The sequence below is a fragment of the Jatrophihabitans fulvus genome (genome assembly GCF_054781375.1).
Genome location: NZ_BAAGUN010000001.1, coordinates 1581670 through 1636507, shown reverse-complemented (window position 1 = coordinate 1636507; position 54838 = coordinate 1581670). Strand labels below are relative to the sequence as shown.

Below are 54838 nucleotides of genomic sequence, written 5' to 3'. Positions count from 1 at the left end.
CAACAGCTGGCTCGCCGAGGTGGTCTCCGCGACCCCGCCGCCCGCCCGGGGCGGGCGCGCGCCCAGGGTGCTGTTCGCGACCCAGGCGGACATCAGGCCGCCGCGGTTCGTGCTGTTCACCACCGGCTTCCTCGAGGCCGGCTACCGCCGCTTCATCGAGCGTCGGCTGCGGGAGGACTTCGGTTTCACCGGCACGCCGATCGAGATCTCGGTCAAGGTGCGGGAGAAGCGGAAGCGGTAGTCAGCAGGTCTCCGCGCCGCAACACGCAGAAGCGCGCGTAGGGGGCGAGCGTGATCGAATACCGACCCGCCACAGCCTCTACCGGGATCAGGTAACCGTCGAGGCGGCTGTCGACCACGAAGAAGCTGTCGATCTCGTCGTGGGCGTAGGTCTGGCGTCCGACGCGTCGAGAGGTCGACAACGACACGGTGTCCTTCGTCTTGGCACGCGCGACCGTGGTCTTGACCTGCACCCGGCGCAGACGTCCGGCCGAGTCGACGAGCAGGTCGTAACGCGCGGGCTCGAGCGGCCAGCTGACGGCGTGACCCCGGACGAGGAACCAGGCGGCTGCGAGGTTGGGTGCGGCTCGGCGCAGGAACTCGGGGCGTGGTGGCTCGCCGGTCGCAGTGTCTGGAGGGACGACGGGCGCGGCGAGGTGAGCGGTGTCGAGAGCCAATCTGGCCGCATGTCCGCGCACGGTGACGATGCTGTCGCCGTCGAACAGGCCGAGACGTCCCGCCACCTCCGTCCACGACCTCGACCGTGTCACGGCGTCGGCCAGGGCGCTGTCGGACCACCGCCGTTGGCCGGTGAAGTGCGAATAGTCCAAGGCAAGGTCATCGGCTCGGCGCCGCGCTGCCCGCAGCGATCCGGCCGAGGTCGGGGTCAGACCGAGGCGTCGCAGCACGTCCCGCCAGGACCGGGCGGCGACGATCGCGGCGGCGAGTTCTTCGTTCGTGTAAGCCACAGCCCGACGGTAGGTATGGGCACCGACACTTTCGAACCTCCGCGCACGCCTGCGATAGGCTGAGTCGTCGAACGGGACGTGGCTCAGGTTGGTAGAGCACTCGGCTGGGGGCCGAGGGGTCGCAGGTTCAAATCCTGTCGTCCCGACCAGATCGAAGGGCGGCGCGAGGGGGTCGGATGACGTCCGACTCCTCCGCCGGTCCTCCGATCCATGACCGCATCTGGACCATCCCCAACGCGCTGAGCGTGGTGCGGCTGCTGGGCGTGCCGCTGTTCCTGTACCTGCTGCTCGGGCCCGAGGCCGATCTGTGGGCACTGCTGATCCTGATGCTGTCGGGCTTCACCGACTGGCTCGACGGCGTGCTGGCGCGGGCGCTCGACCAGACGAGCCGCTTCGGGGCGTTGCTCGACCCCGCGGCCGACCGGCTGTACATCCTCGCCACCCTCGTGGGGCTGGTGCTGCGCGACGTGATCCCGCTGTGGCTCGCGATCGTCATCGTCGGACGCGACCTCGTGCTCGGCGTGACGCTGCCGCTGCTGCGGCGCGCGGGCTGGGGTCCGCCCGAGGTGCACTATCTCGGCAAGGCGGCGACGTTCTGCCTGCTCTACGCCTTCCCGCTGCTGCTGCTCGGCACCTACGAGGGGTGGCTCGCCGACACCGCGCGTGCGACGGCGTGGGCGTTCACCATCTGGGGCACCGCGCTGTACCTGTGGGCCGGCGCCGTTTACCTCCATCAGGTGGTCGGGCTGCTGCGCCGCCCCGATGCGATCGTGCCGTCCGCGGGCGCCGGGGCGCGGTCGTGACCCCGTCCCCAACCCGGCGCAACGGCGCCCCGCAGCTGCTGCTCGACCTCGTCGAGAACCACCTCGACCCCGGGTACGCCGCCGCGGCCGCGCGGCGCGCCGACCGTCCCTCCGGTGGACGTCGCCGTCTCGACACCCCGCTCGCGGCGATCGGCGCCCTCGTCATCGGATTCCTGCTGGTCGTCGCGTACGTGCACACCAACCGCGGCGCGCCCGAGGCCCAGCGGGTGCACGACCGGCTGGTCGAACGGGTGCGCGCGGCACAGGCCGGTGCCGACGACCTCGCCGACGATCTCGACCGGGTCGAGACCGACCTCGACCGCGAACAGGCGGCGGCGCTGCCGTCGGGCGGCGCGCTGTCGCGCGAACTCACCCGGGCCCAACTGGCCGCCGGTGAGCTGCCCGTCACGGGGCCGGGGTTGCGGGTCACGTTGAGCGAGCCGAAGAACTCGGGCTCGTCCGGTGCCCCCCAGCGCGGCGGATCCGTCCCCATCGGCGCCACGCATATCCTCACCGACCGTGACGTGCGGGCGGTGGTCAACGAACTGTGGCGCGACGGCGCCGAGGCGATCGCGGTGAACGGCGTCCGGCTGACGCCCACCAGTGCGATCCGCTTCGCCGGCGAAGCGGTTCTCGTCGACTTCCAGCCCATCACCTCGCCGTACCGGATCGAGGCGATCGGGGACGCCGACACCTTGGCCACCGACTTCGCCCAGAGCGCCGTCGCCGCGCGGTACCAGACCCGCGCCGGCGCGCTCGGCATCGGCTTCGGCTTCGCCAACCAGTCGAGCCTCGAGCTGCCGGCGGCGTCGGCCGTCTCGCCCCGCTACGCCGTCCCCGCGCCGTCGGCGAGCAGCCGGTGATCGCCGCTCTCGCGCTCGTCGCCGGCGTGGTGCTCGGGCTGATCTTCCGCCCGACCGTCCCCGAGTGGCTCGAGCCGTACCTGCCGATCGCCGTCGTCGCGGCGCTCGACGCCGTGTTCGGCGGCATCCGCGCCCGCCTCGACGGCATCTTCGACGCCAAGGTGTTCGTCGTGTCGTTCGTGTCGAACGTGCTCGTCGCCGCGCTGATCGTGTTCCTCGGCGACAAGCTGGGCGTCGGCGGGCAGCTGTCGACTGCGGTCGTGGTCGTGCTCGGCATCCGCATCTTCGGCAACGCGGCCGCGATCCGCCGTCACGTGTTCCGGGCCTGAGATGGACGAGCCCGACAGCCGGCACGAGCAGCCGGACCAGAGCGACCGGACGAACGGCACGGCAGAGACGAAGGGCACGGCAGAGACGAAGGGCACGGCAGAGACGGACGGCACGGACGACGCGACCGCCGCCGCCGAGGCCGCTCCCGAGGTCGCGAGCACCCCCATCCCCGCCGACCACCCGGCGCGGCGGCGCTACTGGCTGACCGGGCGGCACGCGTCCGCCGCGGTCATCGGGATCCTCACCCTGTTGCTGGGCTTCGCGATCGTCGTCCAGGTCCGCGCGAACTCGTCCGACGACGCGTTGAGCGGGCTGCGCGAGGACGACCTCATCGGCATCCTCGACAACCAGAACGCCCGCGCCGACCGATTGCGGCGTCAGATCGCCGAGCTGCAGGACACGCTCAACCGGCTCAAGGACAGCGGCGACCGCGCCGCCGCCGCACGGCAGCAGGCCCGACGTGAGGCGGACGCTTTGGGCGTGCTGCTCGGCACCGTGCCGGCCACCGGTCCCGGCGTCGTCGTCACGATCACAGACCCCGACCGCAAGCTCGGCGGCGAGGACCTGCTCGACGTCGTCCAGGAACTGCGCGGCGCGGGTGCCGAGGCGATCCAGTTCGGTTCGGCCACGACGCAGGGCGTGCGGGTCACGACGACGACGTCGCTGGCCGGCAGCGGCACGGCGGACGATCCCGTGACGGTCGACGGCACCGCGCTGCAGCCGCCTTACCGCGTGATCGCGATCGGCGAGGCGTCGACCCTGGACACGGCCCTCAACATCCCCGGCGGTATCGCCGCGGTGGTGCGTGCGGCGGGCGGTGAGCTCTCGGTCTCCGAGCGGGCCCGGGTCGCCGTCACCGTCACCCGGACACTGCCGCCGTTGCGGCACGTGCGACCCAGATAGGCGTCCGACCGCCCCGCGGACATGCCCCGTGCCGTGGGTAGTGTCAGTGCGCGCGGCCGCACCCGGCCGTGGTTTCGGCAGCACGAGCAGGCTCGTTCTACCCCGGAGGTCAGCAGCGCATGTCCGACGTCCCCGAGGACCTCAAGTACACCGCCGAGCACGAGTGGGTCCGCTCGTCCGACGGCGCGGCCGCGGTCCGTGTCGGCATCACCGACTACGCGCAGGAGTCGCTCGGCGACATCGTCTACGTCTCCCTGCCCGACGTCGGCGCGACCGTCGAGAAGGGTGCGAGCATCGGCGAGGTCGAGTCGACCAAGAGCGTCTCCGAAATCTTCGCGCCGCTCAGCGGGTCGGTGACGGCGCGCAACGACGCCCTCGACGACCAGCCCGAACTGATCAACTCCGACCCGTACGGCGAGGGGTGGCTGTTCGAGGTGGAACCGTCCGAGACCGGCGAGCTCGACGACCTGCTCGACCCCGCGTCCTACGGCACGCTCGCCGGATGACCGGCGCCGCCGCGGGAGGCGTCGGACGCCCGCGGCAACCGTCGACCCTCGATTGACCCTCGCGCAGAGCCGGTTCTAGGCTCGGCGCACTCGCCGACGCGACATCCGTCCTGATCATCACCCCGATCCCACGTCGATCCCGTGGGCCTGAGACACCACCAGGCGCCCGCACGGTCGACCAGCAGTCATGAACCTGAAAGGTGGCCGCGTGTTCTGTACCGCCTGTGGCAGCGAGAACCAGCCGGGAAGTCACTTCTGCGGCCAGTGCGGCGCCGCACTCCCGGTGGCGGCGTCCGGCGGCACCGACGTGACCTCGACGATCAACCCGACCACGGGTTCGCTGCCCGACACCGATTCCGAGTTCTCGGTCGAGCCGCACCAGGGTGCCGTCGACGCGCTCACGCCCGGATCGGCCCTGCTGGTCGTGAAGCGCGGCCCCAACGCGGGCAGCCGATTCCTGCTCGACCAGGACGTCACCTCGGCGGGTCGCCACCCGGACAGCGACATCTTCCTGGACGATGTGACCGTGAGTCGCCGGCACGCCGAGTTCCGCCGTGAGGGCAGCGGCTACACCGTCCACGACGTGGGGTCGCTCAACGGCAGCTACGTGAACCGCGAGCGCATCGACGCGGCGCCGCTCTCCGGTGGTGACGAGGTGCAGATCGGCAAGTTCCGGCTCGTCTACCTCACCGCCGCGGTGCGCACCGGCGCCGGCACCCAGAACGCGTGATGGCGTCCCCGGCATCGCAGGGTGGTGCGGCCGGCCGGGCCGGCGGGGCGGGCACGCTCACCATCGGTGACGTGCTCGCGCACCTCAAGGTCGACTTTCCCGACCTCACGATCAGCAAGATCCGCTTCCTCGAGGGCGAGGGGTTGGTCCAGCCGCAGCGCACGCCGTCGGGGTACCGCAAGTTCTCGGCGTCGGACGTTGCGCGGCTGCGCTACGTGCTGTCGCAGCAGCGTGACCACTACCTGCCGCTGAAGGTCATCAAGGAGCAGCTCGAGGCGATCGACCGCGGGCTCGTCCCGCCGGGCACCTCGACCGACAGTCCCCGTCCGTCCCACGTCGCGCTCGCGACCATCGCCGACAACGCGCCGACGGCCGAGCACTTCCGCAGTGCGAACCCGGCGATGCGCCTGTCGCGGCAGGAGCTGGCGAACGCCGCCGGTCTGCGCGACGAGCAGCTGCGCGAGCTCGAGCAGTTCGGGCTCATCGTCGCCAAGCCCGGCGGGCACTACGACGACGACGCCCTCGCCGTCGCGCGCATCGTCGCCGACCTCGCCCGCTTCGGCCTCGAGGGCCGCCACCTGCGTGCCTTCCGCACCGCCGCCGAACGTGAGGTCGGCCTGTTCGCGCAGGTCGTCGGGCCGCACGGCGGCAAGCGCACCAACGAGGCACGCGCCCGCGCGGACGAGACGATGCGCGAGCTCGCCGCCCTGTCGGTGCGACTGCACGCGGCGCTCGTGCAGATCGGCCTGCGCGAGGTCATCGGCGGCAGCTGAGCCGACCCCTCCGGCGCGCGAACGTGTAGCGTCGGAGGGCAGCAGCTGGCGCTGCGCGTGCCCCACCCGGATGTCTGGAAGGTCAGCGATCGTGCACCCGATGCGTGTCGTCGGAGTTCGGGTCGAACTCCCCGCGAACCAACCGGTCGTGCTGCTGCGCGAGGAGGACGGCGTCCGCTACCTGCCGATCTGGATCGGCGCCGTCGAGGCGTCCGCCATCGCGTTCCAGCAGCAGGGTGTGCAGACCGTCCGGCCGTTGACGCACGACCTGCTGCGTGACGTCATCGCCGCGCTCGGGGTCGAACTCGAGGCCGTCCACATCACCGAGATGCGCGACGACATCTACTACGCCGAGCTGCGCTTCAGCGGCGGCGTGACCGTCAGCGCGCGGCCGTCCGACGCCATCGCCCTCGCGTTGCGCGCCGAGGTCGCGATCCTCGGCTCCGACGCCGTCCTCGACGCGGCCGGGATCGAGATCCCGGACGAGCAGGAGGACGAGGTGGAGAAGTTCCGCGAGTTCCTCGACACCATCACGCCGGAGGACTTCGCCTCGGGCGGGTGACCGTCCAGGTCACGATTGGGTCAACCTCGACTCGAGGGTTATCCCCAACGGCGCGTCGGATTGACCGGCCCGCACGACGCGGCCTACCGTCGCAGAGAATCACGACGGTGCAATTACACGGCGTGTGCCTCCATCCGCGGACGGCACCGGTCGTGCGGACGGAACCGAACAGGGGCGCATGTGATGGACGAGCAGCCGGTGCAGCAGTCCCTGTTCGCCGAGGACCCGGCGCTGGCGCCCGTCGTCGACGACGTCGTGACCGTCGGCTACCGCGGCCCCACGGCGTGCGCGGCCGCCGGCATCACCTACCGGCAGCTCGACTACTGGGCCCGCACCTCGCTGGTCGTGCCGACCGTCCGCAGCGCGACCGGCTCCGGCAGCCAGCGGCTGTACTCGTTCAAGGACATCCTCGTCCTCAAGGTCGTCAAGCGACTGCTCGACGCCGGCGTCTCGCTGCAGAACATCCGCGTCGCCGTCGAGACGCTGCGCTCGCGCGGCGTCGCCGACCTCGCGCAGGTGACGCTGCTGTCCGACGGCACCACCGTCTACGAGTGCACCTCGTCCGAAGAGGTCGTCGACCTGCTGCAGGGCGGCCAGGGCGTCTTCGGCATCGCGGTCAGCGGGGCGCTGCGCGAGCTGCGCGGTTCGCTCGAGCAGCTGCCCAGCGAGCGCGCCGACGTCGGCGTCGAGGACGTGCCCGCCGCGTCGGACGCCGACGACGAGCTGTCGCGCCGGCGGCGCGCCCGCTCCGCCACCGCCTGATCGCGTCAGCCGTCCCGCGGGACCTTCGGCTGGTAATCTCGTAACCGGCTGTTTCGTCACGCGCGGGAGAGCTGCGAGGGCGTCGATCCCGCCAGGAACGACGCCGGCAGCGCCGAAGGGGCAACCTCCCCGGAACCTCTCAGGCACCAGGACCGTGCGCCGACAGGCCACTCTGAAGGGATCGTCCCGACAGAGGGGGACGCCGTCCGGCGACGGCGAGAGACCACCCTCGGGATGACGATGCCTGTTCGACCTGAGCTCTCCGACCTCGAACGCGACGACCACTTCGCGCGCCGCCACATCGGAACGACCACCGGCACGCCCGACGAGGCGACCATGCTGCGCGCCCTCGGCTACGATTCGCTCGGCGCGCTGCTCGCCGACGCCGTGCCGTCCGGCATCCGCGAGTCCGAGGCGCTGTCGCTGCCGGCAGCCCGGTCCGAGGCCGAGGTGGCCGAGGAGCTGCGCGCGCTCGCCGACCGCAACCAGGTGCTGACGTCCATGATCGGCGTCGGCTACCACGGCACGATCACCCCCGCCGTCGTCCGCCGCAATGTGCTCGAGAACCCCGCCTGGTACACCGCGTACACGCCCTACCAGCCCGAGATCAGCCAGGGCCGGCTCGAGGCACTCATCAACTTCCAGACCGTGGTCGAGGACCTCACCGGGCTCGCGATCGCCGGCGCCTCCGTGCTCGACGAGGGCACCGCGGCCGCCGAGGCCATGGCGCTGGCCCACCGGGCCGCGAAGGCCGGCGACACCTTTGTCGTCGACGGTGACGCCCTGCCGCAGACCCTGGACGTGGTGCGTACCCGCGCGACGCCGCTCGGGCTGAAGGTCGTCGAACACGACATGGCCGACGCCCTGCCCGAGGGGGACGTCTTCGGCGTGCTCGTGCAGTACCCCGGTGCGTCCGGCGCGGTGAGAGATCTGGCCCCGATCGTCGCGGCGGCGCACGAGCGCGGCGCGCAGGTGATCGTCGCCGCCGACCTGCTCGCGCTCACGCTGCTCACCCCGCCCGGCGAGGTCGGCGCCGACATCGCGGTCGGCACCACGCAACGCTTCGGTGTGCCGCTCGGCTTCGGCGGCCCGCACGCCGGTTACCTCGCCGTCCGTTCCGGCCTCGAGCGTCAGCTGCCCGGACGGCTCGTGGGCGTGTCGGTCGATGCCGACGGCGCGCCCGCCTACCGGCTCGCGCTGCAGACGCGCGAGCAGCACATCCGACGCGAGAAGGCGACGTCCAACATCTGCACCGCCCAGGTGCTGCTGGCCGTCATGGCCTCGATGTACGCCGTGTACCACGGTCCGGACGGGCTGCGCGCGATCGCGCGGCGCGTACACCGGCTCGCCGGCATCCTCGCGGCGGGGCTGCGCGAGACCGGTGTGGAGCTCGCCGGCGGCCGTTTCTTCGACACCGTCACGGCGTCGGTACCCGGTCGCGCCGACGCCGTCGTCGCGGCGGCGCTCGAAGGCGGCATCAACCTGCGCCGGGTCGACGCCGACACCGTCGGCGTGACGTGCGACGAGCTCACGACGCGCGAGCACGTCGCAGCGGTGTGGCAGGCCTTCGGAGCGGCTCTCGGTGTCGACGACGTCGAGCGGCTGGACGCCGGCGTCGACTCGATCGAGAACCGGACGTCGGAGTTCCTCGCCCACCCGGTGTTCCACCGGCACCACAGCGAGACGTCGATGCTGCGCTATCTGCGGCAGCTGTCCGACCGCGACTACGCGCTCGACCGCGGCATGATCCCGCTCGGCTCCTGCACGATGAAGCTCAACGCCACCACCGAGATGGAGCCGGTGACGGACCCGGGCTTCGCGAACATCCACCCGTTCGCGCCGCACGGGCAGTTCGACGGCTACCTGCAGCTGTTCGAGGACCTGCAGACCTGGCTGGCCGAGGTCACCGGCTACGACACCGTGTCGCTGCAGCCCAACGCCGGCTCGCAGGGCGAGTTCGCGGGCCTGCTGGCGATCGCCAACTATCACCGCGCCAACGGCGAGGCCGCCCGCGACGTCTGCCTCATCCCGGCCAGCGCGCACGGCACCAACGCGGCGTCCGCGGTCATGGCGGGCCTGCGCGTCGTGGTCGTCAGGACCAGCGGCGACGAGGGGGAGATCGACCTCGCCGACCTGCGCACCAAGATCGACAAGCACCGCGACGAGCTGGCCGCGATCATGATCACCTACCCGTCGACGCACGGCGTCTTCGAGGACCACATCCGTGAGGTGTGCGGGCTCGTCCACGACGCAGGCGGACAGGTGTACGTCGACGGCGCCAACCTCAACGCGATGGTGGGCCTGGCCAAGCCGGGCCACTTCGGTGGCGACGTGTCGCACCTCAACCTGCACAAGACGTTCTGCATCCCGCACGGCGGCGGCGGTCCGGGCGTCGGCCCGGTGGCGGTGCGCGAGCACCTCGCGCCCTACCTGCCCAATCACCCGGCGCAGGCCGCGGCCGGTCCCGCGTCGGGCAGTGGCGCGGTCTCGGCGGCGCCGTGGGGTTCCGCGGCGATCCTTCCGATCACGTGGGCGTACGTCCGCATGATGGGCGGCGAGGGGCTGACGGCGGCCACGGGCGCGGCGATCCTCGCGGCCAACTACGTGGCGGCGCGGCTGCGCGAGCACTTCCCGGTGCTGTACACCGGCGCGAAGGGCCTCGTGGCCCACGAGTGCATCCTCGACCTGCGCGGCATCACCAAGGCCACCGGCGTCACCGTCGACGACGTCGCCAAGCGGCTCATCGACTACGGCTTCCACGCCCCGACGATGTCGTTCCCGGTCGCCGGCACGCTCATGGTCGAGCCGACCGAGTCGGAGAACCTCGCCGAGCTCGACCGGTTCGTCGCCGCCATGATCGCGATCAAGGCCGAGATCGACCGGGTGGCGGCGGGGGAGTGGCCGGTCACGGACAACCCGTTGCGCAATGCCCCGCACACCGCGTCGTGCGTGATGGGCGACTGGGAACACCCGTACTCGCGCGAGCTGGCGGTGTACCCGGCCGGCGTCGACCGCCGCTCGAAGTACTGGCCGCCGGTGCGCCGCATCGACGGCGCATACGGCGACCGGAACCTGGTGTGCGCGTGTCCACCCCTGGAGGAGCTGGCCGAGGCGTGAGCCGAGGTTGTTCATAACGATTACCGACTAGGGTGGCGTGATGGCCCCGACGAAGCAGCGCGCCACCCGCCAGGGCGGAGCGGTCCGTGAGGCCCTGCGCGCCCAGGGTGGTTTCCGCAGCGCGCAGGACGTGTACGCGCAACTGCGGACGGACGGCGGGTCCGTAGGCCTGTCGACCGTCTACCGGCACCTGCAGTCACTGGTGGACGAGGGCGTCGTCGACGTCATTCACACGCCGGACGGCGAGGCGACCTACCGCTACTGCGGTGACACCGCGACCGACCACCATCACCACCTGGTCTGCCGGGTGTGCGGCCGCACGGTGGAGATCGAGGGCCGTGCCGTCGAGCGCTGGGCCGGCGAGGTCGCGCGCGAGCACGGGTACACCGATGTCGACCACACGGTCGAGCTGTTCGGGCTCTGCCCGCAGTGCGCCGCCGCTCGATGATCGAGATCGACCGGCCGCGGTTCGAGCAGATCGTGGCCGAGGCGCTCGACACCCTGCCGCCGGAGTTCACGAAGCTGATGCGCAACGTGGTGGTGCAGGTCGAGGACGGCGACGATCCGCACCTGTTCGGTCTCTACGAGGGCATCCCGCTGACCGAGCGGCTGTCCGACTACGCCGGCGCCATGCCCGACCAGATCACGATCTTCCGGCTCGCGACCCTCGCGGCGTGCGACAGCGAGGACGAGGTGATCGACGAGGTGCGCACGACCGTCGTGCACGAGGTGGGGCACCACTTCGGCATCAGCGACGAACGATTGCACGAGCTCGGCTACTGACGGCGCCCCTAGCACGCGGCACCGACTCCCACGGGCACGAGCGTCCACAGGGCGGCCGCCGTCCACAGCGCGGCGGCACGGTCGGCGCCCGGACGCTGCGACGGCCGAAGGTGATCCCCGAGGCCGCACGGTGCGGCCGGTGAGGGGAAGACGATGCGACGTCTGATGACGAGGGTGGTCGTGCCGCTGATCGCGGTGCTGTGCGCGGCGCTGTCGGTCGTGAGCGCTTCGGGCGCGTCGGGTGCGCGGCCGTCCGTGCGGCCGGTCGAGGTCGGCGGCATGGTCGTCGAGCACCTGCCGCGCGGCCTGGGCACGAGCAGCGACGGCGAGTACGAGTACGACGACGTGACGTTCGCGTCGCGCACCTGGGAATCCCGCCGCTGGTACGCGGGCTCGGGCTGGGGCTGGCAGGTCGACGCGAACATCGTCGTGCTGCGCGGGGAGAAGCTCACGACGCCGCAGGCGTTGCAGGACTGGTACGTCGAGTACGAGGACCGGCCCGAGGGCGAGGCCGTGTACCGACCGACCGTGGTGCGCGGCCACCCGGGCTATCGCTGCGCGGACAAGGTCGTATGGCTGGTGCGTCCCGGTCTCGCCGTGACGGTGTACCTCGACACCCACCGCTGGTCGCAGCGCGAGCTCGGGCGGACCGCCAGGTCGGTGCACCCGGCGCGGTGACGGGCGCGAACGCGTTTGATCACCGCGCGAGACTCGGGCGATGACGTCCACGATCGAGGCAGTGTTCCCGCCGTTCGCGCTGCGGGTGTCGGCGGGTCCGCTCGAGCTGCGGCTCGTACGCGACGACGACCTGCCGGCGCTCGTCGACCTGGCGGTCGAGGGTGTGCACGACCCGGCCGTCATGCCCTTCGCGGTGCCGTGGACCGATGCGCCCGCGGACGAGCTCCCGTGGCGGGCCGCCGCCTACCACTGGCAGACGCGGGCGGGGCTGGGTCCCCACGCCTGGAATCTCAACCTCGTCGTCCGGCACGAGGGCGAGGTGGTGGGTGTCCAGGGGCTGCACGCGCGCGACTTCGCCCTGGTCCGCACCGCCGAGACCGGGTCGTGGCTGGGCCGGCGGCACCAGGGACGGGGCATCGGCACGGCCATGCGGCGGGCGGTGTGCGCGTTCGCGTTCGACCACCTGGGCGCCGAGCGGGTGACGTCCGGCGCGTTCGTCGACAACCCGGTGTCCGGCGCGGTCAGCCGCCGGGTCGGTTACGCGCCGGACGGGGCGCCGCAGGCCCGGGTGCGCCGACCGGGTGAGCGGGCGCTGCACCAGCGCTGGCTGCTGACGCCGGACGCGTTCGCGCGGGGTGACGTGCCGGTGCGGGTCGAGGGTGTCGCAGCCCTCCGACGGCATCTCGGCCTGCCCGCGGAGGACGGCTGACCGGACGGGCAGGATGGCGGACGTGTTCACCTCCGTGCCCGAGGTCGCGACGGCGCTGGCCGGTGCCGGCTACCTGGCCGACACCGCCACCGCCACCACCGTGTACCTGGCCGCCGCGCTCGAACGTCCGCTGCTCGTCGAGGGCCCCGCCGGCGTGGGCAAGACCCAGCTCGCCCGGGCGGTCGCCGACGCCACCGGCGCGGGCCTGATCCGGCTGCAGTGCTACGAGGGCCTCGACGAGGCCCGGGCGCTCTACGAGTGGAACTACCGCAAGCAGCTGCTGCGCATCCAGGCCGAGCCGGCCGGCGACGCGGCAGGGGCGACGTGGGAGCGCACGCACGACGACATCTTCAGCGAGGAGTTCCTGCTCACCCGTCCGCTGCTCACGGCGATCCGGCGGGACGAGCCGACGGTGCTGCTCATCGACGAGGCCGACAAGACCGACGTCGAGGTCGAGGCGCTGCTGCTCGAGGTGCTCTCGGAGTTCCAGGTGACGATCCCGGAGCTCGGCACGGTCACTGCCACGCGGCGGCCGTTCGTGGTGGTCACGTCGAACGCGACGCGTGAGCTGTCCGAGGCCCTGAAGCGGCGGTGCCTCTACCTGTACCTCGACTATCCGCAGCCCGACCGGGAGCGGGACATCATCGTGTCGCAGGTGCCGGGCGTGCGGGCCGAGCTCGCCGAGCGCATCGTGCAGACCGCGGCGACGCTGCGTTCGCTGGAGCTGAAGAAGTTGCCGTCCGTCGCCGAGACGATCGACTGGGCCCGCACCCTCGTCGCCCTCGGCCGCGACGACCTGGACGAGGAGACGGTCGCCGCGACGCTCGGCGTCGTGCTCAAGCACCGGTCCGACCAGGAGCGGGCGGTCAAGGAACTCGGCCTGTGAGCGACACGCTGCTCGATCGACACGTCGCCTTCACCGCCGCGCTGCGCGAGGCGGGACTCGTGGTGTCGGTCGCCGAGAGCCTCGACGCCGTCCGCGCGGCCGGGGCGATCGACCTGCTCGACCGCGAGCAGCTGCGGGCCGCGTTCGCCGCGTCGCTGGTGAAGCGACCGCTGCACCGTCCGGTCTTCGACGCCGTGTTCGACCTCTACTACCCGCCGGTGGTGGGCGCGTCGTCGCGGCCGGCCACCGAGCGCGAGGCGCCGCCGCGGGACCCGGACGCGGCGCCGCGCGGCCCGCTGGAGGACCCGGTGCGGGACCGCATCCGTGATCAGGTCGCCGACTTCCTGCGCGAGGGCGGCGACGACGCGCTCACCGACGCGGTCCGCGACGCCGTCGACGCGTTCGGGTCCGTGCCCGGCGCCCGCGGCGGGCGTTCGTGGTCCCAGCTGTCCGTGCTCACGAGGGTGTCGGCCGGCACGCTGATGGCGCAGGTGCTGCAGCAGGCGCTCGTCGGCAGCGACAGCGGTGGGTTGGCCGAGAAGCGGGTGCGCACGGCCGTCGCGGGGCGCATCGAGCGCTTCGAACGCGCGGTCGGCTCCGAGATCGCCCGGCGCATGGCCGAGGACGGCGACCCGGCGAAGGTCGCGCGCACCGCGGCCCGGCCGAGCCTGGACACGGTCAACTTCCTCGGGGCCACACGCGCCGAGGTGGCGGCGCTGCGCCGCGAGGTCCAGCCCCTCGCGCGGCGACTCGCGGCCCGCCTCGCACAGGACGAGCGCCGCGGCACGCGCGGTGCGCTCGACATGCGCGCCACGATGCGTGCGGCGCTGTCGTCCGGCGGTGTGCCGATGCAGACCGAGCACCGTCCGAAGCGCCCGCTCAAGACCGATCTCGTGGTGCTCTGCGACCTCAGCGAGTCGGTCACCTCCTTTGCGCACTTCACACTGCTGCTCGTGTACGCCCTGCGGGAGCAGTTCAGCCGGGTGCGCGCCTTCGGGTTCGTCGACGAGCTGGACGAGCTGACGCGGTTCTTCCGTCCGGGCGCCGACGTCGTCGATGCCCTGACCCGCCTCGCCGCCGAGGCCGACGTGACCTGGTTGTTCGGACGCACCGACTACGGACGTGCGCTCGAGCTGTTCGCCGATCGTCATGCCGGCGCGGTCGGCCCGCGCACCTCGCTGCTGATCCTCGGCGACGCGCGGTCGAACTACGGCGAGCTCGCTCTGCCGACCCTGCGCACGCTCGTCGGACGGGCGAAGCACGCGCACTGGCTCAACCCCGAGCGTCGGGCCGCGTGGGACACCGGTGACTCGCGGGCGAGCGACTACGGCGCGGTGGTGCCGATGGTCGAGTGCCGCAACCTGGCACAGCTGAGCGAGTTCGTCCGCGACCTCGCTCGCTGAGTCAGGCGGCCAGCGTCCGGCGGTCGACCTCGGTCAGCTCGTCCGACTCCTCGGACCCGGCCGAGCGGCGCAGGACCGTCTCGGCGCGCCGTCCGTCGAGCACGAGCTCGGCGATCTCGGAGCCGAAGAACGGGCCGGCAAGTCGCTGCCACCGCACCGACACCGGCGGCACGCGCAGCACCAGGCCCAGCAGCACGCGCACGAACCGCTCCGTCACCGTGCTCCACGAGATGCGGAACGCGAGCTTCATGAACCCCGGCACGTAGTTGTGCAACGGCGAACACGTCAGCTGGTAGACGCGTGAGGTCACCGGCTGCGCGAAGGTGGCCTCGGCGACGTACGCGTGGTGCACGTCGCCGGAGAGCACGCACACCGTCGCCGGAGCGGGTCCGCGCTCACCCGCGGCCACCGAGCGCAGCAGGTCGCCCAGCCGCTCGAAGGACGTGAGGAAGGACGCCCAGTGCTCGAGGTCGGCCGCGCGGCGCAGCTTCTCCGACCAGCGGGCGAACCGGGCCCCGCGGCCGCCCGAGCACAGCGCCTCGTTCCACGACTCGATGTCGTGCAGCGCGCGGGCCATCAGCCACGGCAGGGACGTGCCGACGAGCAGGTGGTCGTACCCGCCGTCGGCCGTGTCGTCGACCTGCTGTTCGATCCACGCGAACTCGTCCTCGTCGACCATCGAGCGGCGGCCGTCGGCGAGGATCCGTCCGCACCGGCTGTCGATCATGAGCAGCCGGGTGCGGCCGAAGTCCCAGCGGTAGGACCACCGGGCGCCCTTGTGCCCGTCGGCCTCGCTGTCGGCCCTCGCCGCGAACGCCCGCAGGACCAACGTGTTCTCGGCGTCGGTGCCGTGCCGCAACTGCTGGAACACCTCGTTGTCGGCCAGTTCGGCGGGGGACAGGTTGCCGAGGTGCTGGTAGACGAAGTAGGACCCGAGCCCGCCCTCGATGCGGGTCTGCCACCAGTCGGTGCGCCGCATGTCCTCGCGCCACTCGTGCGAGGTGTTCCAGTCGTCGCGCACGTCGTGGTCGTCGAAGATCATGCAGCTGGGGACGGTCGACATCAGCCAGCGGACGTCCGGGTCGGTCCACGACTCGAGGTAGAGCCAGGTGTACTCCTCGAAGTCGGCGATCTCCTCGCCGGCGCCCGACTCGATGTCGCGGCGGGCGCGGATGCGCCGCTGCGTCGCCTCCGACGTCTCGTCCGCGTACACCTGGTCGCCGAGCATCACGAGCGCGTCCGGCCACTGGTCGTCGGACGCGTCGGTCAGCACCCGCGAATAGCAGGCCAGCGAGTCGGGGTCGAACTTCTTGTCCGACAGTTTCACCGCGCCGCGGCCGTAACGGCAGGATCCGAACGCGAGACGGACGGGCCGGTCGGGATCCTGGGTGCGGATGCGGCTGCGCGGACGCGACGATCGCGGGTCCGGCCAGACCTCCTCGCCGTCGAGGCGGACGTCGTACTCCGTGCTGGTGCCCGGCCGCAGACCGGTGATCTGCACGAGCGCGTAGTGGTGACCCTCGACCGTCCACGTGGGCTCATGGACGCCGGCGATCGTCACCTCGCACGGCGCGTCGGTCTCGACCCAGATCGTCGCGCTCGTCGCGTCGACGTAGCGCAGCAGGGGTCCGATCAGCAGGCGGGGCACGGTGCGGGTCATACCCCGTAGCGGTGCCCGCGCATCGCCTGCGGCACGCAGAATGCCGTGCGGGTGCGCCAGGTGCCCGTCGCCATGTGTCCGCAACCTGCGCGGGCTACTGTGGCGGGATCGAGAGAGGGGGCCTGACATGCCTACTCATGAGTCCGGCCAGTCCAGGCCGCAGAAGCAGACCGAGGACCAGGTCGACGAGGCCGTCGAGGCGAACTCCGACGTCGCCGAGCGGCACGAGAAGCTGACCGAGGACGTCGATGCGATCCTCGATGAGATCGACGACGTGCTCGAGACGAATGCTGAGGACTTCGTACGAAGTTTTGTACAAAAAGGCGGCCAATGACCTCTATGTCCGATTGTCGGGCCGCACTGAAATTGTCGTAACTGCGACCTAATTTGGTGGCATGACGACGAAGTTCTGCAAGGACTGCCAATCGGATCTTCCGCTGACGTCATTCACGCGGAACGAGCGCAACGCCGATGGGCTCTCCTTCTACTGCGCGCCGTGCTCGCGCCGTCGTGTGATCGAGAGTCGCCGGCGGCGACTCGGCCCGCCTCGCACTCGCCATGGGCAAGGTCCGGCCGATGTCCCCGTGGGGTCGAAGTGGTGTCCGGAGTGCGATGCGGTCAAGCTGCTCGACGCATTCGCGCCGAACCAGGCACAGGCGAACGGTGTCAATCCGTACTGCACGCCCTGCTTCAACTCCATCAAGGACCGCAACCGTGCCAAGGTGCACGGATCGACGCGCAACTATCACCTGAAGCAGCGCTACGGCATCACCGAGGCTGACTTCGACGACATGCTGGCAGAACAGGGCGGCGTCTGTGCGATCTGCCGCGAGGCGCCGGCGGCTCACGTCGACCACGACCACGCGACCGGACGTGTGCGTGGTCTGCTCTGCTTCAACTGCAACGGTGCGCTGGGCCAGTTCCGCGACCGCGCCGACCTGATGATGCTGGCCGTGCACTACCTCGAGCGCGGCGCGGCGGCGACCTACACCCGTCCGCCCGGGGTGGTGGTGGCGTTCGCGCCGCCGTTCGAGGACCCGCGCCCGCCGGACGAACCGCGCGACATCCCGCCGAGCCTCATCGCCTGACGGTGCCGCCGCAGCGGCTGCGTCCCGATCGGTAGGGTCGAAAAGACAGGGCCCGCGAGCAGAGGAGAGCGCGTGACGATCGACGGACGCACCGGACGACCCGCAGTCGGTGACCTCGGCATCATGCGGCACGCGACGGCCCCGGGCTCGTCGTCGTTCACCGACTTCCTGTCCGCCGCGGCACCCGGCCTGCTGCCGAGCGCACCCGACCCGTCGCTGACGGTTCCGCACGCCACCACGATCGTCGCGGCGCAGTTCGCCGACGGCGTCGTCATGGCCGGCGACCGCCGCGCCACGATGGGCAACCTGATCAGCCAGCGCGACATCGAGAAGGTCTTCGCCGCCGACGACTACACGCTCATCGCGTTCGCGGGCGTCGCCGGGCTCGGCCTCGAGATGGTGCGCCTGTACCAGGTCGAGCTCGAGCACTTCGAGAAGATCGAGGGCACCGAGCTCACGCTCGACGGCAAGGCGAACCGGCTCGCCACGATGATCCGCGGCAACCTGGGCATGGCGTTGCAGGGCCTCGCCGCGATCCCGCTGTTCGCCGGCTTCGACCCCGAGGTCGCCGACCCGGCCGCCGCGGGCAAGATCTTCAGCTACGACGTCACGGGCTCGTGCTCGTCCGAGCGCTACTTCCACTCGATCGGGTCCGGGTCGCTGTTCGCCCGCGGCGCGCTGAAGAAGCTGTGGCGCCAGGGCATGTCACGCGACCAGATCGTCCGCGTGGTCGTCGAGTCGCTCTACGACGCCGCCGACGACGACTCCGCCACCGGCGGTCCCGACGTCACCCGCCGCATCTACCCCGTCGTCATGACCGCCACCGCCGAGGGCACCGTCCGCATCGCCGAGGACGAGCTCGACACCGTCGTCCGCTCGATCATCGCCGAGCGCGAAGCGCGCCCGGGCGCCTGAGCCGGCCGAGACCCAGGAGACCGACATGAGCATGCCGTTCTACGCCTCGGCCGAGCAGATCATGCGCGACCGCTCGGAGTACGCGCGCAAGGGCATCGCCCGGGGCCGCGGCGCCGTCGTGCGCACGTACGCCGACGGCATCCTGTTCGTCACCGAGAACCCGAGCTCCGCGCTGCACAAGGTCAGCGAGATCTACGACCGCATCGGCTTCGCCGGCGTCGGTCGCTACAACGAGTACGAGAACCTGCGCGTCGCCGGCATCCGCCTGGCCGACCTGCGCGGCTACAGCTACGACCGTCGCGACGTCACCGCCCGCGGCCTCGCCAACGCCTACGCCCAGACACTCGGGGCGATCTTCACCGAGCAGCAGAAGCCGTACGAGGTCGAGATCGCGGTGGCCGAGGTCGGCACCACCCCCGAGGACGACCAGATCTTCCGGCTCACCTACGACGGCACCATCGTCGACGAGCCCGAGTTCCTCGTCATGGGCGGCCAGGCCGAGGCCCTCACCGCCGAGATGCGGCGCGTCTACGTGGCCGGCGAGTCGCTGCGCGACGCGCTCGCCTCGACCGTCGGCGCGCTCATGACGACGGCCGACAACGGCCGGGTGCTCACCGCGGCGCAGCTCGAGGTCGCCGTGCTCGACCGCAACCGCGGCAAGCGCAAGTTCCGCCGCTACGCCGGCAGCGCGCTCACCGCGCTGCTGCCCGAACCGACCACCGCCGAGGACGCACCGGCCGAGTCCGGTGACACGCCGAGCGGCGGCGCGAACCCGGACGGCCCCACCGACGCGGGGACCTCCGGGCCGGCCGAGGCGTAACCCCGGCCGGCCCCACCGACGCGGGGACCTCCGGGCCGGCCGAGGCGTAACCCCGGCCGGCCCCTCGGCGCGGGTCAGCCCGCGACGACCTGCCCGTCGACGACCTTCACGGCGATCTTCGGCAGCGGCGACGGGGCCGGCCCGCCGAGCACGGCGCCGGTCTCGGCGTTGAAGGTCGACCCGTGGCACGGGCACGCCAGCTGCTTGCCGTCGGGGGCCACCGAACACCCCTGGTGGGTGCACACGTTGCTGAAGCACGCCACCGCGGTGGCCGAGGTCTTCGTCAGCAGCCCCTTCTTGCCGCCGGGCAGGTCGACCTCCTTGGGCTCGCCCACCTTCAGGTCGGCCAGTGCGGCCAGGGAGTCGCCCGAGGCGCCACCGGACGACCCTCCCTGGGACGACGAGCCCTCGGACGTCGGCGCGGCCGAGGTGCCGGACGGCGCGGACGTCTCCGGCGGCTGGGACTTGCCCGACGTCGCCTCGGGGGAGCCGTCCGAGCTGGAGCAGGCGGCCAGCGCGGCGACGCCGGCGGTGGCAGCCCCGGCGACGAGAAGGGTGCGGCGGGTGACGGAGGAATCGATGCTCATACCCGCTGCAACGGCGATCGCCCCGGATCGGTTCAGTCCTCAACCGGATTCGAACCGGAACCTCAGCCGATCCGTAGTGATGATGTGGCACCCGCGACGTCGACGTCCCTGCGTGCGGACAGGACACTGGCCGATGTGCCCGACCGTGCCCCGACCGGCGGCGCCGCGACCAACGGCGCCCTGCTGCGCGCGCTGCACGACGAGCACGGGCCGGCCCTGTGGTCCTACGTCGTCGGGTTGACCAACGGCGACCGCGACCGGGCGCAGGACGTCGTGCAGGAGACGTTCCTGCGGGCCTGGCGCAACCCGTCGGTGCTCACCCGGCCGTCGCCGCGCGCGTGGCTGTTCACCGTGGCGAAGCGCATCGTCATCGACGAGTGGCGCTCGAGCCGGCACCGCCGCGAGCGGGTCACCGACACGGTCCCGGAGCAACCGGTCCCGGACGCCACCGACCACGCGGTCGACCGCCACGTCGTGCTCGCCGCCCTGCGCACGCTGTCGCCCGAGCACCGGGCCGTGCTGCACGAGACCTACTTCCGCGGCGCCTCCGTGAGCGAGGCGTCCCGTGCCCTCGGCGTCGCGCCGGGCACCGTGAAGTCACGAACCCACTACGCCCTGCGCGCGCTGCGCGTGGCCCTCGACGAACTGGGAGGTGTCTCGTGAGCGGCTCCGTCATCGGAGACGACCCGTTCCGGCACTACGACGGCGCCTACGCGCTCGGCACGCTCGACTCGGACGACCGGGCCGCGTTCGAGGCGCACCTGCCCGGTTGCCCGGCGTGCCGCGCCCGGGTCGCCGAGATGCGGCGGACGGCCGACCTGCTGCGCGCCGTGACGGCAGCGGACGTCCTCGGTGCGGCGGCATCGGACGCTCCCGCGGCCGACCTCCCGGACGAGTTGCTGCCCGGGCTGCTGCGGCAGGCCGGTCGCGAGCGTCGCCGGCGACGGACGCTCGTCACGACCCTCGCCGGCGTCGCGGCCGCGGCCCTGGTGGCGCTCGTGGTGCTCGTCTGGCCCAGCAGCGGTGGCGGCGTGCGTCCGGCCGAGCAGGCGTTCGCGCCCGTCCGCCCGTCGACACCGGTGCACGCCACGGCGGTGCTGACGTCCGAGCAGTGGGGCACCCGCATCGACCTGCGCTGCCGCTACGAACTGCAGCCGCTGCGCCCGATCACCTACCGGCTCGTCGTCGTCGACAAGGACAAGCGCAACCACGACACCGGCAGCTGGGCGGTGGCGCCCGGAACGACCACGTTCGTCGGCGGCACCGAGGTGTCGAAGGACCGCATCGCGCAGGTGCAGATCACGATGGACGACGGCCGTCCGATCATGATCCTGGAGCCCTGAGGCGCGAGCGGACGGTCAGTCGCCCAGTACCTGGTCGACGAACGGCGCGAGCATGCGCCCGACGCCGGTCGCGACCACGCCGGGGTCGTCGTCCGGCACGATCGCGTGACTGATCGCCAACCGCACCAGCGAGTCGGCGACGATGCGGGTGTCGGGCGGCGGCACCTGCGGCCAGATCTCGGCGATCAGCTCGGCGATGCGTTCGCCGGCGACGGTCTGCCCGACGCCGGTGAGCATGCGGGTCAGCGACCCGGTCTCGGCGTCGTTGAGGACGAGCTGCACGATCGGCTCGTCCGAGGCGAGCTTGAGGAACAGCTCGAACGCGCTGCGCAGCGCGAGGTGGGCGTCGTCGGCGTGCGAGCGCACCGCGTCCGCGACGTCGACCATGATGCGTTCGATCTCGTGGGTCACGTACGCCTCGACGAGCGCCGGACGGGACCCGAACTCGTTGTAGAGCGTCTGCCGGCTGACACCGGCCGCCTTCGCGATGTCGGCCATCGTGGTGGCCGCCCATCCGCGGGTGCGGGTGAGTTCGTCGACGGCGCCGACGACGGTCTCGCGCAGCAGGGCGCGGGCAGCGGCTGCGTAGGGGACGGCGGGAGTCACGGGGCGCCGTCCGCGGCGACGAAGTCGACCTTCTCGCGCACGCCGCAGTCGGGACAGGTCCAGTCGTCGGGCACGTCGGCCCACGCGGTGCCCGCGGGGAAGCCCTCGCGCGGGGCACCTGCGGCCTCGTCGTAGACGTAGTCGCAGACCTCGCAGCGGTACCGGGCCATGACCTCAGGATGCCAAACCGGTCAGGCGGCCCGCGGCTCGGTGGCCTCGGGGCGGCCGTAGCGGGCCAGGATCTTCTCGCGCTTCGAGGGCTGGATGTTCGCGAGCGTCACGTCGCCGTCGTAGTGCTCGAGCACGCGATGGTCCATGACGCGGCGCCACAGGGGCGGCACGTAGGCGATCAGGATCATCGCGGCGTAACCCGCCGGCAGCTGCGGCGACTCGTCGAAGTGGCGCAGCGACTGGTAGCGCCGCGTCGGGTTGGCGTGGTGGTCGCTGTGCCGCTGCAGGTGGTACAGGAACAGGTTGGTCGTCAGGTGGTTGGAGTTCCAGCTGTGCCGCGGGGTGACCCGCTCCGGACGTCCCTTGTCGGTGGTCTGCCGCAGCAGTCCGTAGTGCTCCAGGTAGTTCACGGCCTCGAGCAGGCTGAACGCGAGAACCGCCTGCAGCAGCAGGTAGGGCAGGGTGCCGACGCCGAACAGCAGCACGACGACGGCCCACAGGACGACCGTCATCGCCCACGCGTTCAGCACGTCGTTGCGCCACGACCACACGCTCTTCTCCATGCGGCGCAGCCGGGTGCGTTCGAGTTTCCAACCGTTGCGGACGGAGCCGGCGACCGTGCGCGGCCAGAACGCCCAGAACGACTCGCCGAGCCGGCTGCTCGCCGGGTCCTCGGCGGTGGCGACACGCACGTGGTGCCCGCGGTTGTGCTCGACGAAGAAGTGGCCGTAGCCGCACGGCGCGAGGGCGATGCGGGCGAACCAGCGCTCGTGCTGCTCCTTCTTGTGGCCGAGCTCGTGCGCGGTGTTGATGGCGACGCCGTTGAGCATGCCCATCGAGACGGTGAGGCCGACCCTGTCGATCACGGCCATGCCGCCGTTGCGGGTCATGAGCCAGAACGCGAGGAAGAACGCGAGGTACTGGCAGGGCAGGAACAGGTACGTGACCCAGCGGTAGTACCGGTCCTGCTCGAGCCAGGCCAGGACGTCCTCGGGAGCGTTGGTGGGGTCGTCGCCGATCACGACGTCGAGCAGTGGGATCGCGACGTAGAGCACGAGCGGGCCGATCCACCAGAACACGCCCCACCCGGTGAGGTTGACCAGGCCCCAGCCGACGAACAGGAACAGCGGCACGACCATGCCGAGCAACCACAGGTACCGCTTGCCGTCGCGCCACGCCGGACGCTCGCCGGACATCGACAGCTGGGCGTTCGACACCGAAAGGCTCATGGTCCAGACCGTAGACACGACGGCCTGGTTTGTAAACCTCTGGCGTGGACGCCCCGCTCCCCACACCGGTTGAGTGGCGCGAAACCCCGCCGAGTGGCGCGGATTTCCGCGCCACTGGCGAGGTTTCCGCGCCACTCGACAGGGTGGGTGGACGGAGCCGGGCGGGTCAGACGACCTTGATCTCGTCCTGCAGCGGGGTGTCGTCGGAGCTGGTCCCGGCGTAGACCTCGACGGTGCCGGTCTCGACGAGAAACGAGGCGTCGCTGTCGTAGAACCCGACGTCCGACGGCGTGAGGGTGAAGCGCACCGTCCGCTTCTCACCGGCCCGGAGAGTGACGCGCTCGAAGCCGCGCAAGCGCCTCACCGGCTGCACGACGGACGCGACCGGGTCGTGGATGTAGAGCTGCACGACCTCGTCCCCGGCCACCGAGCCGGTGTTCCGGACGTCGACGCTCACCCGCACCTCGCCGTTGCGGCGGCGCAGCGTGTGCGTCGACAGCCGCAGGTTCGACACCTCGAACGTGGTGTACGACAGGCCGAACCCGAACGCCAGCTGCGGTCCGCTCGGCAGGTCCAGGTACTTGGACGAGTACTTGTTGTCCGGGTCGGCGGGACGTCCGGTGTTCTCGTGGTTGTAGTAGATCGGCACCTGCCCGACGGCACGCGGGAAGCTGACGGGCAGCTTGCCGCCCGGGTTGACCTTTCCGGTGAGCACGTCGGCGATGGCGTTGCCGCCCTGCGAGCCCGGCGCCCACGCCTCGAGCACGGCCGGGGCGGTGGCGAGCAGGTCGGCGATCGTCAGCGGACGTCCGTTGATCAGCACGACGGCGGTCTTCGGCTGCGCGGCGACGACGGCGTCGACCAGGGCCTGCTGCACGCCCGGCAACCCGATGTCGCTGCGGGCGGCGGCCTCACCGCTCATGTCGGCGGTCTCGCCCACGGCAAGCACCGCGACGTCGGCGGCCTTCGCGGCGGCCACCGCGGCGGCGAAGCCCGAACGGTCGGAGTCCATGACCGCGGCGCCCTTCGTGTACGTCACCGAGAAGCCGGCGTTCTTGAGTCCCTGCTCGATGGTGACCGGGGGCGTGAGCGGTCCGAGGCCCGCCCACGTGCCGTTGAGGTCGGTCGTGGCCTGGCCCAGCGGCCCGATCAGGGCGATCTTCTTCGTCGACTTCGCCAGCGGCAGCACCGCGGAGCCCGAGACGGCGGCGTTGCGCAACAGCACCATCGAGCGCGACCCCGCTGCCCGCGCCGCTCGCGCGTTGGCGGCGCTGATCTTCGTGACGGCCTTCCTGGGGTCGGTGTAGGGGTTGGCGAACAACCCGAGCCGGTACTTGATGCGCAGCAGTCGCCGCACCGCGTCGTCGAGCTGCGCCCGGGTGATGCGACCGGACGCGAGCAGCGCGCGTCCGTAGTCGACGTAGTTCGTCGACACCATCTCCATGTCGACACCCGCCGTGATGCCGGCCGCCGCGGCGTCGGCACCGCCGCCGGCGAGCCCGTGGGCGATGAGCTCCTGGATGCCGGTGTAGTCGCTGACGACGAAGCCGTCGAACTCGTAGCGGTCCTTGAGCACGTCGCGGATCGCGTAGGCGTTGCCGTGCGCCGGCACGCCCGAGATCGTGTTGAACGACGCCATCGCGGTCGCGACGCCGGCCCGGACGGACGCCAGGAACGGCGGCAGGTACAGGTTGTGCAGCCGCTGCAGCGACACGTCGACGGTGTTGTAGTCGCGGCCGCCCTCGGCGCCGCCGTAGGCCACGTAGTGCTTCATGCACGCCGCGAGCCGGTCGTCGTCGGAGTAGTCGCTGCCCTGGTAGCCGTCGACCTTCGCCTCGGCGAACTTCGAGGTGAGGTAGGGGTCCTCGCCGTTGCCCTCGGCGATGCGTCCCCAGCGCGGCTCGTGGGTCACGTCCATCATCGGCGCGTACGTCCAGTGCTGGCCGCTCGCGCGAGCCTCGGCGGCGGAGATGCGGGCGTCGGTGCGCGCGACCTCGGGGTCCCAACTGCTCGCGGCGCCGAGCGGGATCGGGAAGTTCGTGACGTACCCGTGGATGACGTCCAGGCCGAAGATCAGCGGGATGCCGAGGCGGGTCTTCTCGACCGCCTGGTGCTGCACCTCGTCGAGGACCTTCGAGTCGGTGACGCTGAACAGGCCGCCGACGCCGCCCGGCTGCGACAGGCCTTCCTTCGCCAGGTCGGCGGTGTTCACCAGCTGCAGCTGGCCGAGCTTCTCGGCGAGCGTCATCTTCTTCAGCAGCGCGTCGATCTTGCGCTCGGTCGGTTTGTCCAACCGACCATGACCCGGACGACGGGTGTCGCGCGGGAGCGGCGGGTCGACCGGGTTGCGCCTGGCGCCGGGTGCTCCGGGTGCTCCGGGACCGGCGGGCGCCGGCGCCGCCTGGGAGGGCGTCAGGCCGAACACTCCGCTCGTCGCCGCGGCGCCGAGCGCGGTCGCGCCGGCGGCGACGCCGAGCATGCGGCGCCGGGACGGGCCCGACGGTGCTGACGGCTCACCGGGGGAGGGACGAGGGTCGGACGGGGTGTCGACGGTGTCGGTCATGCCGCTCCTTTGCGGGTGGGTCTGCGGACGCCCGACCACCCTGACCCGAAGCGACAAAAGTGTCCAGACCGAACAAAATGATCTGAACGGGAAGTTAACGACGTCGGTGCCTACTTGAAGTCGTTCTCCGGCCCGGCGTCCATGGTCACGGTTCCGTCGGCAGCAAGCACCGGACGGCGCTCGGACCCGGACGCCGAGTACTGCTCGACGGCGTCGACGGTGACGTCGGCGCCGTCGACGCGGATGACACCGGGGACGCAGCTGAAGACGAAGTCGTCGTCGTCGGCGTTGGCCGCGTCGATGCGCACCGTCGTGCCGCGGCCGTTGTCGATCGCCATCGACACCCGGTAGCGGCGGAACGACCCCTCGCCGTTCGACTGCGCCGAGTACGCGACCGGCGTGATCGCGACGATGCCGGGGTGCGGGCGGATCTCGATGCGCTCCTGCACGACGGCCGGTGCGGCCGCTGCCTGCGCCGCCCGCTCCGCCCGCAGCGCCGCCAGCCTGGCCTCGCGTTCGGCGGCCTCGCGGGCTTCGCGCGCCTTGCGATCCTTGCGTGACTCGCCGGGCAGCTTGACGCGATCCGGCGGCGGCGGCAGGTCGTCCTCGTCGTCGTCCTCGCGGCGACCGACGTCGCCGAGATGCCGCACGGCCCCGTCGGACGAGGTCAGGCTGAACGACTCGTCCTCGTCGGTTCCGAACGTCGCGACCGTCTCGCTGTGACCGTCGGCGTAGTGGATCAGGGCGAACACGTCGTAGTCGGTGTCGGGCGGCCACTCGATCGAGGCGACGATCAGGTCGGACTTCTCGATCGACACCCGCTGGCCCTTGACCATGTCGATGCGCCCGGTGCGCTTGCCCAGATCGAGCGTCCCCGCCGGGGCCGCAGCCGACGGAGTGGGCGGCGCCGACGGAGGGGGCGGCGCCGCGGGAGCGTCCGCCGGAGGCTCGCCGTCCACGTTCACCCCGAACTCGCGGACGAGGTCGGCGAGGCCACCGTCCCAGCCCGCGGACACGTTGCGCAGCTTCCACCCGTCACCGCGGCGGTACAGCTCGACCAGCGCGGCCGCCCGCTCGCTGGTGAGGTCGACCGCGGGCGCCTGCACGTCGGCCCCGCCGCCGACCCGGACCCCGAGGCCCGGCACGTCCCGGAGCGACCCGGGCACCCCGTCGTCGAGGGCGACGGCGACGACGAGTTCGGCCACGTCCGCCGGGACGGCGGCCGGATCGATCGTCACGGCGTCCCCGGACGTCAGCCGGACGGCACCCTCCGGGGACGTCGGCTGGTTGAAGAACACGAGGTCGGCGTCCGAGCGCACCGTGCGAGCGGCCGTGAGCTGCAGGACGAACAGGTCGACGGTGCCGGGAGCCGCGCCGGTCACGGACAGCTCGAGCACGGCGGTGGGAACGGCGGTGTTGCCGCCACGGTTCAGTTCGGTCACGCGCCTGAGTGTTCCAACCGTGACTGTGGCGAACACCGGCGTCCTCGCCGTCGCGCGGATAGTCTGGAGGACGTGCAGAAGCGGATCATGGGTATCGAGAACGAGTACGGCGTCACGTGCACGTTCCACGGCCAGCGCCGCCTGTCGCCCGACGAGGTGGCCCGCTACCTGTTCCGCCGCGTCGTGTCGTGGGGTCGCTCGTCGAACGTCTTCCTGAAGAACGGCGCCCGGCTGTACCTCGACGTGGGCAGCCACCCCGAGTACGCCACCCCCGAGTGCGACACGCTCGAGGGGCTCGTCGCGCACGACAAGGCGGGCGAGCGCGTGCTCGAGGGCCTCGTCGTCGACGCCGAGAAGCGGCTGCACGACGAGGGCATCGCCGGCGACATCTACCTGTTCAAGAACAACACCGACTCGGCCGGCAACTCCTACGGCTGTCACGAGAACTACCTGGTCGGACGGCACGGCGAGTTCAGCCGGCTGGCCGACGTGCTCATCCCGTTCCTCGTCACCCGGCAGTTGATCTGCGGCGCCGGCAAGGTGCTGCAGACCCCGCGCGGCGCGGTGTTCTGCGTCAGCCAGCGCGCCGAGCACATCTGGGAGGGCGTGTCGTCGGCGACCACGCGCAGCCGTCCGATCATCAACACCCGCGACGAGCCCCACGCCGACGCCGAGCGCTACCGGCGGCTGCACGTCATCGTCGGCGACTCGAACATGAACGAGTCGACGACGCTGCTCAAGCTCGGCTCGGCCGACCTGGTGCTGCGCATGATCGAGCACGGCGTGCCGTTCCCCGACCTCATGCTCGAGAACCCGATCCGCGCGATCCGCGAGATCAGCCACGACCTCACCGGTACCCGTCCGGTGCGGCTGGCGGCCGGACGGGGCGCGTCCGCCCTGCAGATCCAGCGGGAGTACTACTCGCGCGCCGTCGACTTCGTCGCGCGTACCGGCGAGGACGCGTCGTCCAAGCGGGTGCTCGAGCTGTGGGGACGCGCGCTGGACGCGGTCGAGACGCAGGACCTGTCGCTGATCGACCGCGAGATCGACTGGGCCACGAAGTACCAGCTCATCGAGCGCTACCGCGCCAAGCACGACCTGCCGCTGAGCTCCCCGCGCGTGGCGCAGCTCGACCTGGCGTACCACGACATCTCGCGCTCCCGCGGTCTGTACTACCTGCTGCAGCGCAAGGGCGCCGTCGAACGCGTCGTGAACGACCTGGCCATCTTCGAGGCCAAGAGCGTGCCGCCGCAGACGACCCGGGCGAAACTGCGTGGCGACTTCATCCGCCGGGCCCAGGAACGCCGCCGCGACTTCACCGTCGACTGGGTGCACCTGAAGCTGAACGACCAGGCGCAACGCACCGTGCTGTGCAAGGACCCGTTCCGCAGCGTCGACGAGCGGGTCGAGAAGCTGATCGCGTCCATGTGACGCCGCCCGGGGACCGCTCCCCGGTGACGCGCTCCCCGAGGCTGTCTAGGGTCGAATCCGTGCAACCCGACCCCGCGCAGACGATCGACGCGCTCGTCGGCCGCGTACGCGCGGCCATCGCCGGAGATGTCCCCGCCGCCCCCGAGGGGCCGGCCGTCGGCGAGGCCGCCGAGGGCATGGTGCGCGCCGAGATCGCCGACGACCGCCTCTCGTCCCTGCACCTGGACCCGAAGCTGCTGCGCCAGCCCCTGGACGACATCGCCGCGCACATCGTCACGGCCGTGAACGCAGCCCTGTCGCAACGACCCGGCCCACCCGACACGGGTCCGATGCTCGAGCAGCTGCGCGCCGCCCAGGAACAGTCCGTGGCCGACATGACCCGCATCACCCAGGCGTTCACCGACGCCCTCTCCCGGGCGGTGCCGAAGTGATCGGCACCCGGCGGGCGCAGAGGTCGGACGAGCGATGAGCGCCGGCGAGTTCACCGTCCGGCCCGACTCGTTCCCGCCGAGCGCGCAGGAATTGCGCACCGCCGCGCAGAATCTCGTGGCCGCGTGGCAGCCGGTGGCCCAGCAGACGCAGTCCGTCCGCTTCGGCGCGGGCTACGACATGGTCAGTCCGCTGGTCCAGGTCTCGCTGCAGGGTGCGCTGTCGCTCGTCGACTCGTGCGTGCAGTCGTCGGCCGAGGCGCTGGGCGAGTTCGCCGACGGTCTCGAGTCGATGGGCCGCATCTACGACAGCGTCGAGCAGGACACCACCGCCCTCATGACGGCCGAGTGAGAGGAGCACGACCGTGGGCATGACCCTTCCCGGTGAGGTCGAGCGGGTGCTCAACGACCTCGGGTTCGAATGGCCGCAGGTCGACGAGACCGACCTGTTCTCGGCCGGTTCGGCGTGGCTCGGGTTCGCGGGCCAGCTCGGCGGCGTGCAGCAGCAGGCCGTCCAGGCCGCCCAGCAGGTCGCCACGATCAACCAGGGGGAGGCGATCGACGCCTTCCGTGCCAAGTGGGAGGGCGACAACGCTCCTGCGAAGGTGCTCGGCGACGCCCAGCTCGGCGTGAACCTCGGCGGCGCGGCCATGCTGCTGTGCGCCGGTGTGGTCCTGACCCTGAAGATCTGCACGATCGTCAACATCACGATCCTCATCGTCGAGATAGCGCAGGCGATCGCCACCGCCGTGCCCACCTTCGGCGCCTCCCTCGCCGAGATCCCGGTCTTCAAGGAGATCACCAGCCGCATCGTCCAGGCCCTGATCAACGAGGCCGTCATGGCCGTGCTGGGCTGAGCGCGATGGCCACCGGAGGAAGGGTCGCGGCCAAAGAGGCCGAACACGTCATCGCCAAGGCGGTCGAGAAGGCCGGGGTGCGCGACGCCGAGAAGATCGCCGTCAAGGACGCCGAGAAGACGACGTTCAAGCGGTCCGGCAAGCGCCTGTCGGTCAAGGAGGATCCGTACCAGCGCCCGAGCGGCTACCGCGCCGGCGTCCGCGACCGGGTCTGGAACAACGCGAAGGACACGCGCGGGCACGTCCGCGACCCGCAGACCGGTCGCTACATGAGCAAGGACAAGCCCTGGGACATGGGCCACCGCGACGGCTACGAGTTCCGCAAGCACCGCGAGGCCGCGCAGCAGGACGGGCGCCCCCGCGAGCAGTTCCTCGACGAGCACAACGACCCGGGCCACTACCGTCCCGAGCTACCGTCGTCGAATCGCAATCACCGCAGCGAGGACCACACCGGTGCGTACCTCGGCAACTGACCTGCAGAAGGAGACCTGACGTGCCCAGTGCCGCCATGAAGGCGATCTTCCAGCGGGCCTGGGACACGCTCGGCGGCGAGCCGAAGGTGATCGGGCACCAGCGCGACGACGGGCCCGGCGAGATCGACGTCCTCTACTGCGCGGACGTCCCGACCACGGGCGTGACGAGCTACGCCACGATCGGCATGTACGCCGGCGACAGCGGATTCACGACCGAGGACGACGTGCCGCTGCGGGTCGAGCTGCTCGGCCTGTGCGGCAGCAGCGTCACCGAGTTCCCCAACATGCTCGCGTCGTGCGCGTTCAACGTGCTGTCGGGGGAGTACTCCGTCGAACCCGGGCTGATCTATCCCGACGTCGTCGGGCAGTACCGTCCGGACGCCACCATGCGCCACATGCTGCTGGTCCCGGTCTTCGCGTGGGACCCGCCGGCCAACCTCGCCGTCGACGGCCTGGTCGTCACGTGGCTGCAGGCGGTGCCGGTGTCGCAGTCCGAGGCCGCGCACGCCCGCGCCCACGGCGTCGAGTCGCTCGAGACCTTGCTCGAGCAGGCCGACGCCGACGTCGCGGACATCGATCGCGAACCCGTGGTCTGAACCCGCTGGCCCCCGACGCCCTGTGTCCGGGACAATCGAACGTATGGGGTCGCAGTCGCCGTCGCACACGGCTCAGGGGGTGTCGCGACGGCGGGGCGGCACGACAGGGCTTACGTTCGAGGACATGGCAGCCCGGCGCGCGGAACGACTCGTCAACCTGGTCATCTGCCTGCTCTCGACCCGGCAGTTCCTCGGCGCCGAGCGCATCCGCCACGCGGTGCCCGGGTACGAGCCCGCCGACGGCACGGCGGCGACCGACGAGGCGTTCAAGCGCATGTTCGAGCGCGACAAGGCCGAGTTGCGCGAGCTGGGCATCCCGCTCGAGACCGGCCGCAACAGCCACTTCGACAGCGAGGACGGTTACCGCATCCGGCGCGGTGAGTACGAGCTGCCGCCCATCGAGTTCGACGCCGACGAGGCCGCCGCCGTCGGCCTCGCCGCCCGGCTGTGGCAGTCGGCCACGCTCGGCGAGCCCGCCCGGCAGGCGCTGATCAAGCTGCGCGCCGCCGGCAGCGACGTGCACGCCGACGACGCGCCGGGCGCGCTGCCCCAGCTCGACGCCAGCGACCCGAGCCTCCCGGCGTTGCTCGACGCCGCCCGCACGTCCACGGTCGTGCGGTTCGAGCACGTGAAGGCCGGGTCGGACGAACCGATGGTGCGCACCGTCGAACCGTGGGGCGTGCTGTCGTGGCGGCGCCGCTGGTACGTCGCCGGCCTCGATCGCGACCGCGGTGAGCCGCGCAGCTTCCGGCTGTCGCGCATCACCGGGCCCGTGCGCACGGTCGGCGGGCCCGGCGCGTTCGAGCGGCCGCGGGACGTCGACCTCGTCGCCATGGTCGCGGACGTCTCCTGGGACGACCGCACCGCGCGGGTCCGCGTCGCCGGACGGGGTGCGGGGGAGTTGCGGCGTCTCGCCCAGACGGCCGAGCCGGTGCCCGACGACGACGGCGCGTCCGTGCTGTCGATCAACTACAGCGACACCGACTGGCTGGCCCGCACCGTCGCCGCCGCCGGGTCGGCCGCGCGGGTGCTCGACCCTCCCGACCTGGTCGCCGCCGTGGTCGAGCGGTTGTCCGCCGCCCGCGGTGTGCCGGTCGGGGGGCGGGCCTGATGGCGGCGCGCCGGGCCGCGCGCCCAACGAACCCGACGAACGAGGCGCGACTGCCGCGTCTGCTCGCGCTCGTGCCCTACCTGCAGGCCCGGCCGGGCATCGGCGTCGAGCAGGCGGCCGCCGACTTCGGCGTCACTGCCGAGCAGCTGCGCAAGGACCTCACCCTGCTGTGGATGTGCGGTCTGCCCGGGCACGGTCCCGGCGAGTTGATCGACCTGTCGTTCGAGGGCGAGTCGGTGTCCGTGGTGTTCGACGCCGGCATGTCCCGTCCACTGCGGCTCACCACCGAGGAAGCGCTCGCGCTGGTGGTCGCGCTCCGCACCCTCGCCGAGACCCCCGGCCTCGCCGACTCGGACGCGGTCCAGCGGGCCCTGGCCAAGGTCGAGTCCGCGGCGGGCGGTGCCGTCCCCGACGAGACCGTGGCCGTCGCGATCGAGCGCAGCGAGCACTACCGCGCCGTGCTCCAGCGGGCCGTCGACGAGCGGCGGGCGCTGCGGCTGAGCTACTACTCGGCCTCCCGCGACGAGCGTTCCGAGCGCGTCGTCGACCCCATCCGCCTCGTCACGTCCGACGGGCAGACCTACCTGGACGCGTGGTGCCGCCGTGCCGAGGGGCTGCGCATGTTCCGCCTCGACCGCATCGACGACGTGCAGCTGCTGGACGAGCCGTCCGCGGTGCCCGAGTCGGTCGAGCCGCGCGATCTGGACGAGGGCGTCTACCAGCCGTCGCCCGAGCACCTACTCGTCGACCTGCGTCTCGGTGCCGCCTACGCCTGGGTCGCCGACTACTACGCGATCGAGGACGCGCGGCCCGACACCGAGAATGGCGACAGCGACGCGACCGTCATCAGCCTGCGGGTCTCCGACCCGGCGTGGGTGCGGGCCCTGGTGCTCGGCTCGGCCGGACAGGTCGAGGTCCTGGCCCCCGGGTGGCTGGCCGACGACGTCCGCGCCGAGGCGTCCCGGGCGCTCGCCGCCTACCAGCCCACCTGAGCCGCACCCAGCACATCCGCACCCGGCACACCCGCACCCAGCACATTCGCACCCAGCACATCCGCAGCCGGGGAATCCGCGGGCCCACCGGAGCTCGAAGTACAGTCTGGGCATGGCCTGGCTCCCGATCGCGGCGTGGATCGCAGCAGTGGTGCTGGGCGCGCTCGTGATCGGTTTCTGCGCCTACGAGTTGCTGTGGAAGGTGAAGCGGTTGCAGCGCGACGTCCGGCGGCTCACCGAACTCACCGCCGAGCTGCAGACCGTCCAGGTCGCGCTCGTCCACGGCCTGACGGACGCCAAGCAGCGGCTGGCCGAGGCCCGCGTCGCGGGGGGCACCGCCGCGCCCGAGGGGACGGCCTGAGACCGTGGCCCGCCGGCAGAAGGACGCCGAACTCGTCCGCGCCCGCGACGTCCGGGACGACCCGCGGGAGGGCGGCCGCCGCCGCAGGGCCAAGCGGGCCAAGCCGCCGAAGACCGACGACGGGCGCATGGCCGTCATGGACCACCTGCGTGAGCTGCGCCGGCGCCTGATCGCCATCGTGGTGATCGTCGCCGCGGGTGCGGTGGCCGGCTGGTTCCTCTACCCGCACGTGCTGGACCTGCTCAAGGAGCCGTACTGCCAGATTCCCGGCAAGTACCGCGCCTCGAACACCGCGGACGACAACAGCTGTGTGCTCGTCTACCGCAGCGTCCTCGGCGGTTTCACCACCCGCCTCAAGGTCGCGGTGATCACCGGCGCGGTGCTGACCGGGCCGCTGTGGCTGTACCAGATCTGGGCGTTCATCACGCCCGGTCTGCGCCGCAACGAGCGCAAGTACACGCTGTGGTTCGTCGCGCTGTCGACGATCCTGTTCGCCGCCGGCATGACGCTGGCCTACCTGATCCTGCCGAAGGCGCTCGACGTCCTCATCATCGGCGCGGGTGACGGCACCGCCGCCCAGCTCGACGTCGGTGAGTACATCTCGTTCGTCACCACCCTGCTGGTGATGTTCGGGGCGTCGTTCGAGGTGCCGTTGCTCGTCGTCATGGCGAATCTCGCCGGGGTGCTCAAGGCCTCGTGGCTGAAGAAGTCGCAGCGCGTCGCGATCTTCCTGATCTTCGTCTTCGCGGGCGTCGCCACTCCCACCGCCGACCCGTTCACGATGTGTGCGATGGCGATACCGATGGTCGTCCTGTTCGAGCTGTCGGTGCTGTTCGCCCACGTGCACGACAAACGCAAGGCCGAACGCAAGGCGGCCGAGCGCGAGGAGTTCCTGGCCCACCACCCCGACGACGACGTGCCCTCGCAGATCGATCCGATCCCCCGTGGCCTCGACGACGACCGGCGCGACACACCGCGGCGCCAGGGCGGGTCGCGCGACACGCTCTCCGACATCACCTGACCCGCCCGGGTGGCGGACGGCTCCTACGCTGGGGGTGTGTCCTCGCCCAGTGAGCGGTACGCCGCCGCCCGGCGGCGGCAGTCGCGTCCGGTGCTCGCCGAGTTCCGGGCCGGGTACTCCTTCGAGCTCGACCCGTTCCAGGTCGAGTCCTGCGAGGCGCTCGAGGACGGCTACTCGGTGCTGGTGTGCGCGCCGACCGGCGCCGGCAAGACGGTCGTCGGCGAGTTCGCGGTGCACCTCGCGCTGGCGGCCGGGCAGAAGTGCTTCTACACGACACCGATCAAGGCGCTGTCGAACCAGAAGTACCACGACCTCGTCGACCGCTACGGCGAGGCGCAGGTCGGGCTGCTGACCGGCGACACCGCCCTCAACGCGCACGCTCCCGTGGTCGTCATGACCACCGAGGTGCTGCGCAACATGCTCTACGTCGGCAGCGACGCGCTGACCGGTCTCGGCTACGTCGTGATGGACGAGGTGCACTACCTCGGCGACAGGTTCCGCGGCGCGGTCTGGGAGGAAGTGATCATCCACCTCCCCGCCGCGGTGCGGTTGATCTCGCTGTCCGCGACGGTGTCGAACGCCGAGGAGTTCGGCGAGTGGCTGGTCACCGTCCGCGGCGAGACCCGGGTCGTCGTGCACGAGGAACGCCCGGTGCCGCTGTGGCAGCACGTGCTCGTCGGCTCGCGGATGTTCGACCTGTTCGGCGGCGACGGCGCCACCATCGACCCCGCCCTGCTGCGGCACGTCGCCGACCGGTCGCGGTTCGTCGACCCCGTCCCCACCCGGCGGGGCCGCGACCATCGTGGCGGCGATCGGCACCGGTCGCGTCCGCGGGGCTGGCGTCCGCCCGATCGTCCGGCCGTCATCGCCCGCCTCGATCGCGAGGGACTGCTGCCGGCGATCACGTTCATCTTCAGTCGCGCCGGCTGCGACGCGGCGGCGTCGCAGTGCGTGGCCGCGGGCATGTGGCTCACCGACGAGAGCGAACGCGCCGAGATCGACGAGGTCATCGACGAGTTGACCTCGGGGGTGCCGCCCGAGGACCTCGACGTGCTCGGGTTCTGGGAGTGGCGCGACGCGCTGCGCCGGGGCGTGGCCGCCCACCACGCGGGCCTGATCCCCGCGTTCAAGGCCACCGTCGAGGAGCTGTTCGTCCGCGGGCTGGTGCGCGCGGTCTTCGCCACCGAGACCCTGGCGCTCGGCATCAACATGCCCGCCCGCACCGTCGTGCTCGAGCGGCTGACCAAGTTCAACGGCGAGTCGCACGCCGACGTCACCCCGGGCGAGTACACACAGCTCACCGGGCGGGCGGGCCGGCGCGGCATCGACGTCGAGGGCCACGCCGTCGTGCTCTGGGCGCCCGAGGTCGACCCGCAGCGGGTGGCGGGACTGGCGTCCACCCGCACGTACCCGCTGCGCTCGTCGTTCCGGCCCTCGTACAACATGGCCGTCAACCTCGTCGACCAGATGGGGCGCCCCGCCGCGCGCAACCTGCTCGAGGCGTCGTTCGCGCAGTTCCAGGCCGACCGGGGCGTGGCGGGGCTGCTCGCGCAGATCCGCCGCAACGACGAACAGGCACGCGAGTTCGAGAAGAACATGACCTGCCACCTCGGCGACTTCGCCGAGTACGCCGAGCTGCGGCGGCAGCTGTCCGAACGCGAGGCGACGCTCGCGCGTGAGGGGGCGTCGCAGCGGCGGGCGGCGGTGGTGATGTCGATGGAGTCGCTGCGCCGCGGCGACGTGGTGCGGGTGCCGCGCGGCAAGCGCTCGGGGCTCGCGGTCGTCCTCGACGCCGGCGTGGGCATCGGCAGCGAGCACGACGACCCCCGTCCGCTCGTCGTCACCGAGCAGCGGTGGTCGGGCCGGCTGTCGTCCGCCGACTTCCCCGATCCGGTCGACGTGCTCGGCACCGTCCGGGTGCCCAAGCACCTGAACCACCGGTCGCCACAGGAACGGCGCGACCTGTCGTCCAGCATCCGCGCGCTCGACATCCCGCCGCCCGAGGGCCGTCCCGGCCGCGGGCGCGGCAGCGGCGCCGACGACGACGCCGACGTGCTCGCGCTGCGGCGAGCCCTGCGCGCGCACCCGTGCCACCAGTGCACCGACCGCGAGCAGCACGCGCGGTGGGGCGAGCGGTACACCCGCATCTCCCGCGAGAACGAGAAGTTGCGCGGCCGTATCGACGGGCGGACGGGGTCGCTGGGCCGCGCGTTCGACCGCATCGCCGAGCTGCTGACCGACCGCGGTTACCTGCACGAGGAGACGGCGACGCCGGCCGGACGCAAGCTCGCCCGGTTGTGGTCCGAGTCGGACCTGCTCGCCGCCGAGTGCCTGCGGGCCGGCTCGTGGGACGGTCTGGACGCCGCCGAACTGGCGGCCGTCGTGTCGACGCTGGTGTACGAACCGCGCCGCGACGAGGTGCTCGTCGACCGGTTCCCCACCACGGCCGTCCGCGACGCGGTGTCGCGGACGGAGCGCGTCTGGGGCGCTCTCGCCGACGACGAGGCGCAGCGGCAGCTGCCGGCCAGCCGCGAACCGCAGCTCGGGTTCGTGTGGGCGATGTACCGCTGGGCGCGCCAGGAGCGGCTCGACAAGGTCCTGGACGCTGCCTCGCAGCGCGGCAGCGAGCTGTCGGCGGGCGACTTCATCCGCTGGTGCAAGCAGGTGCTCGACCTGCTGGACCAGCTCGCGCAGACGGCGGACGGGTCCGTGCGTGCCACCGCGCGCGCCGCCGCGACCGCGGTTCGGCACGGCGTGGTCGCACAGAGCATGCAGCCCTGACGGCGAGCCACGGCGCCGTGCGGGCCGTGGTGCCGTGTTGGTCATGACGGCGCCGAGCCCAGGCAGTAGCGTGAGCGCGACTTCGCCAGCCCGTCCCGGGGACCCGACGAAAAGGTGCGTTCCATGACCGACCAGAGCAACCAGGGCGGCAACCCCTCCGGTGGGCAGCAGTGGCCGCCGCCGGGTGAGCACGGCAGCAGCCCCGCCTCGTCGGACATCAACCAGGGCGGTTCGGGCGCTGCGGACGACGACCGCGGCACGGTCAGCTTCGACCGGTCGCAGCTGCCCGGCAGCTCGCCGTCGCCGGGCGGCCAGTACGGCCAGCAGGGTGCGTACGGCCAGCAGGGTGCGCACGACCAGCAGGGCGGGTACGGGCAGCCCGGGTACGGCCAGCAGGGCGGGTACGGCCAGCAGGATCCCTACGGGCAGGGTGGGTACGGCCAGCCGCAGTCGAGCCCCAGCCCGCAACCGGGCCACGGCCAGCAGGATCCCTACGGGCAGCAGGGCGGGTACGGCCAGCCGCAGTCGAGCCCCAGCCCGCAGCCGGGCTACGGGCAGCAGGGCGGGTACGGCCAGGGCGGGTACGCGCAGCCGCAGTCGAGCCCCAGCCCGCAGCCGGGCTACGGCCAGCAGGGCGGGTACGGCCAGGCCGACCAGGGCACGCAGGCGTTCGGCGCCCAGCCGTCCGGCCAGGGCACGTACTCCTTCGACAAGCAGGACCAGGGCGGGTACGGCACCGCGACCTACGGCCAGCAGGGCGGGTACGGCCAGCAGGGCGGGTACGGGCAGGGCGGTTACGGCCAGCAGGGCGGGTACGGCCAGCCCGGGTACGGCCAGCAGGGCCAGTACGGTGCCGGCGCGCCGGGGCAGCCCTTCGGCGGCCCGGCACAGCCGAAGAAGAGCAACAAGGGTCTGTTCGTCACGCTCGGCGCCGTCGTGGCCGTGCTCGCCATCGCCGCGGTGCTGGTGTTCGTCGTGTTCCCGGCGCAGCTGGGCCTCGCCGACAAGAAGCTGAGCCACACGGCGGTCGAGAAGTACATCGGCGACCGGCTGAAGGTCAGCGACGTGAAGTGCAACGACGGCCAGGACTTCGAGATGAAGAAGAACGGCGACACCTTCACCTGCACCGCGAGTGGCGGCCAGACCTTCACCGTCACCGTCACCGACAAGAGCGACGGCAAGTACACCGTCCGCTGACCGGGCCGGGCGCCGCCGCGGGTCAGGACAACGCGGCGGCGACGGCCTTGCGCATGCGCTCGACCGGCGCCTGGATGCCGAGTTCGTCCGCCAGCGCCACGAGCCGGTCGGTGTCGCGAGGCTCGGCCGGCAGGTCGTCGGCGACGTCGTCGACCGGGGCGTCGGTGCGCCCACGGACGGCGGCCGGGGCGACGGCGAGGTAGTCGAGCGCGTTGCGCACCTTCGCGGCCGCGCCGGCCGGGAACCCGGTGTCGCCCTCCCGCGCGGCGGCGACGATGTCCTCGATCCGTCCGAAGCGGCTGACGAGCGCGGCCGCGGTCTTCTCGCCCACGCCCGGCACGCCCGGCAGTCCGTCGCTGGGGTCGCCGCGCAACACGGCGAAGTCGGCGTAGTTCTCGGCCGGGATGCCGTACTTGGCCAGCACTTCGTCCGGGCCGAGGACCTCCATCTTCGCCAGGCCGCGCCCGGTGTACAGGACGGTGACCCGCGGCGTGGCCAGCGCGATGAGGTCGCGATCGCCCGTGACGACCTCGACGGTGTCGGTGTCGCGTTCGGCGAGGGTGGCGATCACGTCGTCGGCCTCGAAGCCCTCCGCGCCCGCGCACGCCAGGCCGAGCGCCGTGAGCACCTCGAGCAGCAGCGGCACCTGCGGGCCGAGCGTGTCGGGCACCTCCTCGCCGCCGTCCTTCGCGACCCGGTGCGCCTTGTAGCTGGGGATGAGTTCGACCCGGAAGGCCGGGCGCCAGTCGAGGTCCAGGCAGGCGACCCACCGGGTGGGCCGGCGCTTCTCGATCAGCGACGCGGCCATGTCGAGGAACCCGCGGATCGCGTTGACGGGTCGGCCGTCGGGAGAGCGGACGGTGTCGGGTACCGCGTAGTAGGCGCGGAAGTACAGCCCGGCGGCGTCGACCAGCATCAGCGACATGGCCGCCACCCTAGGCGGTGCGTCAGGCGGGCGGAGCCGTGCTGCTGCGCACGACGAGTTCCGTGTCGAGCACGACCGCGGGCGCGGCGGCCGCCTCGGCCGACCCGCCGATGACCTCGAGCAGGCGGGTGGTGACGTCCTGCGCCTGCGCGGTCACCGGCTGGCGCACGGTGGTCAGCTTCATCAGCTCGGACATCGGCTGGTCGTCGAACCCGACGACCGACACCTGCTCGGGGACCTTCACGCCGGCGTCGTACAGGGCCCGTTGCGCGCCGTAGGCCATCTCGTCGCTCTCGGCGAAGATCGCGGTGGGCGGGTCGGGCAGCGCCATGAGGTGCTGCGCAGCCTCGACGCCGCCGGCGACGGTGAAGTACCCGAGCACCTCGAGGGCGGGGTCGGGTTCGACGCCTACCGCCGCGAGCGCCTGGTGGTAGCCGGTGCGGCGGTGCAGCGGCGGCGTGAACCGCATCGGGTCGTCGGTGTCGCCGCCGATGAGCGCGATGCGCCGGTGCCCGAGCGCGGTGAGGTGGTCGACGGCGAGGCGCGCCGCGGCGATGTCGTCGATGGCGGCCGACATCGTGCCGGGTCGCTCGATGCCGAGCAGGGCGAGCGGTTGGCCGAGGTCGTCGAGGGCGGCGAACTCGTCGTCCTCGAGCACGATGCTGGCGACGACCACACCGTCGACCCGCTTGCGCAGGGGCATGACCTCGAAGAACCGGGTGCGGCCGTCCGGGTCGCCGAGGTTGTAGAGCAACAGGTCGAAGTTGTGCCGGCGCAGCGTGGTCTCGACGGTGGCGATGACCTCGCTGAAGAACCACCGGTTCACGAACGGGACGACGAGGCCCACGGTGGCGGTGCGCCCGCTCGCCAGTCGCGCGGCGAAGGGGGACGCGACGTAGTCGAGCTCGGCGGCGGCGGCCAGCACCCGGTCGCGGGTCGCCGAGGCGACGTCGGGCAGGCCCCGCAGTGCGCGCGAGACGGTGGCGATGGAGACCCCGGCACGGCGCGCGACGTCCTCGATGCTCGCGACCATCGGCAGCTCCTGTCGTCCGGCTCGTGTCGGCGCTCGGTGTAAACGCTACCGCCGCCGTCCTCACGGGGCTCGCCGGGACGCGCGGGCGACCCCCTCCGACGGCCGCGGGACACTGGGTCCGTGACCCGTCCCGCCCCGGCCGACCGTCCGCTCCTGCTGAAGGGAGGACGGGTGCGCACCCCTTCCGGCGGCCCGCCGGCGTCCGCCGTTCTCGTGGCGGACGGACACATCGCCTGGGTCGGCGACGACGATGCGGCCCCCGCCGCTGCCACGACCGTCTCACTTCACGGCGCACTGGTCACGCCGGCGTTCGTCGACGCGCACGTGCACACCACCGACACCGGCCTGGCGCGCACCGCCCTCGACCTGCGGGGGGCCCGCTCGCTGCGCGAGGCCCTCGACGCGGTGGAGCGCGCGGCACGGGCCTCCCGCGGACGTCCGGTGCTCGGCGGCGGCTGGAACGAGAGCACGTGGCCCGAGGGCCGTCCGCCGACCGCCGCGGAGCTCGACCGGGCGGCCTACGGCGGGCTGGTGTACCTCGCGCGTGTGGACATCCATTCGGCGGTGGCCTCGTCGTCGCTGCTCGCGGCCGTGCCCGGCGTCGCGGGGCTCGACGGCAACCGGGGCGACGGTTGGGTCGGCGAACCGGACGCCCACGACGCGGTGCGGCGCGCCGCGCTCGGCGCGGTCATGCCGGCACAACGCCGCGAGGCGCAGCGGGCGGCGCTGCGCCACGCCGCGTCGGTGGGCATCGCGAGCCTGCACGAGATGGCCGGGCCGGTCATCTCGAACGAGGCCGACCTGGCCGAGCTGCTCGAGCTCGCCGCGACCGAGGACGTGCCCGAGGTGATCGGGTACTGGGGTGAGCTCGGGGGTGTCGAGACCGCGCTGCGGCTCGGCGCGATCGGTGCCGCGGGCGACCTGTTCTGCGACGGCTCGCTCGGCTCGGGCACCGCCGCCCTGCACGAGCCCTTCGCCGACCGCCCCGGCACCGGCTGGGTGCGGTTCGAGGTCGGCGAACTCGCCGAGCACATCGCCGCGTGCGTGGCGGCCGGTCTGCAGGCGGGATTCCACGCCATCGGGGACGCCGCGGTCGACCAGGTTCTCGACGCCTTCGCGCTGGCCGGGCGGCGGCTGGGGCGCCGCGTCGGTCCGGGACACCGGGTCGAGCACGCCGAGGCCGTCCGCGACCCCGACCGCTTCGCGGCGAGCGGGCTGACCGCCTCGATGCAACCGGTCTTCGACGCGTTGTGGGGCGGCGAGCACGGCATGTACGCGCAACGGCTCGGCCCGCGCCGCGCGCTCGGCCTGAACCGGGTGGGCGACCTGCACCGTCGCGGGGTGCCGTTGGCGTTCGGCTCCGATTCGCCGGTCACCGAACTGGGGCCGTGGGCGGCCGTCCGTGCCGCCGCGACCCATCACGACCCGGGGGCGTCCATGTCGGTGGCGGCGGCGTTCGCCGCGCACACCGCCGGCGGCCGGGCCGCCGCGGGCCGGCCGGCCCACGACGTCGTCACCGTCGGCGCGCCCGCCGACCTCGCCGTCTGGGAGGGCGCGGGGGAGCTGCGCGACGGCCTGCCCGAGCTCGCCGATGCCGAGTTGCCGCGCTGCGTCCGGACGCTGCGCGCGGGCCGAACGGTCTTCGCCGCGGACCCCGACTGAGCGGCGCCCCGGTGTGGTCGACCGCGTCGCGGGCTGGGGACGGGATACTGGTGCGATGCGTCCCGTCCCCGCGCCCGTCCTGACCCGGCGCTGGGCCGCTCTGGTCGCCGTCGGCGGCGGGTTGCTGGGCGTGCTGGCCTTCCCGAGCTTCGGCGTCTGGCCGGCCGCCTTCGGCTCGGTGGCCGCGCTGTCGGTCGCGGTGTCCGGACACCGCTGCCGCACCGCGGCGTGGCTGGGATACGTGTACGGCCTCGCGTTCATGCTGCCGCTCGTGCACTGGACCGGCATCTACGTCGGGCCGGTGCCGTGGCTGCTGCTGTGCGCCGCGCTGGCCGGCTTCTTCGCCGTTCTCGGCGCGGTGCTGCCGTTGCTCGCCCGGCTGCCCGGCGCGCCGCTGTGGGCCGGCTCGGCGTGGGTGCTGCAGGAGTTCCTGCGCGACCGCATCCCGTTCGGGGGCTTCCCCTGGGGCCGCCTCGCCTTCAGCCAGGCGGAGTCGCCGCTGCGCTGGTTCGCGAGCTGGGGCGGCGCACCCCTGCTGAGCTTCGTCGTCGCCGTGGCGGGCGCGGCCCTCGCCCAGGCCGTCCTCGCCGTCAGCCGCCGCGACCGGTCCTGGGTGCGCGTCGCCGTCGTCGGGGTCGTCGTCGCCCTCGCCCTGCCGCTGCTCGGCTGGTTGGTGTCGTTCCCGGTCCGTCCGGGGGCCGACGCGGACGGCCGCACGCTGCGGATCGCGGTCATCCAGGGCGGCCTGCCCGACCGCGGCCTGCAGTTCCAGGACCGGGCGCGGCAGGTGCTCGACAACCACGTGCGCCAGACGCTGAAGCTCGCCGCGCGCATCGACGCCGGGCAGGTGCAGCGGCCCGACCTCGTGCTGTGGCCCGAGAACTCGTCCGACATCGACCCCTACCGTGACGCCGCCGCGCGCGCCGAGATCGACGGCGCGGTCAAGGCCGTCGGCGCGCCCGTGCTCGTCGGCGCGATCCTGCAGGGCCCGGGCACCGGCCACCGGCGCAACGCCGGCATCCTGTGGTCGCCCACGACCGGGCCGGGCGCGCGCTACGTCAAGCGCCACCCGGTGCCGTTCGCCGAGTACATCCCGCTGCGCCCGCTCGCCGAGGCCGTGAGCAGCGACGCGAAGAACGTCACCGACATGGTCGCGGGCGGTGGCAACGGGCTGCTCACCGGCGGGCCGGTGCCGCTCGGCGACGTCATCTGCTTCGAGGTCGCCTACGACGGGCTGGTGCGCTCGTCCGTGGCGGCGGGCGCGCAACTGCTGATCGTGCAGACGAACAACGCCACGTTCGGGCGCACGGACGAGACCTACCAGCAACTCGCGATGAGCCAGCTGCGGGCCGTGGAGAACGGACGGGCGACGGTGCAGGTGTCGACGACGGGGGAGTCGGCGGTGATCGGCCCGGACGGCCGCATCCGCGAGCGCTCGGGCGAGTTGTTCACGCCCGACATCCTGATCGCCACGGTGCCGGTGCGGACCGCGCTGACGCCCGCCACGCGTGTCGGCGCGTGGCCCGAGTACCTGCTCACCCTCCTCGCGCTGGGCGGTGCCGCCGGCGTCGTCGTCGCCGGGCGCCGACGCCGGGTGGACCCGCCGAACACCCCCGCCGCCGAACCCGAGATGGTGAAGGTATGAGCAGCGACCCCAGGCCCGGCCGCGTCCTCGTGGTCATCCCGACGTACGACGAGAAGGACAACATCGGCCCGATCGTCGGACGGGTCCGTGCGGCCGTCCCCGACGCCGACGTGCTCGTCGTCGACGACAACAGCCCCGACGGCACCGGCAAGCTCGCCGACGCGATCGCCGACCAGGACGCCTCGGTCCACGTGCTGCACCGCGAGGGCAAGCAGGGTCTGGGCGCCGCCTACATCGCCGGCTTCGCCTGGGGTCTCGAGGCCGATTACGGCGTGCTCGTCGAGATGGACGCCGACGGCTCCCACGCCCCCGAACAGCTGCCGCGGTTGCTCGCGGCCCTCACCGACGCCGACCTCGTGCTCGGGTCGCGGTGGGTGCCGGGGGGAGCCGTCGTCAACTGGCCCGCGACCCGCAAGCTCATCTCCCGTGGCGGCAGCCTCTACTCGCGGCTCGCGCTCGGGCTGAGCATCCGCGACGTCACGGGTGGGTACCGCGCCTTCCGCCGCGAGGTCCTCGAACGCATCGACTACGCGCACGTCGCGTCCCAGGGCTACTGCTTCCAGATCGATCTCGCCGTGCGCACGCTGCGCGCCGGCTTCAGGGTGGTCGAGGTCCCGATCACCTTCGTCGAGCGCGAACTGGGCGAGTCGAAGATGAGCCAGGACATCGTCAAGGAAGCACTGGTACGGGTGTCGCAGTGGGGTGTCGAACACCGCCGCGACCAACTGCGCCGCGCCGTGGCGCGCCGGAAGCGATGAGCGAGCCCGTCGTGTCGGTGCCCGGGGGCACAGTGGCACCCGTGTCGAACGACCAGCCCGATCCCGCCTCCGCCTCCGCCGCCGCGGCCGCACCGCGCGGCACCGTGCTCGCGATCGACGGCAACTCCCTCGTGCACCGCAGCTATCACGCCCAGGCCCGCACCGGCCAGCCCTCGTGGGCGGTCCGCGGACTGCTCACGCAGCTGGTCGCCGCCGTCGAACGGATCCGCCCGGTCGCCGTCGTGGTCGGGTTCGACGACCCCGACCGGTCGCTGCGCCGCGAGACGTGGCCGCAGTACAAGAGCCAGCGCGCCGACAAGCTCGACACCCTCGTCGCGCAGCTGGCCGACGCCGTGGTCACGCTGCGGCAGCTGGGCGCGCACGTCGTGGTTCCGCCGGGTCTCGAGGCCGACGACGTGCTGTGCTCCACCTCCGCCCAGGCCGCCGCGGGCGGGCTGCGGACGGTCGTGGTCACGTCCGACCGTGACGCGTTCGCCCTCATCGACGAGCACACCGACGTGCTGCGCATCATCGACGGCGGGGTCGACGCCTCACCGGTGATGACCCCCGACCGCCTCGAGCTGCTGCTGGGCGTGCGGCCCCACCAGTACCGCGACTTCGCGGCGCTCCGGGGCGACCCGTCCGACAACCTGATCGGCGTCCGCGGGGTGGGTCCGCGCACCGCGGCTGCCCTGCTCGCCGCGTTCGGCAGCGCCGCCGCGGCGTTCGACGACCTCGACGAGGTGGCCGTCCGCTGCGGCCGGGGGGTTGCCGGCCGGCTGGGTGCCGACGGCGCGCGCGCGGCCTGGGAGCTCAACTGCCGCGTGATGGCGATGCACGACGACCTCGACCTGGCGCCCGTCGGCAGCGTCGGGGTGTTGCCGTGGCCGGCGGCCGACGTCGAGGCGGTCTACCTCGGCAAGAGCCTGACCTGGACCGCGGCGCAGGCGGTGCGCGTGCTCGCCGAGCAGGAGCCGGCCGCGGCCGCGCCCCGCTACGTCGAGACCGTGGCGCGCGCCGACGCGTTGCGCTCGCGTCCCGGGCCCTCGGCGCGCAGGTCGCAGGGCGCGCGCCGGCTTGCGCCGCTCGCCGTCACGCCGCGCCGCGGCGACCAGCTCGCCCTGTTCTGAGAGCCGCCCACCGACGGAATCTCCGCACACGACGAGGCCGCCCGGTGGACACCGGGCGGCCTCGGACGACGTGTGTCGGTGGCTCAGGCGGACTTCTGGCCGCGACGGGCGCGCAGCACGTCGAGCCGTTCCTCGAGGACCTCCTCGAGGTCGGCGATGGTGCGCCGCTCCATCAGCATGTCCCAGTGGGTCCTGGGTGCCTTCGTCTTCTTGGCCTCGGGCTCGGGGCCGTCGATCAGCTTGGCGGTGGTGCCGTCGAGCCGGCAGTCCCAGGTGGCCGGGATCTCGGCCTCCTCGGAGAACGGAACACTGAACTCGTGGCCCCGCTCGCACCGGTAGGCGGCGACGTTGCGCGGTGCGGGTTCGGCACCGTACTCGGTCTCGTAGCTGATGGCGCCGAGCCGACTGCCCCGCAATGTGCGATCTGCCATTCTGGGCACCTCCTCGGGTTGATGTCGGCGAACTGGCGGCCGCCCGTCGGGCGGCCGGGCCGGGCCACCCGGAAGGCCGGGTGATCCGTGCACGTGTACTAACGATTCTGCTGGCCCCATGGTTCCCGGGGCTCCGGTGTGATAACCGACCGGGGCTCAGGGCCGTGCCAGCGCAAACCCGGAAGAACCGGGCGAATCGGACGTCCTTGTGTCGCTGTCCGGCCGTTCGCTCGCCCGGGCCGCCCGGTCAGTCGCTCGCGCTGGTGACGTAGTACCGGCCGTCCGACCGGCGTTCGACCCGGAAGCGCAACGTGTGCTGCCCGTCCGACGATTCCACGGAGAAGTCCGGACCGGTCGCCGAACTCGGCAGGCTGGGGGAGTAGAGCTTCCCGTCGCCGGTGAGGGCCTGCACGTCGGACTCGCTGACGGTGCCGGGGTAGACGCACCCGTACGCGCTCGAGGCGTTGCCCAGGGTGATGTAGCTGATGAACAGCCGGGCCGTGCTCTGGGCGTCCTTGTCGCTGGCGCAACTGAATCCGGAGGTTCCGGAGGAGGTCGTGCCCGGGCTCGACGGCGTCGACGGCGTCGACGACCCGCTGTCGCTGCCGGTCGGTTCGCTCGGGAAGTCGGTGGGCTTGGTGTCGATCTCGCTGAGACACACCTTCCAGGCACCGTTCTCCTTGACGACCGGCAGCTTCGCCGAGTCGGTGCCCGTGGACGAGGTGATCGAGACCTCCACCTCGGCACGATCGCCGCCGAGGTCCGTGACCTTCCCGATCGTGAACCTGGTGGCGTGGCCGTCGTCGCTGACGACGTCCTCGATGTCGGGGTCGCTCAGGTCGCGCCGGCACACGACCTGCTTGACCGCGTCGAGGTCCTGCCGCTGGCTGGCCTCGAGCAAGGAGTTCACGACATCGCGCGGCTGCGCGGCGGCCGGAGTGTCGGAGCCGGAGAAGACGCCGGCGACGGCCAGCACGATCACGACGAGGCCGGCGAGGATGACCGAGCTCAGGGCGCCGATGACGACACCGCGGTTGCCGCGAGCCGGCGGTTGCGGTGAGCGCGGCGGCACGGTGAACGAGTCACCGGGGTATTGCGGATCGTTCGGGCCGCCGTACCCCTGGCTGCTCATCGCGATGCGTCCCCGTCCGGTGTCGTGGTGGCGACGCCCGGGTCGCTCCGGTGCCGTCGCCGATCATGGTTCGCAGCGCGCGGAGTGCCCGTCAAGTCGGCACGGCGGGGACGGGTACCCCGCCGCGTCCGGACGCCCGGACGGAACGGACGAACCGGGCGGACGGGTGCGACGCCGGTCGTGACAGGTGTCACCGCGGGGTCAGCGTGACCGGCAGGCCGTCGCGCGGTCGCGGGAGCGACGTCCAGTCGACCGGCATCTCGTAACCGTCCGCCACGCCGAGGCGGTAGCGGCGCACCAGCTGGTGCAGCGTGGCCTTGACCTCCATGCCGCCGAAGTGCAACCCGATGCACTTGTGGATGCCGCCGCCGAAGGGCATGAACGCGTGGCGGTGCGCCTTGTCCTCGCGCCGCGGCTCGGCGAAACGCTCGGGGTCGAAGCGGAACGGGTCCGCCCACACGTCCGGCAGGTGGTGCAGTCCCCACAGGTGGACGGCCACGTACGTGCCGGCGGCGACGCGGTAGCCGCCGAGCTCGGTCTCCTGGTTCGCCCGCCGCACCAGCCCGGGCACGGGGGTGACGAGCCGCAGCGACTCCTTCATCACCAGGTCGAGCGCCTCGAGCCGGTCGAGGTCCCGGTGGTCGACGGCGTCGCCGAGGGCCCGCGACTCCTCGTGGCAGCGGTCCTGCCACTCGGGGTGGGTGGCCAGGTGGTAGGCCATCGAGGTCAGGGTGATCGTCGCCGTGTCGTGCGCGGCCATGAGCAGGAAGATCATGTGATTGACGACGTCGGCGTCGTCGAAGCCCTCGCCGGCCTCGTCGCGGGCGTGGCACAGCGCGGTGAACAGGTCCGGGCCGTCGCCACCGCGCGCCCGGCGCTCGGCCACCCGCGGTCGCAGGTACTGCTCGAGCACCCGGCGTCCGGCGAGCCCGCGCGACCACCGCAGCCCGGGTACCGGCCGGCGGACCAGTGCGGTGCCGGCCCGGACCGCGTCGACGAACGCCGTGGTGAGCCGGTCGGCGTCCGCGCCGGGGTCCGCGGCCATGAACGTGCGGGTGGCGATGTCGAGCGTCAGTTGCTTGACGGACGGATGGAACAGCCGCTCGCCGGGTTGCCACGCGGCCAGCGTCCGGTCGACGGTGTCGTTGATCGCGGGCAGGTAGCCGGCCAGGCGCTGCGAGGTGAACGCACCCTGCATGATCCGCCGGTGGCGGTGGTGTTCGTGGCCGTCCAGCAGCATGAGGCCGCGGCGGAAGAACGGGCCGATCAGCAGCGACCACCCGCTCGCGTCGAACGACCGGGCGCGGTCCTGCAGCACCGCACCACAGGTCTCGGGGGTCTCGGCGTTGACCCACGTGCGGCCGAGGGCGCGGGTCCAGTAGACGGGGCCGAACCGTTCGTACAGCTCGTGGGAGTCGGTGAGGCCGCCGGTCGCGAAGGCGATCGTGTGGCCCAGCAGCGGCAGGCCGGGTGTGCCCGGCATGGTCTCGTCGACGGACTTGGGGCGGCGCGCGGTGGCGTCGTGCTGCAGGGTCATCCGTGCTCCTCGCTCGTCGCCTCCGCAATCGAGCCCGACCCTAGTGTGACAACGACTGTTGTCAAATGCCTCGCGGCCCTAGGGTGGGGGAGTGACGCGTCCGTACCGCGGCCTCTCGGCCGATGCCCGCCGCGAGCAGCGCCGGGCCACGCTCGTGCGGGCGGTGACCGAGTGCCTCGACGACGAGGGCCTGGCCGGGGTGAGCGTCCGCAGCGTGTGCGCCCGGGCTCGCCTCACCCCGCGCTACTTCTACGAGAGCTTCGCCGACCTCGACGAGTTGCTCGTCGCGGCCGTCGACGCCGTCACCGACGAGGTCGCCGAGAAGGCGATGGCCGCCGTCCTCGCGGTCGCGTCCGCATCGCCCGACGACACCGAGGCGCAGGTGCGCGCCGCGATCCGCACCGGGTACGGCATCGTCGCCGACGACCAGCGCAAGGCGAACGTGCTGCTGGTGAGCGCCGCCGGCCACGGCCCGCTGCGCGAGCGCCGGCAGAAGGTCGTGACCGAGTACGCCGACCTGGTCATCGACGGCCTGCCCATGCTCAACCGGCTCGGCCTCGCCGAGCGGCGCACCGCCCGGGCCACCGCGCTGTTCCTCATGGGCGGGTCCGCCGACGTGATCGAGGCGGTGCTCGCCGGGCGGTTGCGCATGTCCCGCGCCGCGGTCGTCGATCACTTGGTGGCGATGTGGCTGGGTGCCTTGGGCACCATGCGGACGTGATGCCTCCCGAACGCGGACGCAACGTGCTCGGCACCGATCTGGAGGAGTGCGGCACCGACCCGGTGACCGGCTTCTACCGCGACGGGTGCTGCGCGAGCGGCGTCGACGACGTCGGCAGCCACACCGTCTGCACGGTCGTCACCGCCGAGTTCCTCGCCCACATGCAGTCCGTGGGCAACGACCTCTCGACCCCGCGGCCGGAGTTCCGTTTCCCCGGCCTGCGTCCCGGCGATCGGTGGTGCGTCGTCGCGCTGCGCTGGCTGCAGGCCTACCAGGACGGTGTCGCCGCGCCGGTCGTGCTCGCCGCGACCCACGAACGCGCGCTCGAGGTGATCCCGCTGGCCGCACTGCGCGAACACGCCGTCGACGTCCCGGGCGACGCCAGTTCGCTGGTCTGACCGCGGCCCGCAGCTCACGGGGCCCGGAAGTGGTGCTACCACCCCAGGGGACACCGGGTCGCACCCGTTCGCCGGCGTCGCGGCGGGACGAGCATTCGTCCCATGACGACGATCACCGCCCCGCGTGAGCTCATCGAGGACGTCCCGGCGGCGGCTCGGCCGCGTCCGAGCGGGTGGAACGACCGCGACCACCTGGTGTGGGGGCTCGTGCGCGACCCGGAGGCGGTGCTGCTGCCGTTGTGCCTGGGCGCGTTCGCGCTGGCGGTGTCGATGATCGGCGACCTGGCGTGGTTCTCCCGCATCGGCGCCGTGTTCGGCCCGCAGGCCTCGGACGTGCACCGCATCATCGACGCGCAGTCCGGCCCGCGGCAGCTCGTGCCGCAGGTCTTCTTCGCGGGAGGCGGTGCGGCGCTCGCCGTGGCAGCCTGCCTCGGCGTGCTGGTCGCGATGACCAGCCGCACGGTCGGCGTGGCCGCGCGGCGGCTCGCCGTGGGCCTGTCGTCGCTGGGCGTGGTCGCGACGCTCGGCGCCGCCCAGCTCGACCGCACCATGTCGTTCGCCGACTGGCTCGACCGGACGGGTGTGGGCTTCTGGGTCGCGCTCGGCGGCTTCGGGCTCGTGCTGCTCGCCGGCGTGATCGTGCGCCCGGCGACGTACGGGTCGCAGCGCTGACCCCGGCCCCGGGTCACCAGCCGCGTTCGCGCCATTCCGCGAGGTGCGGGCGTTCCGCGCCGAGCGTCGAGTCGTTGCCGTGGCCCGGGTAGAACCACGTCTCGTCGGGCAGCGTGCCGAAGACGCGCTCCTCGACGTCGTCGATCAGCTGGACGAAGTCCTCGGGCGACCAGGTCTTGCCGACCCCGCCCGGGAACAGCGAGTCACCGGTGAACAGGTGCGGGACGCCCTCGGGGTCGCGGTAGAGCACCGCGACCGAGCCGGGCGTGTGGCCGCGCAGGTGGATGACCTCCAACGTCACGTCGCCGACGGTGATCGTGTCGCCGTGGTGCAGCCGCTCGTCGACGGCGACGGGGAGCTCGTCGGCGTCCGCGTCGCCGGCGTAGACCGCGGCGCCGGCGAACTCGGCCGTGTCGGGCAGCGCCCCGTGGTGGTCCCAGTGCCGGTGCGTGGTGAGGATCGCCGACACCGGCGGCCCCTCGAACTGGACGAGCTCCCGCAACCGGCGAGCCTCGGCGGCGGCGTCGATCAGCAGGCCCTCGTCGGTCTGCGTGCAGCGCAACAGGTAGGCGTTGTTGTTCATCTCGCCGACGGCCAGCTTGGCGATGGTCAGCCCGGGCAGGCGCCGGACGTCCTTGTCGCCGCCGACCTCGACGGCCCCGGTGTAGGTGTCAGCCACGGATCCGACGCTAGTGCCACGCGCGGCACTAGTCGAAGATCGGCGCGAACTCCTCGGTCGGCGGCCCGGACGACAGGTCGACACGGGTGTCGGGCAGGTCGCGCAACACGGTGGCCACGTACGAGGCCACCGCGGCCGCCCGTCCGACGTCCTGGCCGTTGCGCTCGGACAGCAGCCACCGGTGCTCGTTGATCTCGTGGAACAGCTCGGCGTCCGGCAGCTTGATGCGCAGGTCGGGCGGGACGAGACCGACCGTGCCGTAGAACTTCTCGTCCAGCCACCGGCGGGCGGCGAGGTCGTCGGGGATCGTCTCACCCGTCCCCGACTCCCACTTGGCCTTGAACCGGAACAGGTCGCCGAGCAGGGCACGGGCCTGGTTCTCCTGCACCCGCAACCCGGTGAGCTCGAACAGCCGCCGCTGGTGGTGCCCGGCCTCGACGACGTGGGTGCCGAACCGCACCTGCAACCCGTCCGGCACCGTCTTGATCGACAACTCCTCGACGTCGAAACCGAGGTCGTTGAGCCGGCGCAGCTGACGGTTGATGCGCCAGTTCTCCCCGGCCGGCACGTGCAGGTCGCCGGTCAGTTCCGACCACAGCGAGTCGTAGCAGTCGCGCAGGGACGCCGCCGTCTCGCCGGCGTCGAGGTTCGGGTCGAGCACCCCGGCCGCCTGCAGGTCGAGCAGCTCACCCGCGATGTTCAGCGTGGCGATCTCGATGTCCTGGTCCCGTTGCCCGTTCGACAGGGTCGGGTGCATCTCCCCGGTCTCGGCGTCGACGAGGTAGGCGGCCAGGGCACCGGCGTCGCGGCGGAACAGCGTGTTCGACAGCGAACAGTCGCCCCAGTAGAAGCCGGCCAGGTGCAGCTGGACGAACAGCCCGGCCAGCGCCTCGAGCAGCTTCGAGCGCAGTTCCGGCAGCGACCGTCCGGTGAACAACGCGCGGTAGGGCTGCGAGAACTGCAGGTGCCGGGTGAACAGCAGCGCGCCGAGCTCCTCGCCGTCGTGGTCGACGCGCTCGGTCACCGTGCCGTAGGCCTCGACCACCGGGACGGAGTGCTCGGCCAGCGACCGCAGCAGCCCGTGCTCGCGCACGACGTAGCGGTCGGTCGCCTCCTTGACCGCGAAGACGCCACCGTCCGGACCGCTCAGCGACACGAAACGGACGACGTGCCTCGAGATGCCCCGTGGCACGTGCACGAACAGCTCGTACGGCCACTCGGCGAGGGGCAGCTCGAAGGGAAGTTCGAGCACCTCGGTGTTGGTACCGAGCGTGGTCAGCCGGTAGTTGCCCACGGCGCCAGCGTAGGGCCTGGCGGACGGGGCGAAGATTTCTCGTCCACGGGCGTCGGAGTCCGGCGACGAGCGACGACGATGCGGGTGTGACGGCGATGCGCGACGACGATCCGCGGGCGGCCCTGCTCGCCGGGTTCGACGACGCGCTGCCGCAGGTCTACGGCTACCTGCTCGCCCGCGGGGGCAGCCGCGAGGTCGCCGAGGATCTCACCGGCGAGACGTTCCTGGCCGCGGCGGCCGCCGCCTGCCGGCCGGACCCGCCGGCCCTGGACGTCCGTTGGCTGATCGGGGTGGCGCGGCACAAGCTCGCCGACCACTGGCGCCGCCAGTGGCGCGAGCAGCGCAACCTGCGGGCGGTCGCGTCCGACCCGACCCTCGAGCCCGGCACGGACGATCCGTGGGACGCGCGGCTCGACGCGCTGCGGACGGCCCAGACCCTGGACCGGCTCGCCCCGCAGCACCGCGCGGCGCTGACGCTGCGCTACGTCGACGACCTGCCCGTGCCCGAGGTCGCCGCCGTGCTCGAGCGCACCGTGCACGCCACCGAGGCCCTGCTCGTCCGGGCCCGCCGCGCCTTTCGCACCGCCTACACCGAGGGAGAGGGGGACGATCGATGACCGACCCGTTCGAGCAGCTCGCCGCGCCGGCGCCCGCCGTCGACCCCGACCCCGTCTTCGCCGCCGACCTGCGCACCCGCCTGCGGCGTGCGCTGTCGCTTCCGAGAGGAGTGGTGCCCGTGACCGCCGTCGCCGCACCCCCGCGCGCCACCCTGGGCGCCGCCGTCCCGTACCTCGCCGTCGCCGACGCCCGCGCCGCGCTCGACTGGTACGTCGACGTCTTCGGCGCCGAGCTCGACGGCGAGCCGATCGTCATGCCCGACGGCACCATCGGCCACGCCCAGTTGATCATCGGGGGCGGCAAGGTCTACCTCGCCGACGCCTCACCCGACCTCGGCGTCGTCGCCCCGAGACCGGGTGAGGCGAACGTCAGCCTGATGCTGCCGGTGTCCGACGCCGACGCCGTCCGGGAGCGGGCCGTCGCCCGCGGTGCCACCGGCGACCGGCCGCCCTACGACGGGTACGGCGAACGGCACGCGTGGATCGTCGACCCGTTCGGTCACCGGTGGGGCCTGACCTCGCCGCTCGTGGCCGCGGACGGGTTCCGTGCCGGCGACCTCACGCACGTGTCGGTGCGCACGCCGGACGCCGAGCGGGCCGGCCGCTTCTACGGGCAGGTGCTGGGCTGGCAGGTCGTCGACGGACGGGTTGCCACGGCCACGCCGTCCGTCGGGGTGTGGACCGCCTCGCAGCCGGAGCTGCTGCGGGTGCACGCCACCGACGACATCGAGGCCGCCCTGGCGCGGGTGTTCGACGCCGGCGGCACGCCCGGCGAGGTGCGGCGGGAGCCGTACGGTCTGCGGGCCGACTGCCTCGACGACCAGGGCGTGCCGTTCGCGCTGCACGAGACCGCCGGCGCGGGGACCCGTCCGCCGGCGAACGGCGCGCGGACGGGCGACCTCTCGTACCTGACCCTGCTGGTGGGCGACTCCGCCCGCTTCCGTGCGTTCCACACGGCCGTGTTCGGCTGGACCTTCACCCCTGGCCGCGTCGAGGACGGCTGGGAGGTGGTCGACTCCCGTCCGATGATCGGGCTGCAGGGCGGGCACGACGAGCCCGCCGCGGTGCCGATGTGGCGGGTGGCGGACATCGACGCCGCGGTGGCCGCGGTCCGCGACCTGGGCGGCACAGCGACCGACGTCACGACCCAGCCCTACGGCCGCTCGAGCGAGTGCACGGACGACCAGGGCAGCCGGTTCTACCTCGGCGAGATGTAGGTCAGTCGTCGTCGTCGTCGTCGTCGTTGTCGTTGTCATCGAGGTCGAGGGCCAGCAGCGCGTTCTCGACGACCTCGGTGAGCGCCGGGTGGATCCAGTACTGCTCCCTGGCCATCCGCCGCACGTCGAGGCCGAACTGCATCGCCTGGACGACCAGCTGAACGAGCGTGGACGCCTGCTCGCCGAGCAGGTGCGCGCCGAGCAGCTCGCCGGTGGCGGGGTCGGCGATGAGCTTGCAGAAGCTGGTGGTGTCCTCCATCGCCCAGCCGTAGGCGACGGTCGCGTAGTCCTGCACGACCGACACGTAGCGACGTCCGGACTCGCGGGCCTGCTGCTCGGTGAGCCCGACGGACGCGAGCTGGGGATGGGTGAACACGGCGGCGGGCACGAACCGGTGGTCGGTGGCCTTCAGCTCGCCCTTGCCGGAGAAGGTGACCGCGAGGTTGTGCGCGACCGTCTTCGTCTCGCGGTTGGCCACGTGCTTGAGCTGGTGATCGCTCGAGACGTCGCCGAGCGACCAGACCCCCTCGGCAGTGGTG

60 protein-coding genes, 1 tRNA gene and 1 riboswitch (2 of these 62 running past the window's edge) are annotated in these 54838 nt (G+C 72.3%); of the genes, 45 read left to right on the top strand and 16 right to left on the bottom strand.

The annotated features are described in order from the left end of the window. A protein-coding gene (gene der, locus ACYVP9_RS07980; protein ID WP_460604162.1) for a ribosome biogenesis GTPase Der crosses the window boundary here: on the top strand, positions 1-241 show its end. 1112 nt of this gene lie to the left of the window's left edge; the window shows 241 of its 1353 coding nt (coding positions 1113-1353); the start codon falls outside the window, past its left edge; it ends in the stop codon at positions 239-241. On the opposite strand, the gene ACYVP9_RS07975 is transcribed toward der, so the two are convergent. Then, complete coding sequence (locus ACYVP9_RS07975; RefSeq protein WP_460604161.1) at positions 213-968, bottom strand: PDDEXK-like family protein; 756 nt, start codon at positions 966-968, stop codon at positions 213-215. The genes der and ACYVP9_RS07975 overlap by 29 nt on opposite strands. Before the next feature lie 72 nt (positions 969-1040). On the opposite strand from ACYVP9_RS07975, the gene ACYVP9_RS07970 reads away from it, so the two are divergent. From ACYVP9_RS07970 to ACYVP9_RS07890, 17 genes are all read left to right on the top strand, one after another. Beyond that, positions 1041-1117, top strand: a tRNA-Pro gene (locus ACYVP9_RS07970). A 27-nt stretch (positions 1118-1144) separates the two neighbouring features. Beyond that, complete coding sequence (locus ACYVP9_RS07965; RefSeq protein WP_460604160.1) at positions 1145-1771, top strand: CDP-alcohol phosphatidyltransferase family protein; 627 nt, start codon at positions 1145-1147, stop codon at positions 1769-1771. After that, positions 1768-2634 carry a DUF881 domain-containing protein gene (locus ACYVP9_RS07960; protein WP_460604159.1) on the top strand — a complete coding sequence of 289 codons (867 nt, stop codon included), beginning with the start codon at positions 1768-1770 and terminating at the stop codon, positions 2632-2634. The genes ACYVP9_RS07965 and ACYVP9_RS07960 overlap by 4 nt, the downstream gene beginning before the upstream one ends. Beyond that, positions 2631-2963: a small basic family protein gene (locus tag ACYVP9_RS07955; protein ID WP_460604158.1), complete on the top strand. Its 333-nt coding sequence runs from the start codon at positions 2631-2633 to the stop codon at positions 2961-2963. Before ACYVP9_RS07960 ends, ACYVP9_RS07955 begins: the two co-directional genes overlap by 4 nt. A 1-nt stretch (position 2964) precedes the next feature. After that, positions 2965-3867, top strand: a complete 903-nt coding sequence (locus ACYVP9_RS07950) for a DUF881 domain-containing protein (protein WP_460604157.1) — start codon at positions 2965-2967, stop codon at positions 3865-3867. A 119-nt stretch (positions 3868-3986) separates the two neighbouring features. Then, positions 3987-4373, top strand: a complete 387-nt coding sequence (gene gcvH, locus ACYVP9_RS07945) for a glycine cleavage system protein H (RefSeq protein WP_460604156.1) — start codon at positions 3987-3989, stop codon at positions 4371-4373. Positions 4374-4581: 208 nt separating this feature from the next. After that, positions 4582-5103 (top strand): oxoglutarate dehydrogenase inhibitor Odhl, encoded by a 522-nt coding sequence (gene odhI / locus ACYVP9_RS07940; RefSeq protein ID WP_460604155.1) that lies wholly within the window; start codon positions 4582-4584, stop codon positions 5101-5103. Then, on the top strand, positions 5103-5876 hold the full coding sequence (gene ftsR / locus ACYVP9_RS07935) for a MerR family transcriptional regulator (protein WP_460604154.1): 774 nt from the start codon (positions 5103-5105) through the stop codon (positions 5874-5876). The genes odhI and ftsR overlap by 1 nt, the downstream gene beginning before the upstream one ends. Positions 5877-5976: 100 nt before the next feature. Next, positions 5977-6438, top strand: a complete 462-nt coding sequence (locus tag ACYVP9_RS07930) for a bifunctional nuclease family protein (protein ID WP_460604326.1) — start codon at positions 5977-5979, stop codon at positions 6436-6438. Positions 6439-6621: 183 nt separating this feature from the next. Next, positions 6622-7200, top strand: coding sequence for a MerR family transcriptional regulator (locus ACYVP9_RS07925; protein ID WP_460604153.1), 579 nt, complete (start codon positions 6622-6624; stop codon positions 7198-7200). Positions 7201-7253: 53 nt separating this feature from the next. Then, a riboswitch (glycine riboswitch) is annotated at positions 7254-7365 on the top strand. Positions 7366-7440: 75 nt separating this feature from the next. Then, the gene (gene gcvP, locus ACYVP9_RS07920; RefSeq protein ID WP_460604152.1) at positions 7441-10317 is read left to right on the top strand and encodes an aminomethyl-transferring glycine dehydrogenase; all 2877 of its coding nucleotides are present in this window, start codon (positions 7441-7443) and stop codon (positions 10315-10317) included. Positions 10318-10357: 40 nt separating this feature from the next. After that, on the top strand, positions 10358-10765 hold the full coding sequence (locus ACYVP9_RS07915) for a Fur family transcriptional regulator (protein ID WP_460604151.1): 408 nt from the start codon (positions 10358-10360) through the stop codon (positions 10763-10765). Next, positions 10762-11100 carry a metallopeptidase family protein gene (locus ACYVP9_RS07910; RefSeq protein ID WP_460604150.1) on the top strand — a complete coding sequence of 113 codons (339 nt, stop codon included), beginning with the start codon at positions 10762-10764 and terminating at the stop codon, positions 11098-11100. Before ACYVP9_RS07915 ends, ACYVP9_RS07910 begins: the two co-directional genes overlap by 4 nt. 165 nt (positions 11101-11265) lie before the next feature. Next, complete coding sequence (locus tag ACYVP9_RS07905; RefSeq protein ID WP_460604149.1) at positions 11266-11778, top strand: hypothetical protein; 513 nt, start codon at positions 11266-11268, stop codon at positions 11776-11778. 40 nt (positions 11779-11818) lie between these two features. Next, positions 11819-12487 carry a GNAT family N-acetyltransferase gene (locus ACYVP9_RS07900; RefSeq protein ID WP_460604148.1) on the top strand — a complete coding sequence of 223 codons (669 nt, stop codon included), beginning with the start codon at positions 11819-11821 and terminating at the stop codon, positions 12485-12487. 13 nt (positions 12488-12500) lie between these two features. Continuing rightward, entirely contained in the window at positions 12501-13373 is an 873-nt protein-coding gene (locus ACYVP9_RS07895; protein WP_460604147.1) for an AAA family ATPase, read from the top strand. Next, a complete protein-coding gene (locus tag ACYVP9_RS07890; protein ID WP_460604146.1) occupies positions 13370-14776 on the top strand; it encodes a VWA domain-containing protein in 1407 nt (468 codons plus the stop codon). The genes ACYVP9_RS07895 and ACYVP9_RS07890 overlap by 4 nt, the downstream gene beginning before the upstream one ends. Position 14777: 1 nt before the next feature. Here the strand turns inward: ACYVP9_RS07890 and ACYVP9_RS07885 are convergent, their stop codons facing one another. Beyond that, entirely contained in the window at positions 14778-16436 is a 1659-nt protein-coding gene (locus ACYVP9_RS07885) for an alkaline phosphatase D family protein (protein ID WP_460604145.1), read from the bottom strand. A 127-nt stretch (positions 16437-16563) separates the two neighbouring features. Between ACYVP9_RS07885 and ACYVP9_RS07880 the strand changes: the two genes are divergently transcribed. From ACYVP9_RS07880 to prcA, 4 genes are all read left to right on the top strand, one after another. Beyond that, positions 16564-16770, top strand: a complete 207-nt coding sequence (locus tag ACYVP9_RS07880; RefSeq protein WP_460604144.1) for a ubiquitin-like protein Pup — start codon at positions 16564-16566, stop codon at positions 16768-16770. Positions 16771-16831: 61 nt separating this feature from the next. After that, complete coding sequence (locus ACYVP9_RS07875) at positions 16832-17524, top strand: endonuclease VII domain-containing protein (protein ID WP_460604143.1); 693 nt, start codon at positions 16832-16834, stop codon at positions 17522-17524. 123 nt (positions 17525-17647) lie between these two features. Continuing rightward, positions 17648-18439 (top strand): proteasome subunit beta, encoded by a 792-nt coding sequence (gene prcB / locus ACYVP9_RS07870; RefSeq protein WP_460604325.1) that lies wholly within the window; start codon positions 17648-17650, stop codon positions 18437-18439. Between the two features lie 25 nt (positions 18440-18464). Next, a complete protein-coding gene (prcA, locus tag ACYVP9_RS07865) occupies positions 18465-19259 on the top strand; it encodes a proteasome subunit alpha (protein WP_460604142.1) in 795 nt (264 codons plus the stop codon). Between the two features lie 74 nt (positions 19260-19333). Here prcA and ACYVP9_RS07860 read toward each other — a convergent pair whose 3' ends face one another. Then, positions 19334-19846, bottom strand: a complete 513-nt coding sequence (locus tag ACYVP9_RS07860) for a Rieske (2Fe-2S) protein (protein ID WP_460604141.1) — start codon at positions 19844-19846, stop codon at positions 19334-19336. Positions 19847-19981: 135 nt separating this feature from the next. On the opposite strand from ACYVP9_RS07860, the gene ACYVP9_RS07855 reads away from it, so the two are divergent. After that, complete coding sequence (locus tag ACYVP9_RS07855) at positions 19982-20509, top strand: sigma-70 family RNA polymerase sigma factor (RefSeq protein WP_460604140.1); 528 nt, start codon at positions 19982-19984, stop codon at positions 20507-20509. Further along, on the top strand, positions 20506-21189 hold the full coding sequence (locus tag ACYVP9_RS07850) for an anti-sigma factor family protein (protein ID WP_460604139.1): 684 nt from the start codon (positions 20506-20508) through the stop codon (positions 21187-21189). Before ACYVP9_RS07855 ends, ACYVP9_RS07850 begins: the two co-directional genes overlap by 4 nt. 15 nt (positions 21190-21204) lie before the next feature. Here ACYVP9_RS07850 and ACYVP9_RS07845 read toward each other — a convergent pair whose 3' ends face one another. The 5 genes from ACYVP9_RS07845 to ACYVP9_RS07825 form a co-directional block, all read right to left on the bottom strand. After that, a complete protein-coding gene (locus ACYVP9_RS07845; RefSeq protein ID WP_460604138.1) occupies positions 21205-21795 on the bottom strand; it encodes a TetR/AcrR family transcriptional regulator in 591 nt (196 codons plus the stop codon). Continuing rightward, positions 21792-21965 (bottom strand): rubredoxin, encoded by a 174-nt coding sequence (locus tag ACYVP9_RS07840; RefSeq protein WP_460604137.1) that lies wholly within the window; start codon positions 21963-21965, stop codon positions 21792-21794. The genes ACYVP9_RS07845 and ACYVP9_RS07840 overlap by 4 nt, the downstream gene beginning before the upstream one ends. A 21-nt stretch (positions 21966-21986) precedes the next feature. After that, the gene (locus ACYVP9_RS07835) at positions 21987-23195 is read right to left on the bottom strand and encodes an alkane 1-monooxygenase (protein ID WP_460604136.1); all 1209 of its coding nucleotides are present in this window, start codon (positions 23193-23195) and stop codon (positions 21987-21989) included. A 166-nt stretch (positions 23196-23361) separates the two neighbouring features. Beyond that, positions 23362-25758, bottom strand: a complete 2397-nt coding sequence (locus tag ACYVP9_RS07830; RefSeq protein ID WP_460604135.1) for a glycoside hydrolase family 3 protein — start codon at positions 25756-25758, stop codon at positions 23362-23364. Positions 25759-25868: 110 nt separating this feature from the next. Further along, entirely contained in the window at positions 25869-27200 is a 1332-nt protein-coding gene (locus ACYVP9_RS07825; RefSeq protein ID WP_460604134.1) for a TerD family protein, read from the bottom strand. Between the two features lie 72 nt (positions 27201-27272). On the opposite strand from ACYVP9_RS07825, the gene pafA reads away from it, so the two are divergent. From pafA to ACYVP9_RS07765, 12 genes are all read left to right on the top strand, one after another. Beyond that, positions 27273-28631: a Pup--protein ligase gene (gene pafA, locus ACYVP9_RS07820; protein ID WP_460604133.1), complete on the top strand. Its 1359-nt coding sequence runs from the start codon at positions 27273-27275 to the stop codon at positions 28629-28631. Between the two features lie 59 nt (positions 28632-28690). Beyond that, entirely contained in the window at positions 28691-29062 is a 372-nt protein-coding gene (locus tag ACYVP9_RS07815) for a YbaB/EbfC family nucleoid-associated protein (protein WP_460604132.1), read from the top strand. Between the two features lie 34 nt (positions 29063-29096). Beyond that, a complete protein-coding gene (locus tag ACYVP9_RS07810; RefSeq protein ID WP_460604131.1) occupies positions 29097-29411 on the top strand; it encodes a hypothetical protein in 315 nt (104 codons plus the stop codon). Between the two features lie 19 nt (positions 29412-29430). Further along, positions 29431-29916: a WXG100-like domain-containing protein gene (locus tag ACYVP9_RS07805; protein WP_460604130.1), complete on the top strand. Its 486-nt coding sequence runs from the start codon at positions 29431-29433 to the stop codon at positions 29914-29916. A 5-nt stretch (positions 29917-29921) separates the two neighbouring features. Beyond that, positions 29922-30389: an HNH/ENDO VII family nuclease gene (locus tag ACYVP9_RS07800; RefSeq protein WP_460604129.1), complete on the top strand. Its 468-nt coding sequence runs from the start codon at positions 29922-29924 to the stop codon at positions 30387-30389. Between the two features lie 20 nt (positions 30390-30409). Then, positions 30410-30985: a suppressor of fused domain protein gene (locus tag ACYVP9_RS07795; protein ID WP_460604128.1), complete on the top strand. Its 576-nt coding sequence runs from the start codon at positions 30410-30412 to the stop codon at positions 30983-30985. Between the two features lie 124 nt (positions 30986-31109). Continuing rightward, positions 31110-32096, top strand: a complete 987-nt coding sequence (locus ACYVP9_RS07790; RefSeq protein WP_460604127.1) for a helix-turn-helix transcriptional regulator — start codon at positions 31110-31112, stop codon at positions 32094-32096. Continuing rightward, complete coding sequence (locus ACYVP9_RS07785; RefSeq protein ID WP_460604126.1) at positions 32096-33088, top strand: helix-turn-helix transcriptional regulator; 993 nt, start codon at positions 32096-32098, stop codon at positions 33086-33088. Before ACYVP9_RS07790 ends, ACYVP9_RS07785 begins: the two co-directional genes overlap by 1 nt. A gap of 112 nt (positions 33089-33200) precedes the next feature. Next, the gene (locus ACYVP9_RS07780) at positions 33201-33449 is read left to right on the top strand and encodes a hypothetical protein (protein WP_460604125.1); all 249 of its coding nucleotides are present in this window, start codon (positions 33201-33203) and stop codon (positions 33447-33449) included. Between the two features lie 4 nt (positions 33450-33453). Continuing rightward, entirely contained in the window at positions 33454-34470 is a 1017-nt protein-coding gene (gene tatC / locus ACYVP9_RS07775) for a twin-arginine translocase subunit TatC (RefSeq protein ID WP_460604124.1), read from the top strand. Between the two features lie 36 nt (positions 34471-34506). Then, entirely contained in the window at positions 34507-37251 is a 2745-nt protein-coding gene (locus ACYVP9_RS07770) for a DEAD/DEAH box helicase (protein WP_460604123.1), read from the top strand. Between the two features lie 123 nt (positions 37252-37374). Continuing rightward, positions 37375-38448 (top strand): DUF4333 domain-containing protein, encoded by a 1074-nt coding sequence (locus ACYVP9_RS07765; RefSeq protein WP_460604122.1) that lies wholly within the window; start codon positions 37375-37377, stop codon positions 38446-38448. 22 nt (positions 38449-38470) lie between these two features. On the opposite strand, the gene ACYVP9_RS07760 is transcribed toward ACYVP9_RS07765, so the two are convergent. Continuing rightward, the gene (locus ACYVP9_RS07760) at positions 38471-39373 is read right to left on the bottom strand and encodes a 5'-3' exonuclease (protein WP_460604121.1); all 903 of its coding nucleotides are present in this window, start codon (positions 39371-39373) and stop codon (positions 38471-38473) included. 22 nt (positions 39374-39395) lie between these two features. After that, positions 39396-40406, bottom strand: a complete 1011-nt coding sequence (locus ACYVP9_RS07755; RefSeq protein ID WP_460604120.1) for a LacI family DNA-binding transcriptional regulator — start codon at positions 40404-40406, stop codon at positions 39396-39398. A gap of 120 nt (positions 40407-40526) precedes the next feature. On the opposite strand from ACYVP9_RS07755, the gene ACYVP9_RS07750 reads away from it, so the two are divergent. The 4 genes from ACYVP9_RS07750 to ACYVP9_RS07735 are packed head-to-tail and all read left to right on the top strand — an operon-like array spanning position 40527 to position 45601. Next, entirely contained in the window at positions 40527-42068 is a 1542-nt protein-coding gene (locus ACYVP9_RS07750; protein WP_460604119.1) for an amidohydrolase, read from the top strand. 55 nt (positions 42069-42123) lie between these two features. Beyond that, positions 42124-43713, top strand: a complete 1590-nt coding sequence (gene lnt / locus ACYVP9_RS07745; RefSeq protein ID WP_460604118.1) for an apolipoprotein N-acyltransferase — start codon at positions 42124-42126, stop codon at positions 43711-43713. Then, positions 43710-44471 (top strand): polyprenol monophosphomannose synthase, encoded by a 762-nt coding sequence (locus ACYVP9_RS07740; RefSeq protein ID WP_460604117.1) that lies wholly within the window; start codon positions 43710-43712, stop codon positions 44469-44471. Before lnt ends, ACYVP9_RS07740 begins: the two co-directional genes overlap by 4 nt. Before the next feature lie 41 nt (positions 44472-44512). Continuing rightward, complete coding sequence (locus ACYVP9_RS07735) at positions 44513-45601, top strand: 5'-3' exonuclease (protein WP_460604116.1); 1089 nt, start codon at positions 44513-44515, stop codon at positions 45599-45601. Positions 45602-45684: 83 nt separating this feature from the next. On the opposite strand, the gene ACYVP9_RS07730 is transcribed toward ACYVP9_RS07735, so the two are convergent. From ACYVP9_RS07730 to ACYVP9_RS07720, 3 genes are all read right to left on the bottom strand, one after another. Beyond that, entirely contained in the window at positions 45685-46032 is a 348-nt protein-coding gene (locus tag ACYVP9_RS07730; RefSeq protein ID WP_460604115.1) for an RNA polymerase-binding protein RbpA, read from the bottom strand. Between the two features lie 247 nt (positions 46033-46279). Then, positions 46280-47164, bottom strand: a complete 885-nt coding sequence (locus ACYVP9_RS07725) for a nuclear transport factor 2 family protein (protein ID WP_460604114.1) — start codon at positions 47162-47164, stop codon at positions 46280-46282. A gap of 190 nt (positions 47165-47354) precedes the next feature. After that, a complete protein-coding gene (locus tag ACYVP9_RS07720; protein WP_460604113.1) occupies positions 47355-48701 on the bottom strand; it encodes a cytochrome P450 in 1347 nt (448 codons plus the stop codon). 91 nt (positions 48702-48792) lie between these two features. Here ACYVP9_RS07720 and ACYVP9_RS07715 point away from each other — a divergent pair, with 91 nt between their 5' ends. From ACYVP9_RS07715 to ACYVP9_RS07705, 3 genes are all read left to right on the top strand, one after another. Next, positions 48793-49422 carry a TetR/AcrR family transcriptional regulator gene (locus ACYVP9_RS07715; RefSeq protein ID WP_460604112.1) on the top strand — a complete coding sequence of 210 codons (630 nt, stop codon included), beginning with the start codon at positions 48793-48795 and terminating at the stop codon, positions 49420-49422. After that, positions 49422-49820, top strand: coding sequence for a DUF2237 family protein (locus tag ACYVP9_RS07710; RefSeq protein ID WP_460604324.1), 399 nt, complete (start codon positions 49422-49424; stop codon positions 49818-49820). The genes ACYVP9_RS07715 and ACYVP9_RS07710 overlap by 1 nt, the downstream gene beginning before the upstream one ends. A 102-nt stretch (positions 49821-49922) precedes the next feature. Further along, positions 49923-50492 (top strand): hypothetical protein, encoded by a 570-nt coding sequence (locus ACYVP9_RS07705; RefSeq protein WP_460604111.1) that lies wholly within the window; start codon positions 49923-49925, stop codon positions 50490-50492. Between the two features lie 13 nt (positions 50493-50505). Here ACYVP9_RS07705 and ACYVP9_RS07700 read toward each other — a convergent pair whose 3' ends face one another. Next, entirely contained in the window at positions 50506-51171 is a 666-nt protein-coding gene (locus ACYVP9_RS07700; RefSeq protein WP_460604110.1) for an MBL fold metallo-hydrolase, read from the bottom strand. A 28-nt stretch (positions 51172-51199) separates the two neighbouring features. Further along, positions 51200-52465: a DUF4032 domain-containing protein gene (locus tag ACYVP9_RS07695; protein ID WP_460604109.1), complete on the bottom strand. Its 1266-nt coding sequence runs from the start codon at positions 52463-52465 to the stop codon at positions 51200-51202. Between the two features lie 95 nt (positions 52466-52560). Here ACYVP9_RS07695 and ACYVP9_RS07690 point away from each other — a divergent pair, with 95 nt between their 5' ends. Then, positions 52561-53082 (top strand): RNA polymerase sigma factor, encoded by a 522-nt coding sequence (locus ACYVP9_RS07690; RefSeq protein ID WP_460604323.1) that lies wholly within the window; start codon positions 52561-52563, stop codon positions 53080-53082. Continuing rightward, on the top strand, positions 53079-54299 hold the full coding sequence (locus tag ACYVP9_RS07685; RefSeq protein WP_460604108.1) for a VOC family protein: 1221 nt from the start codon (positions 53079-53081) through the stop codon (positions 54297-54299). Before ACYVP9_RS07690 ends, ACYVP9_RS07685 begins: the two co-directional genes overlap by 4 nt. A gap of 1 nt (position 54300) precedes the next feature. Here the strand turns inward: ACYVP9_RS07685 and ACYVP9_RS07680 are convergent, their stop codons facing one another. Continuing rightward, positions 54301-54838, bottom strand: partial view of a mycothione reductase gene (locus ACYVP9_RS07680; RefSeq protein WP_460604107.1) — the 3' portion only. It continues 875 nt past the right edge of the window; only the last 538 of its 1413 coding nucleotides appear in the window; its start codon lies beyond the right edge, outside the window; its stop codon occupies positions 54301-54303.

Excerpts from the sequence above, each read along its gene's own strand:
- ACYVP9_RS07840 (WP_460604137.1), bottom strand. The coding sequence starts at position 21,965 with ATGGCCCGGTACCGCTGCGAGGTCTGCGACTACGTCTACGACGAGGCC.
- lnt (WP_460604118.1), top strand. The coding sequence starts at position 42,124 with ATGCGTCCCGTCCCCGCGCCCGTCCTGACCCGGCGCTGGGCCGCTCTG.
- ACYVP9_RS07895 (WP_460604147.1), top strand. The coding sequence starts at position 12,501 with ATGGCGGACGTGTTCACCTCCGTGCCCGAGGTCGCGACGGCGCTGGCC.
- ACYVP9_RS07720 (WP_460604113.1), bottom strand. The coding sequence starts at position 48,701 with ATGACCCTGCAGCACGACGCCACCGCGCGCCGCCCCAAGTCCGTCGAC.
- ACYVP9_RS07800 (WP_460604129.1), top strand. The coding sequence starts at position 29,922 with ATGGCCACCGGAGGAAGGGTCGCGGCCAAAGAGGCCGAACACGTCATC.
- ACYVP9_RS07950 (WP_460604157.1), top strand. The coding sequence starts at position 2,965 with ATGGACGAGCCCGACAGCCGGCACGAGCAGCCGGACCAGAGCGACCGG.
- ftsR (WP_460604154.1), top strand. The coding sequence starts at position 5,103 with ATGGCGTCCCCGGCATCGCAGGGTGGTGCGGCCGGCCGGGCCGGCGGG.
- ACYVP9_RS07835 (WP_460604136.1), bottom strand. The coding sequence starts at position 23,195 with ATGAGCCTTTCGGTGTCGAACGCCCAGCTGTCGATGTCCGGCGAGCGT.
- ACYVP9_RS07900 (WP_460604148.1), top strand. The coding sequence starts at position 11,819 with ATGACGTCCACGATCGAGGCAGTGTTCCCGCCGTTCGCGCTGCGGGTG.
- ACYVP9_RS07705 (WP_460604111.1), top strand. The coding sequence starts at position 49,923 with ATGACGACGATCACCGCCCCGCGTGAGCTCATCGAGGACGTCCCGGCG.
- ACYVP9_RS07830 (WP_460604135.1), bottom strand. The coding sequence starts at position 25,758 with ATGACCGACACCGTCGACACCCCGTCCGACCCTCGTCCCTCCCCCGGT.
- ACYVP9_RS07755 (WP_460604120.1), bottom strand. The coding sequence starts at position 40,406 with ATGGTCGCGAGCATCGAGGACGTCGCGCGCCGTGCCGGGGTCTCCATC.
- ACYVP9_RS07685 (WP_460604108.1), top strand. The coding sequence starts at position 53,079 with ATGACCGACCCGTTCGAGCAGCTCGCCGCGCCGGCGCCCGCCGTCGAC.
- ACYVP9_RS07765 (WP_460604122.1), top strand. The coding sequence starts at position 37,375 with ATGACCGACCAGAGCAACCAGGGCGGCAACCCCTCCGGTGGGCAGCAG.
- ACYVP9_RS07885 (WP_460604145.1), bottom strand. The coding sequence starts at position 16,436 with ATGACCCGCACCGTGCCCCGCCTGCTGATCGGACCCCTGCTGCGCTAC.
- ACYVP9_RS07710 (WP_460604324.1), top strand. The coding sequence starts at position 49,422 with ATGCCTCCCGAACGCGGACGCAACGTGCTCGGCACCGATCTGGAGGAG.
- ACYVP9_RS07915 (WP_460604151.1), top strand. The coding sequence starts at position 10,358 with ATGGCCCCGACGAAGCAGCGCGCCACCCGCCAGGGCGGAGCGGTCCGT.
- ACYVP9_RS07880 (WP_460604144.1), top strand. The coding sequence starts at position 16,564 with ATGCCTACTCATGAGTCCGGCCAGTCCAGGCCGCAGAAGCAGACCGAG.
- ACYVP9_RS07805 (WP_460604130.1), top strand. The coding sequence starts at position 29,431 with ATGACCCTTCCCGGTGAGGTCGAGCGGGTGCTCAACGACCTCGGGTTC.
- ACYVP9_RS07965 (WP_460604160.1), top strand. The coding sequence starts at position 1,145 with ATGACGTCCGACTCCTCCGCCGGTCCTCCGATCCATGACCGCATCTGG.
- prcB (WP_460604325.1), top strand. The coding sequence starts at position 17,648 with ATGCGGCACGCGACGGCCCCGGGCTCGTCGTCGTTCACCGACTTCCTG.
- gcvP (WP_460604152.1), top strand. The coding sequence starts at position 7,441 with ATGCCTGTTCGACCTGAGCTCTCCGACCTCGAACGCGACGACCACTTC.
- prcA (WP_460604142.1), top strand. The coding sequence starts at position 18,465 with ATGAGCATGCCGTTCTACGCCTCGGCCGAGCAGATCATGCGCGACCGC.
- ACYVP9_RS07740 (WP_460604117.1), top strand. The coding sequence starts at position 43,710 with ATGAGCAGCGACCCCAGGCCCGGCCGCGTCCTCGTGGTCATCCCGACG.
- ACYVP9_RS07780 (WP_460604125.1), top strand. The coding sequence starts at position 33,201 with ATGGCCTGGCTCCCGATCGCGGCGTGGATCGCAGCAGTGGTGCTGGGC.
- ACYVP9_RS07910 (WP_460604150.1), top strand. The coding sequence starts at position 10,762 with ATGATCGAGATCGACCGGCCGCGGTTCGAGCAGATCGTGGCCGAGGCG.
- gcvH (WP_460604156.1), top strand. The coding sequence starts at position 3,987 with ATGTCCGACGTCCCCGAGGACCTCAAGTACACCGCCGAGCACGAGTGG.
- ACYVP9_RS07860 (WP_460604141.1), bottom strand. The coding sequence starts at position 19,846 with ATGAGCATCGATTCCTCCGTCACCCGCCGCACCCTTCTCGTCGCCGGG.
- ACYVP9_RS07760 (WP_460604121.1), bottom strand. The coding sequence starts at position 39,373 with ATGTCGCTGATGCTGGTCGACGCCGCCGGGCTGTACTTCCGCGCCTAC.
- ACYVP9_RS07730 (WP_460604115.1), bottom strand. The coding sequence starts at position 46,032 with ATGGCAGATCGCACATTGCGGGGCAGTCGGCTCGGCGCCATCAGCTAC.
- ACYVP9_RS07930 (WP_460604326.1), top strand. The coding sequence starts at position 5,977 with ATGCGTGTCGTCGGAGTTCGGGTCGAACTCCCCGCGAACCAACCGGTC.
- ACYVP9_RS07810 (WP_460604131.1), top strand. The coding sequence starts at position 29,097 with ATGAGCGCCGGCGAGTTCACCGTCCGGCCCGACTCGTTCCCGCCGAGC.
- ACYVP9_RS07875 (WP_460604143.1), top strand. The coding sequence starts at position 16,832 with ATGACGACGAAGTTCTGCAAGGACTGCCAATCGGATCTTCCGCTGACG.
- ACYVP9_RS07785 (WP_460604126.1), top strand. The coding sequence starts at position 32,096 with ATGGCGGCGCGCCGGGCCGCGCGCCCAACGAACCCGACGAACGAGGCG.
- ACYVP9_RS07690 (WP_460604323.1), top strand. The coding sequence starts at position 52,561 with ATGCGCGACGACGATCCGCGGGCGGCCCTGCTCGCCGGGTTCGACGAC.
- ACYVP9_RS07905 (WP_460604149.1), top strand. The coding sequence starts at position 11,266 with ATGACGAGGGTGGTCGTGCCGCTGATCGCGGTGCTGTGCGCGGCGCTG.
- ACYVP9_RS07925 (WP_460604153.1), top strand. The coding sequence starts at position 6,622 with ATGGACGAGCAGCCGGTGCAGCAGTCCCTGTTCGCCGAGGACCCGGCG.
- ACYVP9_RS07790 (WP_460604127.1), top strand. The coding sequence starts at position 31,110 with ATGGCAGCCCGGCGCGCGGAACGACTCGTCAACCTGGTCATCTGCCTG.
- ACYVP9_RS07725 (WP_460604114.1), bottom strand. The coding sequence starts at position 47,164 with ATGAGCAGCCAGGGGTACGGCGGCCCGAACGATCCGCAATACCCCGGT.